The organism is Streptosporangium nondiastaticum (assembly GCF_003011965.1).
Lineage (GTDB): Bacteria > Actinomycetota > Actinomycetes > Streptomycetales > Streptomycetaceae > Streptomyces > Streptomyces nondiastaticus.
Genome location: NZ_PXWG01000050.1, coordinates 1 through 42,516, shown reverse-complemented (window position 1 = coordinate 42,516; position 42,516 = coordinate 1). Strand labels below are relative to the sequence as shown.

General features: G+C 72.7%; 39 protein-coding genes. 20 read left to right on the top strand and 19 right to left on the bottom strand.

What is annotated here, in order from left to right; genetic code table 11:
• The 8 genes from B7P34_RS19285 to B7P34_RS19250 all read left to right on the top strand — a co-directional run.
• Positions 1 to 1,750, top strand: a 1,750-nt coding sequence (locus B7P34_RS19285) for a DNA translocase FtsK (protein WP_146166854.1), incomplete at its 5' end; no start/stop codon positions are given.
• Positions 1,751 to 1,948: 198 nt separating this feature from the next.
• A complete protein-coding gene (locus tag B7P34_RS19280; RefSeq protein ID WP_223268000.1) occupies positions 1,949 to 2,779 on the top strand; it encodes a helix-turn-helix domain-containing protein in 831 nt (276 codons plus the stop codon).
• 128 nt (positions 2,780 to 2,907) lie between these two features.
• Positions 2,908 to 4,392 (top strand): 30S ribosomal protein S12 methylthiotransferase RimO, encoded by a 1,485-nt coding sequence (gene rimO / locus B7P34_RS19275; protein WP_106678077.1) that lies wholly within the window; start codon positions 2,908 to 2,910, stop codon positions 4,390 to 4,392.
• A complete protein-coding gene (gene pgsA, locus B7P34_RS19270; protein ID WP_106678075.1) occupies positions 4,389 to 5,018 on the top strand; it encodes a CDP-diacylglycerol--glycerol-3-phosphate 3-phosphatidyltransferase in 630 nt (209 codons plus the stop codon). The genes rimO and pgsA overlap by 4 nt, the downstream gene beginning before the upstream one ends.
• On the top strand, positions 5,015 to 5,563 hold the full coding sequence (locus B7P34_RS19265; RefSeq protein WP_106678073.1) for a CinA family protein: 549 nt from the start codon (positions 5,015 to 5,017) through the stop codon (positions 5,561 to 5,563). The genes pgsA and B7P34_RS19265 overlap by 4 nt, the downstream gene beginning before the upstream one ends.
• Positions 5,564 to 5,657: 94 nt before the next feature.
• Positions 5,658 to 6,041 carry a helix-turn-helix domain-containing protein gene (locus B7P34_RS19260; protein WP_030368713.1) on the top strand — a complete coding sequence of 128 codons (384 nt, stop codon included), beginning with the start codon at positions 5,658 to 5,660 and terminating at the stop codon, positions 6,039 to 6,041.
• Positions 6,042 to 6,205: 164 nt separating this feature from the next.
• Positions 6,206 to 6,676 carry a Dps family protein gene (locus B7P34_RS19255; protein WP_106678072.1) on the top strand — a complete coding sequence of 157 codons (471 nt, stop codon included), beginning with the start codon at positions 6,206 to 6,208 and terminating at the stop codon, positions 6,674 to 6,676.
• 81 nt (positions 6,677 to 6,757) lie between these two features.
• A complete protein-coding gene (locus B7P34_RS19250; protein WP_146166853.1) occupies positions 6,758 to 6,970 on the top strand; it encodes a hypothetical protein in 213 nt (70 codons plus the stop codon).
• A gap of 423 nt (positions 6,971 to 7,393) precedes the next feature.
• Here the strand turns inward: B7P34_RS19250 and B7P34_RS19245 are convergent, their stop codons facing one another.
• From B7P34_RS19245 to B7P34_RS19235, 3 genes are all read right to left on the bottom strand, one after another.
• Positions 7,394 to 8,215 carry a DNA-formamidopyrimidine glycosylase family protein gene (locus tag B7P34_RS19245; RefSeq protein ID WP_106678069.1) on the bottom strand — a complete coding sequence of 274 codons (822 nt, stop codon included), beginning with the start codon at positions 8,213 to 8,215 and terminating at the stop codon, positions 7,394 to 7,396.
• 44 nt (positions 8,216 to 8,259) lie between these two features.
• The gene (locus tag B7P34_RS19240) at positions 8,260 to 13,008 is read right to left on the bottom strand and encodes an ATP-dependent helicase (protein ID WP_189382892.1); all 4,749 of its coding nucleotides are present in this window, start codon (positions 13,006 to 13,008) and stop codon (positions 8,260 to 8,262) included.
• A gap of 156 nt (positions 13,009 to 13,164) precedes the next feature.
• On the bottom strand, positions 13,165 to 14,085 hold the full coding sequence (locus B7P34_RS19235) for a hypothetical protein (protein WP_106678068.1): 921 nt from the start codon (positions 14,083 to 14,085) through the stop codon (positions 13,165 to 13,167).
• A 79-nt stretch (positions 14,086 to 14,164) separates the two neighbouring features.
• Here B7P34_RS19235 and B7P34_RS19230 point away from each other — a divergent pair, with 79 nt between their 5' ends.
• The 4 genes from B7P34_RS19230 (at position 14,165) to recX (ending at position 17,518) form a co-directional block, all read left to right on the top strand.
• Positions 14,165 to 14,359: a DUF3046 domain-containing protein gene (locus B7P34_RS19230; RefSeq protein ID WP_106678066.1), complete on the top strand. Its 195-nt coding sequence runs from the start codon at positions 14,165 to 14,167 to the stop codon at positions 14,357 to 14,359.
• Positions 14,360 to 14,422: 63 nt separating this feature from the next.
• The gene (locus B7P34_RS19225) at positions 14,423 to 15,574 is read left to right on the top strand and encodes an AI-2E family transporter (protein ID WP_223267999.1); all 1,152 of its coding nucleotides are present in this window, start codon (positions 14,423 to 14,425) and stop codon (positions 15,572 to 15,574) included.
• A 186-nt stretch (positions 15,575 to 15,760) separates the two neighbouring features.
• Positions 15,761 to 16,888: a recombinase RecA gene (recA, locus tag B7P34_RS19220; protein WP_189382889.1), complete on the top strand. Its 1,128-nt coding sequence runs from the start codon at positions 15,761 to 15,763 to the stop codon at positions 16,886 to 16,888.
• Positions 16,889 to 16,951: 63 nt separating this feature from the next.
• The gene (gene recX, locus B7P34_RS19215; RefSeq protein ID WP_353620252.1) at positions 16,952 to 17,518 is read left to right on the top strand and encodes a recombination regulator RecX; all 567 of its coding nucleotides are present in this window, start codon (positions 16,952 to 16,954) and stop codon (positions 17,516 to 17,518) included.
• Positions 17,519 to 17,547: 29 nt separating this feature from the next.
• Here the strand turns inward: recX and B7P34_RS19210 are convergent, their stop codons facing one another.
• From B7P34_RS19210 to B7P34_RS19180, 8 genes are all read right to left on the bottom strand, one after another.
• Positions 17,548 to 17,931: a rhodanese-like domain-containing protein gene (locus B7P34_RS19210; protein WP_106678061.1), complete on the bottom strand. Its 384-nt coding sequence runs from the start codon at positions 17,929 to 17,931 to the stop codon at positions 17,548 to 17,550.
• Complete coding sequence (locus B7P34_RS19205; RefSeq protein WP_223267998.1) at positions 17,928 to 18,482, bottom strand: cysteine dioxygenase family protein; 555 nt, start codon at positions 18,480 to 18,482, stop codon at positions 17,928 to 17,930. Before B7P34_RS19205 ends, B7P34_RS19210 begins: the two co-directional genes overlap by 4 nt.
• An 84-nt stretch (positions 18,483 to 18,566) precedes the next feature.
• Complete coding sequence (locus tag B7P34_RS39745; RefSeq protein ID WP_353620253.1) at positions 18,567 to 18,653, bottom strand: putative leader peptide; 87 nt, start codon at positions 18,651 to 18,653, stop codon at positions 18,567 to 18,569.
• A gap of 32 nt (positions 18,654 to 18,685) precedes the next feature.
• A complete protein-coding gene (locus B7P34_RS19200; protein WP_106678059.1) occupies positions 18,686 to 20,467 on the bottom strand; it encodes an FAD-dependent monooxygenase in 1,782 nt (593 codons plus the stop codon).
• A 234-nt stretch (positions 20,468 to 20,701) separates the two neighbouring features.
• On the bottom strand, positions 20,702 to 21,610 hold the full coding sequence (locus B7P34_RS19195; RefSeq protein ID WP_106678057.1) for an amino acid ABC transporter permease: 909 nt from the start codon (positions 21,608 to 21,610) through the stop codon (positions 20,702 to 20,704).
• The gene (locus B7P34_RS19190) at positions 21,607 to 22,257 is read right to left on the bottom strand and encodes an amino acid ABC transporter permease (protein WP_106678055.1); all 651 of its coding nucleotides are present in this window, start codon (positions 22,255 to 22,257) and stop codon (positions 21,607 to 21,609) included. The genes B7P34_RS19195 and B7P34_RS19190 overlap by 4 nt, the downstream gene beginning before the upstream one ends.
• Before the next feature lie 103 nt (positions 22,258 to 22,360).
• A complete protein-coding gene (locus B7P34_RS19185; RefSeq protein ID WP_223267997.1) occupies positions 22,361 to 23,392 on the bottom strand; it encodes a glutamate ABC transporter substrate-binding protein in 1,032 nt (343 codons plus the stop codon).
• Between the two features lie 100 nt (positions 23,393 to 23,492).
• Entirely contained in the window at positions 23,493 to 24,269 is a 777-nt protein-coding gene (locus B7P34_RS19180) for an amino acid ABC transporter ATP-binding protein (RefSeq protein ID WP_106678051.1), read from the bottom strand.
• 270 nt (positions 24,270 to 24,539) lie between these two features.
• On the opposite strand from B7P34_RS19180, the gene B7P34_RS19175 reads away from it, so the two are divergent.
• Together B7P34_RS19175 and B7P34_RS19170 are read left to right on the top strand one after the other, a co-directional pair.
• A complete protein-coding gene (locus B7P34_RS19175; protein WP_106678049.1) occupies positions 24,540 to 25,247 on the top strand; it encodes a response regulator transcription factor in 708 nt (235 codons plus the stop codon).
• Between the two features lie 15 nt (positions 25,248 to 25,262).
• Positions 25,263 to 26,705, top strand: a complete 1,443-nt coding sequence (locus tag B7P34_RS19170) for a sensor histidine kinase (RefSeq protein ID WP_106678047.1) — start codon at positions 25,263 to 25,265, stop codon at positions 26,703 to 26,705.
• 53 nt (positions 26,706 to 26,758) lie between these two features.
• Here B7P34_RS19170 and B7P34_RS19165 read toward each other — a convergent pair whose 3' ends face one another.
• A complete protein-coding gene (locus B7P34_RS19165) occupies positions 26,759 to 27,757 on the bottom strand; it encodes a TAXI family TRAP transporter solute-binding subunit (RefSeq protein WP_106678045.1) in 999 nt (332 codons plus the stop codon).
• A gap of 272 nt (positions 27,758 to 28,029) precedes the next feature.
• Positions 28,030 to 29,457: an MFS transporter gene (locus B7P34_RS19160; protein ID WP_106678043.1), complete on the bottom strand. Its 1,428-nt coding sequence runs from the start codon at positions 29,455 to 29,457 to the stop codon at positions 28,030 to 28,032.
• Positions 29,458 to 29,647: 190 nt separating this feature from the next.
• Here B7P34_RS19160 and B7P34_RS19155 point away from each other — a divergent pair, with 190 nt between their 5' ends.
• Genes B7P34_RS19155 through B7P34_RS19145 form a run of 3 tightly spaced genes read left to right on the top strand, consistent with a single transcriptional unit; the run spans position 29,648 to position 31,448 of the window.
• Positions 29,648 to 30,757, top strand: coding sequence for a GlxA family transcriptional regulator (locus B7P34_RS19155; protein ID WP_106678041.1), 1,110 nt, complete (start codon positions 29,648 to 29,650; stop codon positions 30,755 to 30,757).
• 47 nt (positions 30,758 to 30,804) lie between these two features.
• Positions 30,805 to 31,035, top strand: a complete 231-nt coding sequence (locus B7P34_RS19150; RefSeq protein ID WP_106678039.1) for a 2-hydroxymuconate tautomerase — start codon at positions 30,805 to 30,807, stop codon at positions 31,033 to 31,035.
• Positions 31,036 to 31,046: 11 nt separating this feature from the next.
• Positions 31,047 to 31,448, top strand: a complete 402-nt coding sequence (locus B7P34_RS19145) for a carboxymuconolactone decarboxylase family protein (protein ID WP_223267996.1) — start codon at positions 31,047 to 31,049, stop codon at positions 31,446 to 31,448.
• A gap of 83 nt (positions 31,449 to 31,531) precedes the next feature.
• On the opposite strand, the gene B7P34_RS19140 is transcribed toward B7P34_RS19145, so the two are convergent.
• The 6 genes from B7P34_RS19140 to B7P34_RS19115 form a co-directional block, all read right to left on the bottom strand.
• Complete coding sequence (locus B7P34_RS19140; RefSeq protein WP_189382887.1) at positions 31,532 to 33,514, bottom strand: FAD/NAD(P)-binding protein; 1,983 nt, start codon at positions 33,512 to 33,514, stop codon at positions 31,532 to 31,534.
• 73 nt (positions 33,515 to 33,587) lie between these two features.
• Positions 33,588 to 35,054, bottom strand: coding sequence for a methylaspartate mutase (locus B7P34_RS19135; RefSeq protein WP_106678033.1), 1,467 nt, complete (start codon positions 35,052 to 35,054; stop codon positions 33,588 to 33,590).
• Complete coding sequence (locus B7P34_RS19130) at positions 35,051 to 35,506, bottom strand: cobalamin-dependent protein (protein WP_106678031.1); 456 nt, start codon at positions 35,504 to 35,506, stop codon at positions 35,051 to 35,053. Before B7P34_RS19130 ends, B7P34_RS19135 begins: the two co-directional genes overlap by 4 nt.
• Before the next feature lie 245 nt (positions 35,507 to 35,751).
• Positions 35,752 to 36,969 carry a fatty acid desaturase gene (locus tag B7P34_RS19125; protein ID WP_223267995.1) on the bottom strand — a complete coding sequence of 406 codons (1,218 nt, stop codon included), beginning with the start codon at positions 36,967 to 36,969 and terminating at the stop codon, positions 35,752 to 35,754.
• 183 nt (positions 36,970 to 37,152) lie between these two features.
• Positions 37,153 to 37,446 carry a response regulator transcription factor gene (locus B7P34_RS19120; protein WP_106678029.1) on the bottom strand — a complete coding sequence of 98 codons (294 nt, stop codon included), beginning with the start codon at positions 37,444 to 37,446 and terminating at the stop codon, positions 37,153 to 37,155.
• A gap of 390 nt (positions 37,447 to 37,836) precedes the next feature.
• Positions 37,837 to 38,145, bottom strand: coding sequence for an ArsR/SmtB family transcription factor (locus B7P34_RS19115; RefSeq protein WP_223267994.1), 309 nt, complete (start codon positions 38,143 to 38,145; stop codon positions 37,837 to 37,839).
• 169 nt (positions 38,146 to 38,314) lie between these two features.
• On the opposite strand from B7P34_RS19115, the gene B7P34_RS19110 reads away from it, so the two are divergent.
• From B7P34_RS19110 to miaB, 3 genes are all read left to right on the top strand, one after another.
• Positions 38,315 to 39,751: an MFS transporter gene (locus tag B7P34_RS19110; protein ID WP_106678025.1), complete on the top strand. Its 1,437-nt coding sequence runs from the start codon at positions 38,315 to 38,317 to the stop codon at positions 39,749 to 39,751.
• Between the two features lie 147 nt (positions 39,752 to 39,898).
• Positions 39,899 to 40,879 carry a quinone oxidoreductase family protein gene (locus tag B7P34_RS19105; RefSeq protein ID WP_106678023.1) on the top strand — a complete coding sequence of 327 codons (981 nt, stop codon included), beginning with the start codon at positions 39,899 to 39,901 and terminating at the stop codon, positions 40,877 to 40,879.
• A 199-nt stretch (positions 40,880 to 41,078) separates the two neighbouring features.
• The coding region (gene miaB / locus B7P34_RS19100; protein ID WP_435693971.1) for a tRNA (N6-isopentenyl adenosine(37)-C2)-methylthiotransferase MiaB at positions 41,079 to 42,516 on the top strand (1,438 nt) is incomplete at its 3' end.

Below are 42,516 nucleotides of genomic sequence, written 5' to 3'. Positions count from 1 at the left end.
CGGCGCCGTTCTGCACGGCGTGCCGCCCACCCCGCTCGTCGCCGGGCTCAGCAGCGGCATCGGGCAGGAGACCGGGCAGCCGGGCGCCGTCCCGGGCGCGCGGGGCCGCGGCAAGGAGCCCGGCCCGGCGGCGGACCGCACCAGGAGCGCCGCCGACCGCACGCAGGGCGTCCCCGACCTCACCAAGGGCGTGCCGGACCTCACCAAGCCCGCGCCGGCCCCCGAGGCGGGCTCCGGCCTGCCCGCGCGCGCCGAGCAGCTCCAGCTCTCCGGCGACATCACCTACTCGCTGCCCACGCTCGACCTGCTGGAGCGGGGCGGGCCGGGCAAGGCGCGCAGCGCCGCGAACGACGCCATAGTGGCCGCGCTGACCAACGTCTTCTCGGAGTTCAAGGTCGACGCCGCCGTCACCGGCTTCACCCGCGGCCCGACAGTCACGCGCTACGAGGTGGAGCTGGGCCCGGCCGTCAAGGTCGAGCGCATCACCGCCCTCGCCAAGAACATCGCCTACGCCGTCGCCAGCCCGGACGTGCGCATCATCTCCCCGATCCCGGGCAAGTCCGCCGTGGGCATCGAGATCCCGAACACCGACCGGGAGATGGTCAACCTCGGGGACGTGCTCCGCCTGGCCGACGCCGCGGGCGACGACCACCCGATGCTCGTCGCGCTCGGCAAGGACGTCGAGGGCGGCTACGTGATGGCCAACCTGACGAAGATGCCGCACATCCTCGTCGCGGGCGCCACCGGCTCCGGCAAGTCCTCGTGCATCAACTGCCTCATCACCTCCCTGATGGTGCGGGCGACGCCCGACGACGTCCGCATGGTGCTCGTCGACCCCAAGCGCGTGGAGCTGACCGCCTACGAGGGCATCCCGCACCTGATCACCCCGATCATCACCAACCCCAAGCGCGCGGCCGAGGCCCTGCAGTGGGTCGTCCGCGAGATGGACCTGCGCTACGACGACCTGGCGGCCTTCGGCTTCCGGCACATCGACGACTTCAACGCGGCCGTGCGGGCGGGCAAGGTCACTCCTCCGGAGGGCAGCGGACGCGAGCTCTCCCCGTACCCCTATCTGCTGGTCATCGTCGACGAGCTGGCGGACCTGATGATGGTCGCCCCGCGCGACGTCGAGGACTCGATCGTGCGCATCACCCAGCTCGCGCGCGCCGCCGGCATCCACCTCGTCCTGGCCACCCAGCGGCCGTCCGTCGACGTCGTCACCGGTCTGATCAAGGCGAACGTGCCCTCCCGGCTCGCCTTCGCCACCTCCTCGCTCGCCGACAGCCGCGTCATCCTCGACCAGCCGGGCGCCGAGAAGCTGATCGGCAAGGGTGACGGCCTCTTCCTGCCGATGGGCGCGGGCAAGCCCGTCCGTATGCAGGGCGCCTTCGTCACGGAGGCCGAGGTCGCGGCCGTCGTGCAGCACTGCAAGGACCAGATGGCGCCCGTCTTCCGGGACGACGTCACCGTGGGCACCGCGAAGAAGCGGGAGATCGACGAGGAGATCGGCGACGACCTGGACCTGCTGTGCCAGGCCGCGGAGCTGGTCGTCTCCACCCAGTTCGGGTCGACCTCGATGCTGCAGCGCAAACTGCGTGTGGGATTCGCGAAGGCGGGCAGACTCATGGACCTGATGGAGTCGCGGGGCATCGTGGGCCCGAGCGAGGGCTCCAAGGCCCGCGACGTCCTCGTCAAGCCCGATGAGCTGGACGCTGTGCTCGCGGTGATCCGTGGGGACGGCGGGGTCTGACGGGGCCTGAGTTTCCTGCCCAACCGTTTCTCTCGGCGGCGTGTCGAGTTGAGAAAGGGGGGCGGTGCGATGTCCCACCGTCGGCGCCGCAGAATCATCTGATGGCGTACAAAGTCCGGCTTCCGGCTTGCCCGCGGCTTTCGTATCCCCCCTAGACTGAACTCCCAGCAGGTGGCTACACGCTCGAAAGGCGCCCACGTGTCCATCGGCAACTCCTCCGCAGACGGCGGGGACATCCCCGCAGACGACCGGCCGTCGATCGGCCGGGTCCTCCAGCAGGCCCGTATCAGCGCCGGACTGACCGTCGACGAGGTCAGTTCCACCACCCGCGTACGCATCCCGATCCTGCACGCGATCGAGCAGGACGACTTCTCCCGCTGCGGCGGCGACGTCTACGCACGTGGGCACATCCGCACCCTCGCGGTCACCGTCGGCCTCGATCCGGCCGAGCTGATCGCGCGCTACGACGCCGAGCGCGGCGGGCGCCCCGCGCCGACCCCCGCGGCACCCCTCTTCGACGCCGAGCGCATCCGCCCCGAGCCCCGCCGGCCCAACTGGACGGCGGCGATGGTCGCCGCGATCGTGGCCGTCGTCGGCTTCGTCGGCTTCACGCTCTTCAACGGCGGCTCCCAGGGTTCGGGCGGCTCCGTCGCCGCGGAATCGCCCTCCGCCAAGCCGCCCGCCTCGCCGAGCAAGAAGCCGCCGTCCGGCAAGCCGGCCGACCCCAAGCGGGAGCCCGGCGGCGGAGCCATCGCCGGCGTCCCGGCCAACAAGGTCACGGTCAAGCTCGCCGCCGAGAACGGCCAGACCTGGATGTCCGCGAAGGACCACAACGGCCGGCTGCTGGAGGAGGGCGTCCTCAAGCAGGGCGAGGCCAAGACCTTCACCGACCCCACCCGGATCGATCTCGTCCTCGGCAATGCGGGCGCCGTTCGGCTGTTCGTGAACGGCAAGGAGGTCAAGAACGTCGGAGACAACGGCCAGGTGCAGCGCCTCAGCTACACCAAGGGCGACCCCGTAGCGGGCTGACCTGCGGCGGAGAGCGGTCACAGACAACCGGAGGGCACCTCTCCGGGTGATCGTTCTCTCGTGCCCCCGCGGCCCCGCCCGGGCACTCGGCAGCGGATGCGGCCCCGGGACAAAGTAGGCTGAGCCCTATGCCCGAACGCCGTACCGTCGCTCTTGTCACACTTGGCTGCGCCCGTAACGAGGTGGACTCGGAGGAGCTGGCAGGCCGCTTGGCGGCGGATGGCTGGGACCTCGTGGAGGACGCCGCCGACGCCGACGTGGCCGTCGTCAACACCTGCGGCTTCGTCGAAGCCGCGAAGAAGGACTCCGTCGACGCCCTGCTGGAGGCCAACGACCTCAAGGATCATGGTCGTACGCAGGCCGTCGTGGCCGTCGGCTGCATGGCCGAGCGGTACGGCAAGGAGCTCGCCGACGCGCTGCCCGAGGCCGACGGCGTGCTCGGCTTCGACGACTACGCCGACATCTCCGACCGGCTCCAGACCATCCTCTCCGGCGGCGTCCACGCCTCCCACACCCCGCGCGACCGCCGCAAGCTGCTGCCGATCAGCCCCGCGGAGCGGCAGAGCGCCGAGGTGGCCCTGCCCGGCCACGCCCAGGACGCCCAGGAAAGCGCCCCCGCCGACCTGCCCGAGGGCGTGGCGCCGGCCTCCGGGCCGCGCGCGCCGCTGCGCCGCCGGCTGGAGACCAGCCCCGTCGCGTCCGTGAAGCTCGCCTCCGGCTGCGACCGGCGCTGCTCCTTCTGCGCCATCCCGTCCTTCCGCGGCTCCTTCATCTCCCGCCGCCCCTCCGACGTGCTCGGCGAGACGCGCTGGCTCGCGGAGCAGGGCGTCAAGGAGATCATGCTGGTCTCGGAGAACAACACCTCCTACGGCAAGGACCTCGGGGACATCCGCCTGCTGGAGACGCTGCTGCCCGAGCTGGCGGCCGTCGACGGCCTGGAGCGCATCCGGGTCAGCTACCTGCAGCCCGCGGAGATGCGCCCGGGGCTGATCGACGTGCTGACCTCCACCGAGAAGGTCGCGCCCTACTTCGACCTGTCCTTCCAGCACTCCGCCCCCGGCGTGCTGCGCGCCATGCGCCGCTTCGGCGACACCGACCGCTTCCTGGAGCTGCTGGAGACGATCCGCTCCAAGGCCCCGCAGGCCGGCGCCCGCTCCAACTTCATCGTCGGTTTCCCCGGCGAGACCGAGGACGACGTCGCTGAGCTGGAACGTTTCCTGACCGGGGCCCGCCTCGACGCCATCGGCGTCTTCGGCTACTCCGACGAGGACGGCACCGAAGCGGCCACGTACGAGAACAAGCTCGACCCCGAGACCGTCGCCGAGCGCCTCGCGCACATCTCCCGGCTCGCCGAGGAGCTGACCGCGCAGCGCGCCGAGGAGCGGATCGGAGAGACCATTGAGGTGATGGTCGACCGCGTGGACGAGGAGGACGGCGTCGTCGGCCGGGCCGCCCACCAGGCGCCCGAGACCGACGGGCAGGTCCTGCTCGGCACCCGCCCGGAGCTCGTCCCCGGCCGTATGGTCGTGGCGAAGGTGGTGGCGAGCGAGGGCGTCGACCTCATCGCCGAACCGCTCGGCGACGGAGGGTGTACCGAGGAGGCGGGCAGATGACCGGAGTCCCGGCCTCCGCCACCGGAGGCCATGCCCCGGCGGCAGCCGCACGGCCGGCCGGGCTGTGGAACATCGCCAACATCCTCACCATGGTGCGGCTGCTGCTCGTGCCGGGGTTCGTCCTGCTCATGCTGCACAACGGCGGCTACGACCCGGCCTGGCGCTCCTTCGCCTGGGCCGCCTTCGCCGTCGCCATGATCACCGATCTGTTCGACGGCCACCTGGCCCGGACGTACAACCTGGTCACGGACTTCGGCAAGATCGCCGACCCGATCGCGGACAAGGCGATCATGGGTGCGGCGCTGATCTGCCTGTCCGCGCTGGACGACCTGCCCTGGTGGGTCACCGGCGTGATCCTCTTCCGCGAGATCGGCATCACGCTGATGCGGTTCTGGGTGATCAAGCACGGCGTCATCCCGGCCAGCCGCGGCGGCAAGATGAAGACCCTCGCCCAGGGGGTCGCCGTGGGCATGTACATCCTCGCGCTGACCGGCCTGCTGGCCACCGCCCGCTTCTGGGTGATGGCCGTGGCGGTGGTGCTGACGGTGGCGACCGGGCTCGACTACGTGCGGCAGGCCGTCGTCCTGCGGCGGGCCGGACGGGCCGCGGGGGCCGTGGGCCGATGAGTGCGGCGAGCGACACGTGCGCCCTGACGGCATCGGCGGTCCTGGCCGCCCTGGTGGCGCGCGGTGAGACCGTGGCCGCCGCCGAGTCGCTCACCGGAGGGCTGGTCGCGGCCGGGCTGACCGCTGCGCCGGGCGCCTCCCGCGCGGTGCGCGGCTCGGTCACCGCGTACGCCACCGAGGTCAAGGCCGGCGTGCTGGGCGTCGAGGAGGAGCTGCTCGGCGAGCGCGGCGCCGTCGACGGCGCCGTCGCCCGGCAGATGGCCCGCGGCGTGCGGAAGCTGCTGGGCGCCGACTGGGGGCTCGCGACGACCGGCGTCGCCGGTCCCGACGCCCAGGACGGCAAGCCCGTGGGGACGGTCTTCGTGGCCGCCGCGGGACCGGGCGGCCGGACGCGGGTGCGGGAGCTGGCGCTGAACGGCGACCGGTCCCGGATCCGGTCGGAAAGCGTCCGGGCGGTGCTGGAACTGCTGCTGAACGAACTGACGGAAAACGTGGGCGCAAAGGATACGGAACACAACGGGGGGAATGGATGTTTGCAGCCCTGAGTGAACACGACATAGCTCCCCGCACGGCCGGAGCCCGAGGCGGTACGGTGGGGCGTGAAGGATCCGGATCCGCGGTCCAAGGAGGGAGCCACCGATGATTCTGCTCCGTCGCCTGCTGGGTGACGTGCTGCGTCGGCAGCGCCAGCGCCAGGGCCGCACTCTGCGCGAGGTCTCCTCATCCGCCCGGGTCTCGCTCGGTTACCTCTCCGAGGTCGAGCGGGGGCAGAAAGAGGCGTCCTCCGAGCTTCTCTCCGCAATCTGCGACGCTCTGGACGTACGGATGTCCGAGGTCATGCGCGAGGTCAGCGATGAACTGTCGCTCGCCGAGCTGGCGCAGTCGGCAGCGGCGAGCGAGCCGGTACCCGCGCCGATGCGGCCGATGTTCAATGCGGTGTCCGTGACGTCCGTGACGGGCGTGCCGGGGGAGCGAGTGACGATCAAGGCTCCCGCCGAGGCCGTGGACGTGGTCGCGGCCTGACAGGCGTTATCCATGAAATCCCGGTCGGATGTCCGACCGGGATTTCGTGTTTCCGCAGCCACCCGATTTGTGGTGGTGTGCGATGGCGGGGTGGCGGGAAGGCGGATAAAAAGACGAACAACATGGAACAAACGGGCTGAACCACTGAGATGGGGAGATTCTGGATGTCTGTCGTCAAGAGCTCGCTGCCCGAGCACGACCGCAAGACCGTCGGAGACGCCCTCCAGGGCGCCCTGGTCGACCTCGTGGACCTCTCGCTGGTGGCCAAGCAGGTGCACTGGACCGTCGTGGGCCCGCGCTTCCGCTCCATCCACCTCCAGCTGGACGAGGTCGTGGCGAGCGCCCGCCTGCACGCCGACACCGTCGCCGAGCGCGCCTCCGCCCTCGGCATCGCGCCGGACGGCCGCGCCGAGACCGTCGCGAAGACCAGCGGCATCGACCCGGTCGGCGGCGGCTGGTGCAGGGACACCGAGGCCGTGCAGACCCTCGTCTCCGCGCTCGGCGCCGTGATCACCCGCATGAGGGAGCGCATCCGTGCCACCGAGGAGCCGGACCCGGTCACCCAGGACCTCCTGATCGGGCTGACCGGCGACCTCGAGAAGCACCACTGGATGTTCCAGGCGGAGAACGCCTGAGCGCGCCAGGAGCGCCCGGGGCCCTTTCGCACGGGGCTCTCTCCGGTGGCGGCCGCGCCCCGGCCGCGCTCTCCTGGGGGCATGGAAGAGCACCCGGTGATCCGCTTCACGAATGAGCTGATGGTGCTCACGGACCTCGACCAGACGACAGCCGGGGCCTTCGTACGCCGGGTGTACCAGGAGGGCACCCACGAGGGGGAGCAGCGGCTGATGGCCGACCTGCACCAGCGCGACCGCAGGATCACGGAGCTGGAGCAGGAACTGGCGGGACTGCGGGGCGAGGGCCCCGGCTGACGGCGGACCCGGTCCCGGGCGCCGGCCCGGCCGCGGACCGCCTGCCGGTCGTGGGTGCTGCAGGGCGCGTACGGGTCCGCAGCGCGCCGCCGGGGGTTTCCGGTGCGCTCTGCCACGTCCGGGGGGAGCCGGTCTAGCGTCGGCCGAAGGAGGCAGCCATGGTCCGGCGTGAACTCTGGGGCTGCCGCAGGCCGTACGCCCTGCTGGGGCGGGTGACAGCACTCGTCGCCGGCGGTGTGTGGTGGTGGGCGCTGCTGCGCCTGCTCACGCAGCCGGGGCGGCTCGCGGCCGTCGACGGGCTCGTCCTCGCGGGCGGCTGGGGGCTGAGCCTGCTGCCGGTGCACTGCGCCCCCCGGCGGCGGCGCCCGGCCGGGGAGAACTGGGGTGGACGCCTGCGCAAGCTGAGGGATTCACTCGTTCGGATTAATCGTCCCCACGGCCCGGCGTCCCCGCGGGACCCGGGCCGGGCTGACAGCGGGGGCACCAGTACGTGACGCGCTCACGGCCCGCGTCCCCCTGCCCGGCCGTGCGCAGCGGCGTCCCGCAGCGGCGGCAGGGCCGGCCCGCGCGGCCGTACACCCACACGCGGTGGTCGTGGCGGGGGTCGCCCGTGGTGATGCGGGCGGCACGCGACTTGTTGGCCTCCAGGAGCTTCCTGGCGAGGGCGGGCAGGCGCTCGGGCGCCGGGACGTCGCGGACCGGGAGCCAGGGGGAGAGCCGCAGCATGAAGCAGAGCTCGGACTTGTAGACGTTGCCGATGCCGGCGAGGTTGCGCTGGTCGAGCAGGGCCTCGCCGACGGGGCGGCCGGGGTCGGCGAGCAGCCGGCGCAGCGCCTCCTGCGCGTCCCAGCCGGGGCCCAGGAGATCCGGGCCGAGGTGGCCGACCGCGGTGTGCTCGTCGGCGGTGCGGAGCAGCTCCAGGACGGGGAGGCGGTAGCCCACGGCCGTGCGGTCGGCGGTGGCCAGCACGGCGCGGATCTGGTGCCCGGGGCCGCCGCTCCAGCGCTCACCGGTGGCGTACACGCGCCAGGCGCCGTCCATCCGCAGGTGCGAGTGGAGCGTGAGGCCGCCTTCCAGGCGCGTGAGCAGGTGCTTGCCGCGCGGGAGGACCTCGGTGACCCGGCGGCCCGTGAGGTCCACGGTGGCGAGCGCGGGGACGCGCAGGTCGGAGCGGACGAGCGGGCCGCCGGTCAGGGCGCGGCCGAGCTCGCGCGCGGTGCGCCAGACCGTGTCTCCTTCGGGCATGTGCTCCTCCGTCCGTCCTCCCGCTGTCTCCGTCGGCTTCCGGCTCAGGGCGCGCGCAGACGCAGGCCCTTGGGCGTGGCGTGGAAGCCCGCCGCCTCCAGCAGCGGCCCCAGGGGGGACGAGAGGGCGGAGGTGCCGTTGACGCGCTCGACCGTGACGGTGCCGAGCGCGCCCGCCCGGGCGGCTCCGGCCAGTGCCTCGGCGGCCTCGCGCAGCCCCGGGTCGTCCGCGCCGGCCGTCTCGGCGCCCTCCTGCTGAGGCCAGGCGAGCAGGGTCTTGCCGCCGCGCTCCATGTAGAGCGCGAGGGCGCCGTCGAGGAGGACGACCAGGGAGCCCGCCTTGCGCCCCGGCTTGTGGGCCGCCCCGGCGGGCGGCTCGGGCCAGGAGAGGGCCGCGCCGTAGGCGTTGGCGGGGTCGGCGGCGGCCAGGACGACGGCCCGGCTGCGGCGGGGGGCGGCCGACGGGGCCTCCCAGGGAGCCCCGGGCGCCTCGGCCGGGGCGCCCGCGGCGCGGTCGCGGGCCGTGCTCGCGGCCCGCAGCCTGTCGACGGCGCCGTCCATGGCGAACTGCGCGGCGCCCAAGCCCTCCACCACGTACCCGCGCCGGGCCTGGCCGCTCTCTTCGAAGACGGACAGCACGCGGTACGCCGCGGAGAAGCCGCCTTCGAGGCCCTCGGCGGCCACGGCCCCCCGGGTGACCACGCCGTGCCGGTCGAGGAGCGTGCGGGCCAGGGCGTGGGCGCGGTGCGTCGGGTCGGGCTCGTGGGCCGGCAGCAGGGACCAGCGGCCCGCGACCGTCGGCGGCCCGCTGCGCGAGGCGGTCGGCGTGGTGGGCAGGCCGCCGCGGGCCGTGAAGGAGCCGTAACGGCCGCGCGGGACCGCGCGCTTGGCGCGGTGCGCCGTCGAGCCCGCCGTCCGCCCCGAGCCGAGGAGGGCGCGGAGCGGGGCGAGGGTGTCGTTGGTGAGCCGCCCGGACCACGCGAGGTCCCAGACGGCGTCCGCGATCTGCGGCTCCGTGCCGTCGGGGACGGCGGCGCGGACCCGCTCGGCGATCTGACGGAAGAACAGGCCGTAGCCCCCGGAGAGCGCTTCGAGGACCGCCTGGTGCAGCGGCGAGAGCTCCAGCGGGTGCGGGGCGGGCAGCAGGAGCGGGGCCGCGTCGGCGAGGAGCAGCGACACCCAGCCGTCCTTGCCGGGGAGGGCGCCCGCGCCGGCCCACACGACTTCGCCCGCCGCGGTGAGCTCGTCGAGCATCGCCGGGGTGAAGTCCCGTACGCGGCCGGGCAGCACCAGCTTCTCCAGGGCCGACGCCGGGACCGGCGCTCCCTGCAGCTGCTCGACGGCGCGCAGCAGCCCGTCCACGCCGCGCAGGCTGTGCGTGCCGACGTGCTGCCACTGAGGGAGGAACGCCGCCAGCGCGGTGGGTGGGACGGGCTCCAGCTCGTGCCGCAGCGCGGCGAGGGAGCGGCGGCGGAGCCTGCGCAGCACCGCGGCGTCGCACCACTCCTGGCCGATCCCGGAGGGGTGGAACTCGCCCTGGACGACGCGGCCGGCGGCCATGAGGCGCTGCAGCGCGCCGTCGGTGACGGCGGTGCCCAGGCCGAAGTGCGCCGCCGCCCCGGCGGAGGTGAAGGGGCCGTGGGTGCGGGCGTAGCGGGCGAGGAGGTCGCCCAGCGGGTCCTTGACGGGCTCGGTGAAGGCCTCGGGGACGCCCACGGGGAGCGCTGTGCCGAGGGCGTCGCGCAGCCGTCCCGCGTCCTCCACGGCGGCCCAGTGGTCCTCTCCGGCGATCCGTACGCGGATGGCGCGGCGGGCCTCCGCGAGCTCCCGCACCCAGGCCGGTTCGGCGCCGCGCGCCGCCAGCCCGGCGTCGGTCAGCGGGCCGAGGAGGCGCAGCAGGTCGGCGACGCTCTCCGGGTCCTTGGCCCGCCGGTCGTCCGTGAGCCACTGCAGCTCGCGCTCCAGGTCGGCCAGGACCCCGGCGTCGAGGAGCTCGCGCAGCTCGGCCTGGCCCAGGAGCTCGGCCAGCAGCCGCGAGTCCAGGGACAGTGCGGCGGCGCGGCGCTCCGCGAGCGGCGAGTCGCCCTCGTAGAGGAACTGGGCGACGTAGCCGAAGAGCAGCGAGCGGGCGAACGGCGACGGCTCGGGGGTGGTGACCTCCACCAGCCGGACGCGACGGGCCTCGATGTCGCCCATGAGCTCGGTGAGGCCGGGGACGTCGAAGACGTCCTGGAGGCACTCGCGCACGGCCTCCAGGATGATCGGGAACGAGCCGAACTCGCTCGCCACCTGCAGCAGCTGCGCGGCGCGCTGGCGCTGCTGCCACAGCGGGGTGCGCTTGCCCGGATTGCGGCGGGGCAGCAGCAGGGCGCGGGCGGCGCACTCGCGGAAGCGCGAGGCGAACAGGGCGGAGCCGCCCACCTGGTCGGTGACGATGCCGTCGATCTCGCCCTTGTCGAAGGTGACGTCCGCGGCGCCGACGGGCGACTGCTCGCCGTCGTACTCCGTGCCCCGGCCGGCGGGGTCGGCGTCGAGCAGGTCGAGGCCCATGAGGTCGGCGTCGGGCAGCCGCAGCACGATGCCGTCGTCCGCGTGCATCACCTGGGCGTCCATGCCGTACCGCTCGGCGAGCCGGGCGCCCAGGGCGAGCGCCCAGGGGGCGTGCACCTGTGCGCCGAAGGGCGAGTGGACCACGACGCGCCAGTCGCCCAGCTCGTCGCGGAAGCGCTCCACGACGATGGTCCGGTCGTCCGGGACGTGCCCGCACGCCTCGCGCTGCTCGCGCAGGTAGGCCAGGACGTTGTCCGCCGCCCAGGTGTCGAGCCCGGCGGCCGTCAGCCGCTCGCGGGCGGCGTCCGGGGCGGAGGAGCCCACCTCGCGCAGGAACGCGCCCAGGGCCCGCCCCAGTTCGAGGGGGCGGCCCAGCTGGTCGCCCTTCCAGAAGGGCAGTCGTCCGGGGACGCCGGGGGCGGGGGTGACGAGGACCCTGTCGCGCGTGATGTCCTCGATCCGCCACGAGGTGGTGCCCAGGGTGAAGACGTCGCCCACGCGGGACTCGTAGACCATCTCCTCGTCCAGCTCGCCGACCCGGCGCCCGCCCTTGGCGCCGTCCTTGGAGTCGGCTCCGGCCAGGAAGACGCCGAACAGGCCGCGGTCGGGGATGGTGCCGCCGGAGGTGACGGCCAGCCGCTGCGCGCCCGGGCGCCCCGTGACCGTGCCGGCCACGCGGTCCCACACCAGGCGCGGGCGCAGCTCCGCGAAGGCGTCGGACGGATACCGCCCGGCGAGCATGTCGAGCACCGCCGTGTAGGCGGACTCGGGCAGCGAGGCGAACGGGGCGGCCCGCCGCACCAGGGCCAGGAGCTCCTCCACGTCCCAGGCGTCGACGGAGACCATGGCGACGATCTGCTGCGCCAGGACGTCCAGCGGATTGGCGGGCACCCGCAGCGACTCGATGGACCCCGAGCGCATCCGCTCGGTGACCACGGCCGCCTGCACCAGGTCTCCCCGGTACTTGGGGAAGACGACGCCCGTGGACACGGCGCCGACCTGGTGGCCGGCACGGCCCACGCGTTGCAGCCCGGAGGCGACCGACGGCGGCGACTCGACCTGGACGACCAGGTCCACCGCGCCCATGTCGATGCCCAGCTCCAGGCTGGACGTCGCGACGACGGCGGGCAGCCGGCCCGCCTTGAGGTCCTCCTCGACCAGGGCGCGCTGCTCCTTGGAGACCGAGCCGTGGTGCGCGCGGGCGAGGACCGGCGGCGCTCCCTTGGCCGCGCCGGACTCGGCCATCAGCTCGGCGGGGGAGTGGTGCTCGGGCAGGGACTCGCCGGTGGCGCGCTCGTAGGCGATCTCGTTCAGCCGGTTGCACAGCCGCTCGGCCAGGCGGCGGGAGTTGGCGAAGACGATGGTGGAGCGGTGCGCCTGGACGAGATCGGCGATGCGCTCCTCCACATGGGGCCAGATCGACGGCTTGTCCTTGCCCTCCCCGCCGTCCTGCACCGGCGAGGCGCCCAGCTCGCCCAGGTCCTGCACCGGGACGACCACCGACAGGTCGAACTCCTTGCCGGACGGCGGCTGGACGATCTCCACCCGCCGCTGCGGCGAGAGGTAGCGGGCCACCTCGTCCACCGGACGGACCGTCGCGGACAGGCCGATGCGCCGGGCGGGGCGGGGCAGCAGGGCGTCGAGCCGCTCCAGGGACAGGGCGAGGTGCGCGCCCCGCTTGGTGCCGGCGACGGCATGCACCTCGTCGAGGATGACCGTCTCCACGCCCGCCAGTGCGTCCCTGGCGGCGGACGTGAGCATCAGGAACAGCGATTCGGGCGTCGTGATGAGGATGTCCGGCGGCCGGTTGACGAGCGCGCGGCGCTCGGCCGGCGGGGTGTCGCCGGAGCGGATCCCGACGCGCACCTCCGGCTCGGGCAGCCCCAGCCGGACGGCCGCCTGCCGGATGCCGGTCAGCGGGCTGCGGAGGTTGCGCTCCACGTCGACCGCGAGGGCCTTGAGCGGGGACACGTAGAGCACCCGGCAGCGCTTCTTGGGCTCGGCCGGCGGCGGGCTGCTCGCCAGCCGGTCCAGCGAGGCGAGGAAGGCGGCGAGGGTCTTGCCGGACCCCGTCGGCGCGACCACCAGGACGTCCGACCCCTCCCCGATCGCGCGCCAGGCCCCGGCCTGCGCCGCCGTGGGCGCGCTGAAGGCCCCCGTGAACCAGGCACGGGTCGCCGGGGAGAACCCCGCGAGAGCCCCGCCCCCATCCGCCGCCGCACCGGCCGCCGTCTCGTCCGCCATGCCACCCATCGTGCACCGCGCCACTGACAATGCCCCGGACCCGCAGGTCAGTCCTGGTGGGGGCGGGCGCATGGGGCGGTGGCGGCCGCGCGCACGAGGCGCCGGTCGCGGACGGGGCGGTGGTGATCGGACGGGCGCCCGGGCAGGGCGCGGGCGTCACACGGCGCGGTCGTAGGCGCGCAGCGTCAGCAGTGCGGTGAGGGTCACCATCGGCCGGCACTCCAGACGGGTGCCGGGCGCCCACTCGCGCCAGCGGACCGGCCAGCCGCCGTCCTCCTGCTGCGAGGCGGCCAGGAAGTCCAGCGACCGCTCCATCTCGGCGTCGGTGAACCAGGAGCGGGCCGACGAGTCCGGGGTGGGCGCGAAGTCGTGCGGGTAGTGGTGCTCGCCCGGGGCGTAGCCCTCCGGGACGGGGTAGTCGGCCACCCGCGCGGGGTCCAGGACCGCCAGCCGCTGCTCCCGGACGACCCGGCCCAGCCGCTCGGCCGCCGCCTGCGCCCGCCGCCGGTCCGGCGCCCCGTCCAGGAAGGCGACCGCCGCGGACACCTCGTACGGGTGAGTCCTCGCGCCGCTCCCGAGGGCCTCCACCGCGGCCCAGCAGAAGTCGGTGGCCCGGAAGAGCCACGCGTGCCACACCTCGTTGCGGTGCAGCAGGCCCACCACGGGGCCGGTGGCCAGGAGGTCGCTCGGCGGGTCGTCCACCACGGGGGTCCACGGGGCCGCCGGGTAGCCGCGCAGCGAGGGGTGGAGCGCGGGCAGCGCGCCGTCGGGGGTGGAGACGGCCGTCAGGTAGCGGCAGACGCGCTCCATGCGCCGGTCGGCGCAGCGGCCGATCTCGTCGAGGACGCGCAGGGCGTGGGCGGTGTGCAGCGGCTGGCTCACGGGGCCGCGCAGGTCCGGCTCCAGGGCGAAGCCGTAGCCGCCGTCCTCGCCGAGATAGGCGGTCAGGGCCGCCTCCACGGCGTCGGGGCCGCCGTCCAGGAAATGAAAGGCGAATCTCCGCTGCTCCAGGACGCGGGCGGTGAGCCAGATGAACTGTTCGGCACGGACTGCGGGGGATGTTCCGGATCGGGCCATGCACCGACCGTAGGCCGGAAAACGGCCCCGGTCAGCGGCTCGTGGCGGGCTGCACCCTCAGGGGCGGGATACTGGGCGCATGCGGTTGACGGTTTTCTGGCAGCGGATGGCGAATCATTTCGGCGCGGCGTACGCCGACTCCTTCGCGCGCGATCACGTGATGTCCGAGCTGGGCGGGAGGACGGTGCACCAGGCGCTGGACGCCGGCTGGAACGCCAAGGACGTGTGGCGCGCGGTGTGCCGGGCGATGGAGATCCCCGACGACAGACGCTGACGTGCCGCGCCGCCGCCACGGGATTCCGCTTTTCTGCTTCGCCCCGTAGGCCACACTTGCGGCGTGGCAGACGACCCCGTTCCGGAAGAACCCGTCCCACCCGCCCCGCCGCCTCGCCCCGGCCCCGCCGCCGGCATGCCGCCCTGGCTGCTCCGCGCCATGGTGTCGGCGCTCGCCCTGGTCGCCTGCTTCATGCTGGCGGTCTGGGCCTTCCAGCAGCTGGTCGGGCTGCTGCTGAACATCCTGATCGCCTTCTTCCTCGCCCTGGCCATCGAGCCGGCCGTGGCCCGGCTGTCCGCCCGCGGCATGCGCCGCGGCCTCGCGACGGGACTGGTCTTCCTCGCCGTCACCGTCGTCGTCGCGGGCTTCTTCGCCCTGCTCGGCTCGATGCTCGCCGACCAGATCGTGACCATGGTCGAGAACTTCCCCTCGTACCTGGACGCGGTCATCAAGTGGGTCAACCGGGTGTTCCACACGAGCCTGTCCCGGGTGCAGGTCCAGGAGAGCCTGCTGCGCTCGGGCTGGCTGCAGCGGTACGTGAAGAGCAGCGCCAGCGGCGTCCTGGACGTCTCGGCCACCGTCCTGGGCGGGCTGTTCCAGCTGCTGACCGTGGTGCTGTTCTCGTTCTACTTCGCGGCGGACGGGCCCCGGCTGCGCCGGGCCCTGTGCTCCGTGCTGCCGCCCCGCCGGCAGGCCGAGGTGCTGCGCGCCTGGGAGCTCGCCGTCGCCAAGACCGGCGGCTACATCTACTCGCGCGCCCTCATGGCACTGATCTCCGGCATCGCCCACTACGTGCTGCTCGTGATCCTGGGGGTGCCCTACGCGCCCGCCCTCGCGATCTGGGTGGGCTTCGTCTCCCAGTTCATCCCGACGATCGGCACCTACCTCGCGGGCGCCCTGCCCGTGCTGCTGGCCTTCACGGTGGACCCCTGGTACGCGGTCTGGGTGCTCGGCTTCGTCGTGGTCTACCAGCAGTTCGAGAACTACGTGCTGCAGCCGCGCATCACCGCCAGGACCGTCGACATCCACCCCGCCGTCGCCTTCGGCTCGGTGGTCGCGGGCGCCGCCCTGCTCGGTGCGGTGGGGGCGCTGGTGGCCATTCCGGCGACGGCGACGCTGCAGGCGTTCCTCGGCGCGTACGTGCGGCGGTACGAGGTATTGGCGGCGCCGCCCGGTCCGCCGGGAGCCGCGACGGGCCCGGAGTGGCGCGCTTGACAGCAAAATCGAACATCCATTCTTATGGGTTCCCCGGCGCTGTGGAGCCGTGTGCGGAACCGCTTCCCGGGCCCCTCCGTGGGCCGGGTTATCCACAGGCCGGAGCGACGCCCGGGCGCATTGTCAGTGGCAGGCGTTAGCGTCGTGGACGTGAAGCGATCGACTCAAGCAAACCGGGTGGAACCCATGGCAGGCACCGACCGCGAGAAGGCGCTGGACGCCGCGCTCGCACAGATTGAACGGCAATTCGGCAAGGGCGCCGTGATGCGCCTCGGAGAGCGGCCGAACGAGCCGATCGAGGTCATCTCCACCGGGTCGACCGCTCTCGACGTCGCCCTCGGCGTCGGCGGGCTCCCGCGCGGCCGCGTGGTGGAGATCTACGGCCCGGAGTCCTCCGGTAAGACGACCCTGACCCTGCACGCCGTGGCCAACGCCCAGCGCGCCGGCGGCACGGTGGCCTTCGTGGACGCCGAGCACGCCCTCGACCCCGAGTACGCCAGGAAGCTCGGCGTCGACATCGACAACCTGATCCTGTCCCAGCCGGACAACGGCGAGCAGGCCCTGGAGATCGTCGACATGCTGGTGCGCTCCGGCGCGCTCGACCTGATCGTGATCGACTCCGTGGCGGCCCTGGTGCCGCGCGCGGAGATCGAGGGCGAGATGGGCGACTCGCACGTGGGTCTCCAGGCCCGTCTGATGAGCCAGGCGCTCCGGAAGATCACCAGCGCGCTCAACCAGTCCAAGACCACCGCGATCTTCATCAACCAGCTCCGCGAGAAGATCGGCGTGATGTTCGGCTCCCCGGAGACCACGACCGGTGGCCGGGCGCTGAAGTTCTACGCTTCGGTGCGCATCGACATCCGCCGCATCGAGACCCTGAAGGACGGCACCGAGGCCGTCGGCAACCGCACCCGCTGCAAGGTCGTCAAGAACAAGGTCGCGCCGCCCTTCAAGCAGGCCGAGTTCGACATCCTTTACGGCCAGGGCATCAGCCGCGAGGGCGGCCTGATCGACATGGGCGTGGAGCACGGCTTCATCCGCAAGGCCGGCGCCTGGTACACGTACGAGGGCGACCAGCTCGGCCAGGGCAAGGAGAACGCCCGCAACTTCCTCAAGGACAACCCCGCCCTCGCCGACGAGATCGAGAAGAAGATCAAGACGAAGCTGGGCGTGGGCGGCGCGTCCGAGGCCCCGGAGGGCGAGCCCGGCGCGGCCGCCGCCGGTGCCGAGGGGGACGCCCCGGCGAAGTCCGTGCCCGCCCCCGCGGCGAAGTCCACGGCGAAGGCGGCCAAGGCCACGGCTGCCAAGAGCTGATCCATGGCACGGCGATGGGAGTACCCCCGGCCGGACGCCGGGGAAGACCCTCCGGGGCCGGATGTGGACGACCGTACCGGCGGTGGCGCCCCCTCCTCGTCGAGGGCCGGGGACACCGGGGCGCCGCCGCGGCCCGAGGAGCAGGCGCGGGCGATCTGCCTGCGCCTGCTCACCGGGAGCCCGCGCACCCGTAAGCAGCTCGCGGACGCCCTGGCCAAGCGGGGCATCCCGGACGAGGTCGCCGAGGAGGTCCTCTCCCGCTTCGAGGACGTGGGCCTGATCGACGACGCGGCGTTCGCCGGGGCCTGGGTCGAGTCCCGGCACCACGGCCGGGGCCTGGCCCGCCGCGCCCTCGCGCGCGAGCTGCGCACCAAGGGCGTGGACTCCGCGGTGATCGACGAGGCCGTGGGGCAGCTCGACTCCGAGCAGGAGGAGCGCACCGCCCGCGAGCTGGTCGAGCGCAAGCTCCGCTCCACCCGTGGGCTGGACCGCGAGAAGCGGCTGCGCCGCCTCGCCGGGATGCTGGCCCGCAAGGGCTATCCAGAGGGCCTCGCCCTGCGCGTGGTGCGCCGCGCGCTGGAGGAGGAGGGCGAGGACCCGGAGCTCTTGGATCACCTGGCGGACATATAGGTCCGGGCGGGCGGTGCCGGGCCGCCGCCCTACGTCCCGGTGGTCTCCACCGGCAGCCCCGCCGCGCGCCAGGCCTGGAAGCCGCCCGCCAGGTCCGTGGCGCGGTGCAGGCCCAGCAGGCGCAGGGAGGCCGCCGCCAGGCTCGACGCGTACCCCTCGTTGCAGACCACGACCACTCTCAGGTCGTGCCCTGTCGCTTCGGCCGCGCGGTGCTCGCACTGCGGGTCGAGCCGCCACTCCAGCTCGTTGCGCTCGACCACGAGCGCTCCCGGGATGGTCCCGTCGCGCTCCCGCAGTGCCGCGTAGCGGATGTCGACCAGCAGCCCGCCCCCGGCCTGCGCGGCCGCGGCCTCGGCGGGGCCGAGCCGGTCCAGGCCCTCGCGCGCGGCTGCCAGCAGCTCCTCGACCCTCACGCCCACTCCTGCGGCCGCTCCACCTGCTCCAGCCGCAGCACCTGCCCGCTGCGGCCGTACCGCCGCATCAGGGGCAGCGGCGGGTAGTAGGCGTGCACGGAGACCGCGTGCTGCTCCGCCGAGGCGTTGAGCACCTGGTGCACGTGGTGGGCGCCGAAGGCCCGGCCCTGCCCCTCGGAGAGCCGCCGCTCGCGGTCGATGCCGTCCGCCAGCTCCAGGGTCTTCCAGCCGTCCGTGGGCATCGCGGCCGCCAGGGAGTGCTCCGTCAGCACCCCGCCCGCGACGGCCAGCGCGCCGTGCGAACCGCCGTGGTCGTGCCAGCCGGTGCCGCTGCCCGGCGGCCAGCCGATCAGCCACGCCTCGCTGTCACCCGGCCCGTTGAGCCGCATCCAGGTGCGGCCCTTGGGATCCAGCGGGAGGGAGGAGACCAGCTGCGCGTCGGCGGCGGCGCGCTGTGCGAAGGCGAGGAGCTCCGCTTCGGAGGGCGCGCCCGGGGCGCCGGGGGAGAGCGGGGAGGAACCGGGCACGGGTGCGGGCAGGGGAAGGAACACGGGGACCGTCCTGAGTGATCGCGAAGGAGCACGCGGCGGCCGGCGCACAGAGCGCACACGCAGGCCGCGCGAGGGGAATGCGGATCAGCAGGACGGACGACAGACGCAGCCCGCGTAGCGGACGAGGTCCAGATGGACCCTCCGCCAGAAGTGCGCGCCGCTGTCAGTCACGTTCAGTAGTCAATCATGGCGGTCGGTGCGGGTCAACGGTTGGCCGTGGCTTCGCTGGGGGCTTCCTCCGGCGCCTGCGCGCCCCCCGGCCCCTCGCTGCTCCCCGCCGCCGCTCCCGGCGACGCGGCCTCGGAGCCGCCGCCGGTCCGGACGGCACCGCTGCCGGCCCGGCCCTCGCCATCGGCCCCCTCGCCCGCGGCCCCGCCCCGCACGGCGTCCGCGCACGCGTACAGCTCCGCGGGCCGCACCCCCCCCAGCGCCGCCACCAGGTGGCCGTCCGGGCGCACCACCAGCACCGTGTGGGCGGGGGCGCCCGGGTACTCGTCGGTGACGAGCAGTTCGGCGCGCATGGGGAGGGCGCTGACGGCGGCCTCCAGCTGCGGCATGAGGCCCGCGTCCGCCCAGTGCCGCCGCTCCCACACGCCGCTGCCGGGCGCGGTCAGGACCACCAGGAGGTCGCCGCCCAGCCGCTCCCGCAGCGGCACGCGCGAGCCGTCCGGAGCGGTCACCCGCACGTTCTCCGCCAGGGCCCCCGCAGGCGTGGCCACCGCGACGGACCCGGCCGGCGGAGCCGCGGGCGACAGGGGCGTACGGAGGTACGAGGGGGGCGCGCCCAACTGCCCGCGCCCGACGTGGCCGTCGGTGAGCAGTTCGTCGTGCCCGCGCAGGGCGCCCGGCAGCAGCGCGCGGCGCACGTTGTTCCACCCCCCTGCGCTCCGTACCGCCGGCAGCGCCCGGTCGGCGGCCCGCAGCCGCGCACCGACCGCCTCGCGCCGCTCGGCCTGGTAGCTGTCCAGCAGCGTCTCGGAGGCGCCGTGGTGCCAGGCGAGGGCCAGCTTCCAGGACAGGTTCTCGGCGTCGCGCAGCCCCTCGTCGAGTCCCTGCGTGCCGAGCGCGCCCAGCAGGTGGGCGGCGTCCCCGGCGAGGAAGGCGCGGCCGGTGCGCATCCGGCGCGTGAGGCGGTGGTGGACGGTGTGCACGCCGGTGTCCAGGAGCTCGTACTCCGGCACGTCGCCGCACCAGCCGGCCAGCGAGTCGCGCACGCGGGCGAGGAGCGCCTCGGGGGTGACGAGCTCGCCGCCGGGCGGCAGGGGCCAGTCGAGCCGCCAGACGCCGTCCGGCAGGGGACGGGCCGTCACTTCGCCGCCCCGTGCGGGCGACCGGTGCAGCACGGCCTCGCCGGGCCACGGCAGCTCGGCCCGGAGCGCGGCGACCGCGTACCGCTCGACGGCCGTCCGCCCCGGGAAGCGCGCGCCGAGCAGCTTGCGCACGGTCGACCGGGCGCCGTCGCAGCCGACGAGGTAACTTCCCCGCCAGGTCGGGCCGTTGCCGCCGCGGAGGTCGCCGCGGAGCTGCGCGGTGACGCCGTAGGCGTCCTGCCGGAGCGTCTCCAGGCGCGCTGCGGGGACGACGCGCACCTTGTCCTCGGCGGCGAGCGCGGCCCGCAACTCCCGCGTCAGGGCGTGCTGCGGGATGTGCAGCGGCGAGCCCCCGGCCGCCTTCGCGCCGTCGGTCCCGTCGCCCTCCGGGGCCGCCCCGGGCGTCTCGAACGACAGGCGGGTGACCACCGCGCGGCGCCGCATGGTGCGCCAGCCCGTCCACCGGGCGCCCTCCTCCGTGGCGCACCCCAGCCGCTCCAGCAGGGCGGCGGTGTCCGGGCCGAGCACGGCCGTGCGGGCCGGCCGCTCCTCGTCGGGCGCGGGTCCCTCGCCCGGGGTCTCGTCGAGGACGACGACGCGCACCTCGTGGCGGGCCAGGCACAGGGCGAGCACGAGGCCGACCGGACCGGCCCCGACGACGATCACCGGGTCCACGGCACGACTCCCGGGCATCCGCTGCGACCGAGATCCCTGCCCGGGGCTCCACGGTACGTACGGGGCGTACGGGATGTATGGGGTCCGACGGGGGGAACGCGGTGCTCGATCACAGAACGTATGCAACCCACTGCGGGTGCGTGCGTCAAGTGATCAGGGCGCTCGCCGCGGCGCGCCGCACGGAGCGCGCCCCGCCGCCCGGGCCGGCCGACGGGGCGTCACCTGCGGGGTTGCTCAGCCGGTGTGGGATCCGTCCGCGCCGGAGGCGCCGTCCACGCCGGCCGCGGCGTCGGTCGTGACGGCGGCGCCGACCATCGCCATCGCGGGCGGGGCGCCCTTGCGCGAGCGCTGCGTGCGCCGTTCGACCCAGGTGGCCACCGAAGACAGCGCGAGGCAGAGCACGATGTAGATCGAACCGAAGACGATCACCATCGGGATGAACGCGTAGACGCCGTTCACCGGCTTGGTCTGCTCGGCGAAGGCCTTGCCGACGAACAGCAGTTCCTCGTAGAGGATGATGAATCCGAGCGAGGTGTCCTTGAGGGTCACCACGAGCTGGCTGATGATCGACGGCAGCATCGTCCGCACGGCCTGCGGGATCAGGACGCTCGACATCACCTGCGTCTTGCGCAGCCCGAGCGCGTAGGCCGCCTCGCTCTGCCCGCGGGGCACCGCGTTGATGCCGGAGCGGAAGATCTCCGCCTGCACGGAGCCGTTGTAGAGCGTGAGGCCCAGGACCAGCGCCCACATCGGGTCGGAGGTGAACACCCCTGCGAACAACAGGAAGATCATGATCACCAGCGGCATGGCGCGGAAGAACTCGACCACCACGGTGGCCACCCAGCGCACCGGCCGGTGGTCGGACAGCCGGGCGGACGCGAGCACCGCGCCGAGCGCGACCGAGAGGACCGCCGCGATCGCGAACGTCTTCAGGGTCGTGAGCAGCCCGTCGACGATCCGCCGGTGCGTGTCGGTGTACTCGTAGTCGTCCCACAGCCCGGGCTGGAACTGCCCGGTGTCGTCCAGCCTGTAGACGACGAAGGCCACCAGGCCGAGGATCGCGACGGTGGACAGCGCCCCGTAGAGGCGGTTGCGGGCCCGCGCGCGGGGGCCGGGGGCGTCGTAGAGGACGTTCGCGCTCATCGGGCCACCGCCAGCCGGTTCTCCAGCAGCCGGAACAGACCGCTGATCGCGAGAGTGATGATGATGTAGCAGACCGCGATCCAGAGGAAGATCACGTAGATGTTGTAGCCGGTGTCGGCGTTGAGGGACTTCTGCACCGAGCCGAGCTGGGTCACGTTGAAGCCCGAGGCGATCGCCGTGTTCTTGGCGAGGGCGATCATCAGGCTGCCGATCGGCGGCACGGCGATGCGGGTGGCCTGGGGCAGGACGACCTGCCCCAGGGTCTGGCTGAAGGTCATCCCGATCGAGCGGGCCGCCTCGGCCTGGCCCACCGGCACGGAGTTGATGCCGGACCGGACGGCCTCGCAGATGAACGCCGAGGTGTAGCACCCGAGCGTCAGCACGGCGAGCCAGAAGGAGTCCCAGCCCTTGAGGCCGAGGGCGGGCAGCCCCAGGGTGACGGCGAGGAACAGCAGCACGAGGGGGGTGTTGCGCAGCAGGGTCACCCAGGCGGTGCCGAATATTCGCAGGGCGGGCACCGGGGAGACCCGGAACGCCGCCATCAGTATGCCCAGCACCAGGGCGAGCAGACCGCTGAGCCCGGTGAGCTCGACGGTGCCCAGGAAACCTTCGCGGAACTCCGCGAAGTGGTCCGACAGAACGTTCAAGGCGGCTCTCCCGGCGGGTCGTTACGGATCGGCGGCGGACGGGGCATGAGGCGGTGCACGAGGCGGTGCATGGGGCGGGCGCCGAGCGCCCGCGAAGGCGAGGTCAGTAGCGGTCGACGGCGGGCGGGTTCGGCGCGGGGTTGCCGGCGAGGCCGATGGTGGCGTCGTACGCCTTCTTCCAGTCGCCGCTCTTCTCGTGCGCCTCGATGGCGTTGTTGACGGCCTCCCGCAGCGCCTTGTCGTCCTTCTTCAGGCCGACGCCGTACGGCTCCTGGGAGAACGGCTTGCCGACGACCTTCAGGGCGCCCTTGTTCTCCGCGGCGTAGCCCTTGAGGATCGTGTCGTCGGTCGTCACGGCGTCGACCGTGCCGGACACGAGCTCCTGCACGCACAGCTGGTAGCCCTGCTGGGCCTTGGCCTCGGCCACCCCGTACTTGGGCTCCTTGATGCGCTTGAGCGGCGTGGAGCCGGTGGCCGAGCAGACCTTCTTGCCCTTGAGGTCGTCCGGGCCCTTGATGCTGCTGTCGGCCTTCACCAGGAGGTCCTGGCCCGCGACGTAGTACGGGCCGGCGAAGTCGATCTGCTTCTTGCGCTCGTCGTTGATCGTGTACGTGCCGACGTAGAGGTCGACGCCGCCGCCGGCGATCTGCGTCTCGCGGGCCTCGGACGGCACCGTCTTGAACTTGATGTGGGCCTCGTCGAAGCCGAGGTCGGCCGCGATCATCCGGGCGATCTCCACGTCGAAGCCGGAGCGCTTCTTGGAGGTGGGGTTCTCGTAGCCCATGCCCGGCTGGTCGGCCTTGGTGCCGATGGTGATCGTCTTGCCCTTGATCCGGTCGAAGACGGGCGAGTCCTTGACGTCGGCCGCGGTGTTCACCTTGTAGGTCGGCACGGCCGGCGCGGACTTGCCGTCGCCGGGCTTGTCGGCCTTGTCGTCGTCGGGGCTGCCCGACTTCCCGCAGGCGGTGGCGGCCGTGGTGAGCGCCAGCGCCACGGCGGCAGCTGCGACGGTCTTGCGGAGCTTCATGGTGAACATCCTTTGCGTCGGCAGGAGTTGCGGAGCGGTCAGGGCGGTCAGGGCGGCCGTGACGGGGGTGAGCGGCGGCGAGGACGAGAGCGGCCCGGTTATGCACATCCAGGGATGATGCAGATCAGGGATGCAGATCAGGGATGCGGATCGGCGGTGCGGACCAGGCTCAGTGGTGCAGATCAGGGATGCGGACCGGCTGTGCGGATCAGTGGTGCAGGATCTTCGACAGGAAGTCCTTCGCCCGGTCGCTGCGCGGGTTGCTGAAGAACTGGTCCGGCCGGGCCTCCTCGACGATGCGGCCGTCCGCCATGAAGACGACGCGGTTCGCGGCCGAGCGGGCGAAGCCCATCTCGTGGGTGACGACGACCATCGTCATGCCGTCCCGCGCGAGCTGCTGCATGACCTCCAGCACCTCGTTGATCATCTCCGGGTCGAGCGCGGACGTCGGCTCGTCGAACAGCATCACCTTGGGGTCCATGGCCAGGGCGCGGGCGATGGCCACGCGCTGCTGCTGGCCGCCGGAGAGCTGGGCGGGGTACTTGTCCGCCTGGGCGCCGACCCCGACCCGGTCGAGCAGGCCGCGGGCCTTCTGCTCGGCCTCGCGGCGGTCCGTCCTGCGCACCTTGATCTGACCGAGCGTCACGTTTTCCAGAACGGTCTTGTGCGCGAAGAGGTTGAACGACTGGAAGACCATGCCCACGTCGGCGCGCAGCCTGGCCAGCTCCTTGCCCTCCTGCGGCAGCGGTCTGCCGTCGATGGTGATCGATCCGGCGTCCGTGGTCTCCAGCCGGTTGATCGTCCTGCACAGCGTCGACTTGCCGGACCCCGACGGGCCGATCACGACGACGACTTCGCCGCGTGCGATCGTCAGGTCGATGTCCTGGAGGACATGCAGGGCGCCGAAGTGCTTGTTGACGCCCTTCAGGACGACCAGTGGGACCGCGGCGGCCGTGGCCTCTTCGGCCACCGATTCTTCGCTCATCGGCGTTCCTCGCTCCATCCTCCTCGATTGGGAGGACCCTAATGAGCGGGTACGACAAGCGTCATTACATCTGAGCTGAAATTGAGCATAACGATCCGGCCGCAAAGGGACACTCCGCGTGAAGGGGGCGCGCGGCGCGCACGCCGGTCGCGCGGGCGTACCGGGTGGATAACGGAAGCCCCTTCGCTTCCGGAACCCCCTTGACGGACCGGGCGTCCATCAGCGTGGATGCGGGGGTGCCCACGCTGCGGTCACAGGGAGGGGGCCCGGATGAGGCTGCTGCTCGTGGAGGACGACGACCACGTCGCCGCGGCCCTGGCCGCGGTGCTGTCCCGGCACGGCTTCGACGTCACGCACGCCCGGAGCGGCGAGGAGGCGCTGCGGGCCCTGCTGCCGGACGCCGGCGCGCCGTTCGCCGTCGTCCTGCTCGACCTCGGCCTGCCCGACCAGGACGGCTTCGAGGTCTGCGGCAGGATCCGCAAGCGCACCGGGACGCCCGTCATCATGGTCACCGCCCGCGCCGACACCCGCTCCAAGATCCACGGCCTCAACCTCGGCGCCGACGACTACGTGGTCAAGCCGTACGACACCGGCGAGCTCCTCGCCCGCATCCACGCGGTCGCCCGCCGCAAGCCCCCCGCGGGAGGCGGCCCGGAGGAGGCGCAGGAGGCGTCCGGCCCGCGCTCGCTGCGGCTGGGCAGCCTCGTCATCGAACTCCCCAACCGCGAGGTGTCCGTGGCGGGGGAGGCCGTCCCCCTCACCCGCAAGGAGTTCGACCTGCTGGCCCTGCTCGCCCAGCGGCCCGGCGTCGTCTTCCGCCGCGAACAGATCATCAGCGAGGTGTGGCGGACCAGCTGGGAGGGGACGGGCCGCACCTTGGAGGTGCACATCGCCTCCCTGCGGTCCAAGCTGCGCCTGCCCGCCCTCATCGAGACGGTCCGCGGGGTCGGCTACAAAATCGTCGTCCCGGCCGGGTGAGGGCCGGTCCGACCCGTGCGCACCCGACTCCTCCCGCTCCTCATCGTCCTGCTCGCGGGCGTGCTGCTGGCCCTCGGCTTCCCGCTGGCCGGCAGCATCGCCGCGGCCGAGCAGCAGCGCGTGGTCGTCGACCGCATCGACGACACGGCCCGCTTCGCCGCCCTCGCCCAGTTCGTCACCACCCGCCCCGTCGACTCGGAGGCGGGGACCGACGAACGGCTCAACACCCTGCGCTCCGAGCTCCTGCGCTACGAGGAGCTGTACGACATCCGGGTCGGCATCTTCTACCGCGACGGACAGGTCATGGCGGTCGCTCCCAGGCGCTGGAAGGTGCCGGACGACGGTGAGGGCCAGCGGGCCTTCCAGGAGGCCCTGGCGGGGCGCCGCAGCCACGATCCGGGGCAGGTCTGGCCCCTGCAGCAGAGCCGGCTCGCGGTGGCCTCCCCGGTCATCCGCGACGGAGACGTCGTCGCCGTCGTCGTCACCGACTCGCCCACGGGGCAGCTGCGCTCCCGGATCCTCCACTCCTGGCTGCTCCTCGGGGCGGGCGAGACCGCCGCCATGCTCGTCGCCGTCGCCGCCGCGTTCCGCCTCACGGGATGGGTGATGCGCCCCGTGCGAACCCTCGACGCCGCCACGCACGGCATCGCCACGGGGCGGCTGAACTCCCGCGTCGCGGCCGACAGCGGGCCGCCCGAACTGCGCCGCCTGGCGCGCTCCTTCAACGAGATGGCGGACAACGTGGAGTCCGTCCTGGAGCAGCAGCGCGCCTTCGTCGCCGACGCCTCGCACCAGCTGCGCAACCCGCTCGCCGCGCTCCTGCTGCGCATCGACCTGCTCGCGCTGGACCTCCCCCCGGGGCACGCGGAGGTCTCCTCCGTCCGGACGGAGGGCAAGCGCCTCGCGCGCGTGCTCGACGACCTCCTCGACCTCGCGCTCGCCGAGCACGCGGAGGCCGACCTCCAGCTGGCCGACATAGCGGAGATCGTCATCGACCGGGTGGGAGCCTGGTCGCCGGTCGCCGACCGCGAGCGGGTCGAGCTCTCCTACAGCGGACCGACGGCCGCGACGGGCTGGGCCGACCCGGTCGCCCTCTCCAGCGCCCTGGACGCCGTGGTGGACAACGCCCTCAAGTTCACGCCCGAGGGCTCCCCGGTGCACGTCAGCGTCGAAGTGGAGGGCGACTGTGTGGGCATCACCGTCGCCGACGGCGGCCCCGGCCTCACGGACGAGGAGCTCACCCGCATCGGCGACCGCTTCTGGCGCAGCAGCCGCCACCAGAACGTCTCCGGCTCCGGCCTGGGGCTGTCCATCTCCCGGGCCCTCCTCGCGGCTGGCGGTGCCACGCTCACGTACGCGCCGAACGAGCCCCGCGGCCTGCGCGCCGTGATCAAGGTGCCGCGCCACGGCGGGGACGCCGGGGCCGGGCGCGCGCAGGCGGTGGAGGCGCACCCGTAGGCCGCCCCCCGTGCGCCGCTCCGGCCCTCAGGGCTTCACTGAAACTCCGGCTCTCAGGGCTTCACCGAAACGTAGTAGCGGCGCGCCCCCGCGTGCAGCTGCAGCGGATCGGTGAAGATCGCCGTACGGAGGTCGACCTTCTGCGCGGCGTGCACCTCCTTCCCTATGCGGTCCCTGCTGTTCATCACCGACCGCGTGACGCTCTCCGCCAGCTCCGGGTCCGCGTCGTCCATGGTGACGAGCAGGTTCGCGACCGCCAGCGTCTTCACCGCCTGGGACGCGCGCAGCTCCGGGTACGCGTCCACGGGCATCACCGCCGCCCTGTAGTAGCGCGTCTGCGGCCCCTGCGCGTGCAGCGGCTCGATCAGGTCGCCCAGCTGCACGAGGCGGATCGACAGCCGCAGGCCGAGCGACTGGACGGCGTTCGTGGGCAGGCCGCCGGACCAGAAGAACGCGTCCAGCTTCCCCCGCTCCAGCAGCCCCGGCATCTTGTCGATCCCGACCCGGACGGGAGTGATGTCCTTGTCGAAGTCCAGCCCCGCCGCCTTCAGCAGCCGCCGCGTGATCAGCTGCACCCCCGAGTCGTCCGTCCCCACGCCCACCCGCAGGCCCCGCAGGTCCCGGGCCGACTGCACGGGCGAGCCCTTCTCCACCACCAGCTGGATGTAGTCGTCGTACAGCCGCGCGCAGGCGCGCAGGCTCCCGGCGCCCGGCTTCCCCTCGTCGCGGTAGGTCGCGACCGAGTCGGCCGTGGCCAGGGTGAAGTCCGCCTCCCCGGACGTGAGCTGCCGCAGGTTGTCGATCGACCCCTGGCTGCGCCGCAGCCGTACGTCCAGGGCGGGCATGTCCCGCGCCAGGTCCTCCTTGAGGAGGTCCCCGTACTTCGCGTACACGCCGGTCGGCACTCCGGTCGCGAACGTCATCCGCCCGGCCGGCGACGTGCCGCCGTGCACGGACACCAGCCACCACACCAGCAGGGCGAGCACCGCGGCGCCCAGAGCGGCCGCACGGGCGGCACGGCGGCCGCCGGGGCGCAGGGAACGGGGAAGCATGGGCGGATCCTGCCAGGCCCCGGCGGGCTGCGGGAGAGGAGCGGCGAAACGATGCCCGATCGGCACGGGCCGGCGCGGCCCCTGCCCGGCGTCCTCGCCCGCTGCGGCCCGCTGATCGTTGCGCGGTGCACCGGTGCGCGCTCGGGGCACCGGTTACGCGCTCGTGGCGCCGGTAGGTGGTCATGGCACCGGTACGTGCTCGTGGCACAGAGAGCCGCCCGGCCTTCCTGTCGGGGGAGTCAGGCAGGCCGGGCGGGGTCCGGGGAAGGCGCTCAGGCCTTGGCGGGAGTGGCGGGAGTGTTCGCGCGGTAGCGCAGGCCGGCCAGCGCGGCCAGCAGTGCGGTGACGATCATGTAGATCCAGCCGTGCCGGAAGGCGCCCATCGTCGGGTGCTCCGAGCTTCCGAGGATCGCGGTGAGCAGGGCGACGCCCAGGGCGGAGCCGATCTGGCGGGACATCATCAGCGTGCCCGAGCCCACCGACAGCTGCTCGGCCGGCAGCCCGCTCGCCGCGCCGAACAGGGCCGGCTGGATCAGGGCGTTGCCCGCGCCGACGAGGACCGCACCGGGCAGGTAGGCGGCCGCGTAGTGCGGCGCGGGGCCCGCCGCGGCGAACCACCAGGCGCAGCCCACGGCGAACACCACGCCGCCGCTCACCGCGGAGGCCCGGGCGCCGACACGCCGGATGATCTTCCCCGAGAGGGCGGACAGGATCATGACAGTGACCGGGGTGGGCGCGATGCCCAGGCCGGCGCGCAGGACCGAGTAGTCCCACTGGCCGGTCAGGAAGAGAGCGGCCTCGAAGAGCATCGAGGCGAACGCCAGGTAGTAGAGGAAGACCCCGACGGTGCCGACCCGGAACAGCCGGCTCGCGAACAGCGTGGGGCTGATGATCGGGTCCGAGGTGCGGCGGACGTGGCGCAGGCAGGCGAGGACCAGGACCACCGCCGCGACGAAGCAGCCCAGGGTCCCGGGCGACGTGTAACCCCAGCCGGGCGCCTCGACGAAGGCCGTCGTCAGCGCGCCGGAGGCGAGCAGGATGAGCGCCGACCCGAGGAGGTCCAGACCCTGTGACGCCTTGCGGGGCACCCGGGGCAGCAGTCGCGCGCCGGCCAGGGCGGCCACGGCGCAGATGGGGATGTTGATCAGGAAGATCCACCGCCAGCTGATCTCCACCAGCAGGCCGCCCAGCACCGGGCCGCTGCCCGCGGCGACCGCCGCGACCGCCGTCCAGATGCCGATGGCCGTGGAGCGCTCGTGCTCGGGGAAGGCCGGCAGGGCCAGCCCCAGGGACGTGGGCACGAGGACGGCGGCGGCCACCGCCTGCACCACACGGGCGACGATCAGCACGGCGAGACCGGGGGCGACGGCACAGCCGACCGAGGAGAGACCGAAGAGGACCATGCCGATCAGGAAGCTGCCCTTGCGGCTCGTCTCGTCCGCGAGCCGCCCGGCGGGGATGAGGAGCGCCGCGAGGACGATCGTGTAGCCGTTCAGCACCCACGACATGGAGGCGAGCGAGGCCTGCGGGAACGACTCCTCCAGGGCGGGGAAGGCCACGGTGACGGCGAACAGGTCGAGGATCGCCAGGAACTGGGCGGCCGACGCGACGGTCAGCACCAGCCAGCGCCGGGGATCCGCCGGTGCGGGAACGGCGGCGGGCGCCGCATCCACCGTCCGGGCTTCGGGAGTTGAGGTCATGGACGTATCCGTCGTCTCTCCGGTGTACGAAAGGGAGGCGCTGAATGAAGAAGGGGGGGTGAATAAAGGGGGATGAAAGGGAGGCGCTCAATGAAGGGAGGCGCTGAACGAAGGGGGGCGCTTTCCACTATCGGCGTCCATGACCGCCCTATCGAGTGGCAGATCTGCCATGAGCCGTTAGATTACTGCCATGACGCAGCAGTCCGGGGGTCCCGGCCTCGGCCTCGGCCCCGGCCCCGGTCCCGGTTCCGTGGCCGTGGCGGTCACCGAGGGCATGCCGATCCTTGAACTGGCAGTGCCCTGCCATGTGTTCGGCACGTCGCATCCCGATCCCGGCGTCCCCTGGTACGACTTCCGGCTCTGCAACCTCACGGAGGGCGAAGCCGTCCCGGCCCGGCAGTGGTTCACCACGCACACCCCGCACGGCTACCGCGAACTGGTCGAAGCGGACACCGTCATCGTCCCCGCCAGCGCGGACGTCCGTGAAGACCCGCCGGCGCGGCTCCTGGAGGCCGTCAGGGAAGCTCACGACCGCGGCGCGCGCATCGTCTCCCTGTGCTCGGGTGCCTTCGTCCTGGCGGCGGCCGGGCTGCTCGACGGGCGCCGTGCAGCCACGCACTGGCAGCACGCTCCGCTCCTGGCCGAGCGCTACCCCGAGGTCGACGTCGACCCCACCGTCCTCTACATCGACGACGGGGACATCCTCACCAGCGCCGGCAGCACCGCCGGCATCGACCTGTGCCTGCACGTGCTGCGCAAGGACCTGGGGTCCCGGGTGGCAGGCTCGGTCGCCCGTCACCTCGTCGTCCCCGCCCACAGGCCCGGCGGTCAGGCCCAGTACATCGAGACGCCCGTGCCGCCGGCGGAGACCGACAGCGGGCTGGCCCCGTTGCTGCACTGGGCCGCCGAGCGCCTCCACCAGCCCCTCACCGCTCCCCAACTGGCCCGGCAGGCCGGCACGAGCGTACGGACGCTGGTGCGGCGCTTCCACCGGGCGACGGGCACCACGCCCCTCCAATGGCTCCAGGCCCAGCGCATCTCGCGCGCCAAGGAGCTGCTGGAGACCACCGACCAGCCGATGGACAAGATCGCCGAGCAGTGCGGCCTGGGCGGCGCCGGAAACCTCCGGCTCCACTTCGCTCGCAGTGTCGGCATTCCTCCCAGCGAATACCGCCGTGCGTACCGTGCCGCGGACGGCGGGGCGCATGATTCCAGCACGGCTGCCCCGATCGCTGCTTCCGGCTCCGCTGCCGGTTCTTGCACCAAAGTCGGATATCCGGCTCCCCCGCTCCAAGGGTAGAAACGGAGGTGATTGCCTTCGTCAGAACCCCCTGGGAAGGGATTTGCATGCCCGTCATCGCTGTCGACATGTTGCACGGCCGGTCCGAGGCGGCCAAGGCCGCCCTGGCGCGTGAGCTCACCGACGCCTTCCAGCGCACCTGCGGGAGCGCGCGCGAACGCATCTACGTCATCATCCGCGACGTCACGCAGGAGAACTGGGCGGTCGGCGGCGAGATGTGCACGAACCTTCCTACGTATGCCCCCGCACTTGAGCCCGTGCCTTCGGCAGCGGATTGACCGGGGCGTCCATGCGTGAGCTATCTATGCCCGAACGGTACGCGGAAGGCGACCGTATCCGCCGGGAAGTGCTCGGCGACGAGCACGTCAACTCCCTGCTGAGCGACTGGCCTCCGGCGAAACCCCTGCTCGACCTGATCACGACGTACCCGTGGGGCTCGGTCTGGGCGCGCGAGGGCCTGGACCGCCGGACGCGCAGCCTCCTCAACCTCGCCCTCCTCACCGCCCTGAACCGGCCCGAAGAGCTGCGCCTCAACATCCACGGTGCCCTGCGCAACGGATGTTCCGTCGAGGAAATGGCCGAAGTGGCCCTGCAATGCGCCGCATACGCCGGTGCCCCGGCCGGCATCGCGCTGATGAAGGCGATCCATGAGGTCCACGAGGCCCACGACAGCGGCCCGGAACAGCACTGACCAGCCGGCCGTAAACGGGGGCGGGCCCGGGGGAAGACCTCCCCCGGGCCCGCCCCTCAGGGCTTTCCTGTCCGCCGGCCTCGTCAGCGTACGGGCGCCGTCAGCTCCGCGTCGTCCCGCCCCGCGGAGCCCGCCGCCCCGGCGAGCCGGCTCATGCCCTGCTTGAGGCAGGAGCGGGCGATGGAGTCGCCCTGGAGCAGCGTGCGGGAGTTGACGTGCGGCCGGGCGCCGATCGCGGTGACCCACTGCACCGACTCCACCGGAGGCCCGTAGGAGAAGCGGGCCGGGTGGGGAACGCCCTGTCCGTCGATGACCTGGAAGGTCACGTCCGTGACGTCCAGACCGCCCGTCTCGTAGCCGGAGCCCGCCGCGTCCGGGATGAAGTGGGCCCGGCATCCGCCCGTGGACCGCAGCGACGCCAGCAGCGGGTCGGTGGCCCGGCGCACGTCGGTCGTCGGCAGGTGAGCCTCGACGAGCGCGGTCACGCGAAGCGGCGCGCCCGGCACCTGCGGCGAGCCGACGAGGAAGGCGCCGGACTCCTCGTCCGCCGTCACCGTCATGCGCGGGCCGAGCACCTGGACGACCCCCGCCTCGACCAGGGCGCGGAGCTGCCGGACGCGCGTCGCCGGCGGCCCGCTGGCGGCGTAGTTGTTCAGGCCGCTGAACCAGTGGTCGATGTGGTCCCGGTAGGAGGCGCCGCTCAGGCCCCGGTGCGAGATGACCTGCCGCACTTCGTCGCGCAGGTCGCGCATGACCGCGGCGGCGGCCTTGACGGCGCTGACGGCCGGGCCGAGATCCGAGTGCCGCAGATCCTCGTCCAGGACGCCGAGGATCCACGCGCGGTAGTCGGCGGAGCCGGTGAACTCCCTCCGGTCCGCGGGGCGGTCGAGCGCCTCCCAGTTCCAGCGCAGCTCCGGATCGGGCACCAGGTCGCTCAGGAGGGCCTCCATCTCCGGGGACCCCCAGGCGTGCCGCGGGTACTCGGCCAGCAGCCGGGCGTGCCCGGCCGGATCGTCCGCCTGCAGCAGCACCTTGTAGTAGTTCCAGGCGACTTCCTTCGCCACGAGGGGGAACAGGTCGCGCATGAAGTCGGTGCGTCCGGTGCCCGCCGGGCCCCTCAGCCGGGCGATCTCGCCGGCGGACAGGAACGTCGCCCGGTAGCGGGGCACGATCTCCTGACGGATCTCCGCCCGCGCGCGGTACGGCACGCCGCGCCCCGAACCGGCGTGGACCACCGGCTCGTCGCCGCTCGGCAGATAGGTCAGCCGGCCGTCGGAACCGGGGACGAAGCGCCCGCCCCTGCCCTCGGTGAGCAAGGCCATGTAGTCGTAGAAATTCAGCCCGAGGCCCCGCAGGGCGACGGGCTCGCCCGCGCCGATCGGCGTCAGGTCCGCCTCCGCCGGGCTGCTCGGCGGCACGTAGTGCAGACCATGGCGGGAGGCGAAACCGGCGAGGTCGCGCTGCCTCTCCGTGGGCTCGACGTCGTAGTGCCCCTGCGCGAGGATCACCGCGTCGACCGCCAGCGGCAGCTCCCGTCCCTCCAGCGACACCTGCTGCGTGCCGTCCGCGGACTCGGTGAGCGAGGTCGCCCGCGCCCGGTGCACCCGGATCCGCACCCCGGACGGCGCGTTGCGCACGATGTGGGCGAAGGCCCAGCCGAGGTATTCGCCCTGAAACGCCCGTGAGGCGTAGGACCACGGTTCCATCACCGCGGCCTCGGCCCTGGCCTCCTCGGACACATCGGTGACCTCACCCGCGGCGACCATGCGCGCCCACTGGTACTGCGTGGGCCCGGACGTCAGCGGGCCCTCACAGGTGACGGTGTCGTCCGTGAACACGGTCACGTCCCCGGCGACGGTGTTCATCAGCAGCCGGCGCGACTGGCCGAGCTGCCACACCCGCCCGCCTCCCGCCGGGTAGGGGTCCACGACGTGCACCTCCACCTGTTTGTCCCCCGCGATTTCAGGGGCATTGGCGCAGACGCGCTCCAGTGCGACGGTCCCCCTCGGCCCGGCACCGACAATGCAGATGCGTATGGTTTCTGCTTCCGTAGAGATAGCTGACATAGCTGGCATAGCAGTTCTCCTGGCTGGAGCGAAGCGAATCGTAAAAGCCGGTGCGGCGCGGCTCAGCCGGTGGTCACTCGGCGTCCTCGTTCTGTGTTTCCTTCTGTGTCGCCCTCTGCGTTTCCTTCTGCATTTCCCCGAAGAGGGTGGGGAAGTAGTTGATGTCGTCGGTGAGGCCGGTCAGCAGGGAACCGATCACGGGGCCCGTACCGCCGGAGCCTTTGAGGCCCGAGCCTTTGGGGCCGGCGCCTTCGAGGAGCTCGCTGTTGCGCCGCCGCGTGCGGTCGCCGAACGGGAGGGAGCCCGTGGACAGATAGCGGATGGCGCCCTCGGCGTCCCGCTTGGGGATGATCTCGGACTTGGCGTAGCGGCTGGCGCTGAAGGGGATGTCCAGGCGTCCCGCCGCGAAGGCGTCGACCACGGCGGTCATGGTGTCGGGCGCGGCGAGGACGGGTTCGACGATGTCGGCGACCTCGTCGACGATCCAGGAGAGCTCGTCGGCGACGCGTTCCTCGTCGGCCTTGACGAAGCCCAGGAGCGGCGAGTTGGCGCGGTCGGCCAGCCGCAGCCCCTCGACGTTCGCGCGGGTGTCGGGGATGCCGAACGCTTCCTGGTAGGTCTTGGTGATCAGTTTGGAGGCGCCGCCGAGCCGGGCGACGAGGGCCCCGTAGAAGATCAGGTCCTCCGCGTTGCCGCGCTTCTTCGGGAAGACGCCCATGAATTCGTGGAGGACGGCGTGCACGTCCACCTCGGGGGGCAGGTAGGTGCGGGCGAGGACGGGGATCGCGCGCAGCGCGGCGACGTCCTGGACGAGATGGCCGCTCTGCGGGTACGAGACGGAGATGCAGCGCACTCCGGCGCGGGCGGCGAGCACCGCTTCGAGCACGCTGATCGCGAGGCTGATGGAAGGCGGGACGAGCACGGCGGTCAGGGTGCCGAAGAGCTCGCGGTCGACGATCAGACCGAGGGCGGCGAGTTCGCCGCACACCGTGTCGACGGCGTTCCACGCGGCGAGTGACTCCGCGAGCGGGACGGCCTTGGAGTACGGCAGGTTGTACGAGATGCCGCCGCCCTCGAAGGAGGTGATGCCGGAGGCGACGGCGACGTCGAAGAGGATGCGGGCGTCGGGCGAGCCGTGGCGTATCTCCAGCGGGGCGGTGACGGACTCGTTGACCTCCCGGCCGCGGAGGTAGCCGTGGCTGACCAGGGGATAGCCGTTGAGGTCGGCGGGCGCCCGGTTGAGGGAGCGCAGGGCCTGCTCGAAGCGCTTGAGGCGGGTGTGGGAGTCGATGGTGAGGGTGAGGATGTCGGGGGCCGCCTGCTCCTCGAGCTCGCGCAGGAGGGCCTTCATCTCCTCGTGGCCGCCGACGCCGCAGCGCGGCTGGATGGCCACCCGGCCCGCGTCGCGGGCGTCCGTGAGGACGCGGGCGGCCGTGGGCTTGCCCAGGGAGGCGATGTAGTCGACGGACTCCGCGAGGGGCGGCAGGGCGTCCGTGCCGGGACTCCCGGAGCGGCCGGGCAGATAGCTGATCTTCGTCATGACGCCACGGGCAGGCGCTGCCGGTCCGCGTCCGCTGTACGGCTCGCCCGCAGTTCGTCGAGTGCGGGAAGGAGCTGGGCCGGGTCCTGGAGGATGCGGTCGACGCCCAGGGCGTGCAGGCGCTCCAGGTCCCTGGGGTCCTTCCTGCTGCCGACGGAGAGGTTGCCCCCGACGATGACGGGGCAGGTGATGCGGCCGGCTTCGCGCGCGGCGGGCAGGTCGCGCAGGTCCTCGTGGACGTGGCCGTTGAGGCTGCCGATGATGACGGCCTCCGCGTCGGGGTGCTCCTCGCAGGCCTGGGCGAACTCCTCGACGGGCGTGCAGGTGCCGAGGTTCTCCACCTCGAAGCCGAGGCCCCGCAGGGCGTGGGCGATGAGGTGGTTGGCGACGGCATGGCTGTCGCTGGCGGCGACTCCGAGGATGACGAGGCGGCGGGGTTCGCTGTGCGACATGGGAGTGCTGCTCCTTCGGGTGGGTGACGATGCCGGGCGGATGGCGGCGCTGCGGTGCGGCCTGGGCGGGTGACGGCGTGCGGTCCCGACGTGTGACGGCGTACGGTCCGGACGAGCGCCGGCCGGGTCCGGAGGGTGACGGCGCTACGGTCCGGAAGGGCGCCGGCCGGGCCCGGAAGAGGGGCCGCCGGATCCGGAAGGGCGCCGGCCAGGTCCGGAAGGGGCCGGCCGGGCCCCGGCGGAGCTCAGTCGTCGAAGGCGGCGAAGAGCTCGCGCTTGCTGACCGAGCGCAGCCGGGCGACGTCGTACTCCTCGGCGTCGGCCGCCGCGAGGGAGTCGAAGACGTAGTTGATGGCCGGGACCAGGCCCCACACCTCGTGGTACGGGGGCCAGCCCGGATGCCCCGCGTCGGCGTCCTGCTGCCGGGCGAAGAGGTAGTCGGACCAGGTGCGGCTCGACGGCGCGCGGTGGTGGTAGTCGTGGACGACGGTGTCGCCGGTGAGGACCAGGTAGCGCGAAGGGGCGTGGACGAACAGCATGCGCAGCGTCCAGCGGGCCCAGGCCAGCGTGCGCCGTCCGGCGGGGAGGGCCCGGCCGGGCGCCGGCTCGCCGATGAATATGGCGTTGGTCAGGGAGGCGAAGTACTCGCGGCCGCGCCGGACTTCGGTGCCGGCCGGGGGGAAGGTGTGCTTGACGCACAGCCGCAGCGTGTTGCTGACCTGGAAGAGCGGGATCAGCGGGACGAACCAGACGACGAGCAGGGCGTCCCACGTGCCCGTCGCGATCGTGGCGGCGGCCGCGCCACCGTAGAGCACCACCGAGGTGACCTTCTCGCTCGTGGCCGACTTGTTCCAGAAGGAGCGGGTCCGGGCGAAGGCGAACGCGAGGTGGAAGCGCGGTGAGCCGAGCTTCGCCAGGACGCGGCGCCACATCTGACGTTGCGTCATGCCGGGGTGCAGGCCCAGGCTGACGAGGAACGCCTGCACCGTGGGGTCCCGGAGGGTCATGTGGTGGGCGGCGTGGTGGTCGCTGACGTGCTCACGGCTGTAGCGCTCGAAGTTCTGGATGACCAGGAGGCTGGAGGTCGCCCGGCCGATGACGGCGTCGAGCGTGCGCCTGCGGTACATGTTCTTGTGGGAGCACTGGTGGTAGACCATCATGCGCAGGTTGCGCATGCCGTGGAGGGTGACGGCCCAGCCGGGCAGCAGCAGGAACAGGAACCAGGACCCCAGCGCCCATCCGGTCGCGCCGACGGCGGCTCCCACGATCATCGCGGCGACCGCGGAGGCCAGGTGGTAGGTGGGTGACCAGCCGAACGGGGCCTGCCCGGCCAGGGGTTTGCCCGTGAAGACGGTGAGCGGGGACTGGAGGAGCCCTGGCAGGCTCCTCATGGTCTCCCTCGGGTCGGGGGCCGCGCCGGCGGCCGGGCCCGCCTGCCGCGGATGGGCGTCGGTAACGGACACGCGCTCTCCTGGATCGATCCGGGTCTGTCATTCCTGGACTTTCCTGGAACAGCCCTCCGGTGCCTTCCGGAGGGCGCACAGGGGCGGCGGCCGCGGGAATCGACGTCGCGGAGCACGGCTGGTCCCGGCCCCCGGTCTCGGTGGGAGCCGGGACGGAACGTCCGGCCGCCGCCCCGGAGATTTCTATCGGACCTCGTGACCGGCAACCATTGGACTTTTGTTGAAGAACTGGTGAGTGAGGGAGACCAGGCCGGCCTGGAGCCGGGACTCGACACGGAGCTTGCCGAGAATCTGCGCCACGTGCGCCTTGACCGTTCCTTCGGTCACCTTGAGCCGTGTGGAAATGCTGCGGTTCGAATATCCGGCCCCCAGCAGAAGGAATACCTGCCATTCCCGCTCGGTCAGCAGGCCGACGCGCCGACGCTGTTCGTGCCATATTTCTCGCTCAGCAGTTTCAGTGCCGATGATGCCCTCCACTGCAACACACCCCCATTAAGCGCAATATTCGTTGAGTGCAATATCGCGGAACATGTATGGACGGTAAGAACAACAAGCTTGCACTTCGGCCGCTCGGTGCCGCCATCAAGGCTCCGTAAAATATGTGCCCCCTGCATGGACATTTCATTCGATTGGTGGGTGTAGTGGGGCGTATCGATTCTGAAAAAACTACGGATCCCCCCAGTCCCGAAGTTTGAAACTAATCCTTAGTCCCATGTTTTCGGGCCGGGTCGGCAATCGGCTCGCAACCGGGCCGGCACCCGGTTTTGCGGTCGCTCACAGCAGGGTCACGGATGCGCACGCAGGGCAACGGCGAACCGAGGAGGGGTGGAGTTTTGCGATGAGGTTTTCCGTAAACCGGGACTTTGTTTATGGCCGGTCCGTATTTGAATGGTGAGAGGATTCCCGGCGCTCACTCAGGACCAGATCCAGCAGGCCGGGGAAAGCCGCGTCGAATTCGGGCCTGCGCAGCCTGTTGAGGCGGCGCGAGCCCACGTCCCGCTGTTCGATCACACCGGCCTGGCGCAATACGGCGAAGTGGTGGCTGCGCGTCGCCTTGGTGACCGGCAGGTCGAACGTGCCGCAGGCCCGGGTCCAGTCGGACCCGCCCGCCAATTCCCTCACGATGGTGCGCCGCACGGGATCGGCGAGGGCCGTGAGCGCGTCGTTCAAGGTCACGTCGGCGGGGTGAACGTGCGAGAGGTTCCGGGCCCGCTGCGACTGGGTGCGCCCTTCATCCGCCGGACGGGGTGGGGGGGTTGACGAAGTGTTCGACTCGGGTCTTACATTCATGGTGATCGACCTCCGTCGAACATTTTAGACGTCCCAGGAAGCACGGTGGTGTGTCATGCCCGGCCGCTCGCCAGCCCGCCAGGACGCGGCCGCCGGGAGCGCGCTCCCGGGCACGGCGGGTGCGGCCTCCCGGCCCGCCGGTCCGCTCGCCCTCTTCGCCGTCTGTCTCGGCTTCTTCATGGTCCTCATGGACAGCAGCGCCCTCAACGTCGCGCTGCCCGCCGTGCGGGAGGACCTCGCCGGAAGCCTGGCCGGCCTCGAATGGCTCATCAACGGCTACACGATCACCCTGGCCGCCTTCCTGCTCAGCGGCGGGGCCGTCAGCGACCGCTGGGGCGCGCGGAGGGTGTTCGAGGTCTCCCTGCTGGGGTTCGTCGCGACCTCGGCGGCCTGCGCGGCGAGCCCCGGCCTGGGCTTCCTGGTCACCGCCCGGGTGCTGCAGGGCGTCACCGCCGGCGGCCTGCTCCCCGCCTCCCTGGCAGTGATCGCCCACATGTACCCGGACCCCGCCAGGCGGGCCAGGGCACTCACCGTCTGGGGCGGCGTCAGCTCCCTCGCCCTCGTGTTCGGCCCCGTGCTCGGCGGAGTGCTGACCACGGCCGTCGGATGGCGCTCCATCTTCCTGATCAACGTGCCCGTCGGACTGCTGGCCTGGTGGCTGACCAGGCTCCAGGTGCCGCCCTCCGCCACCCGTGAAGCGACCCTCGACCCCGCCGGGCAGACACTGGCCGTCATGGTCGTCGGGTGCGGCATCGGCGCGCTCATCGAGGGCGGGGCCCAGGGCTGGACCGCCACCGTGACGTGGGCGCTGCTGGCGGTCACCCTCGCCTCGGCCGTGGCGTTCGTCGCCGTCGAGCACCGTGCGGCGGCGCCCGTGCTGCCCCTCGGACTGCTCGCCCGGCCGCGGTTCGCCTGCGGCCTGATCATCGGCGCGCTGTTCCAGTTCGGTGCCTACGGCGCACAGTTCGCCCTCTCGCTGCGGCTGCAGAGCGCCTGGGGCCTCGACGCGCTCGGCGCGGGGCTCTCCTTCGTGCCCTTCGCCGCGCTGTGGGCCTTCGCCTCCTTCGTCCTGGCCCGGGCCGTCACCCGCACCGGCCCGCGCCCGCTGCTGATCGGCGGCGCACTGGCCGCCGCGGCCGGCGCCTGCGCGCTCCTGCCGCTCGGCGGACACCCCGGCTGGTGGATCTTCTTCTGCGGCAGCGGCCTGCTCGGGCTCGGCGCGGGGCTGATGGGGCCGAGCCTGCCCGCCGTGGTCCTGAGCGCGGTGCCCGCCGACCGGTCGGGCCTGGCCTCCGGCGCGCTCAACGCCCTGCGCCAGATCGGCGGAGCGGTGGCGATCGCCCTCTTCGGCGTCCTGCTCGAAGGCTCCCCCGGTCCGGCGGGGCTGCGGATCTGCCTCGGCCTCGTCGCCCTCGGATTCCTGGTCGTCGTCATGGCCGTACCGGCGGCCCTGCCCTCCCGCGCCCGCGCTCCGCGCACCACCCGGTCCTGACGGCCGCGCCCCGCGTCCCCGTACGTCACGCGTCCTTGACCCGGCCCGTCTCTGACCGCCACGCCCCCGCGTACGACCTGCTCCTCACCGCCGCTCCTCACCCCCACGCCCCTCGCACCACCACCCGGAAAGGGACCGGAAGGAACCATGCGCGCCATCGTCGTCACCCAGTACGGAGGCCCCGAGGTCCTCACCGTCGCCGAGCTGCCCGCCCCGGCGCCCGGGCCCGGAGAGGTGCTGGCCCGCCCCTCGGCCATCGGCGTCAACTTCAAGGACATCTACGAGCGTGAGGGCCGCGGGAAGCCGTCCCCGCCCTTCACCCCCGGCTCCGAGGGCGCGGGCACGGTGACGGCCGTGGGCGAGGGAGTGACCTCCCTCGTGCCGGGCGACCGCATCGCCTGGTGCACGGCCCCCGCCGGCTACGCCGAGCAGGTCGTGGTCCCCGTGCGGGCCGCCGTCCCCCTGCCCGCGGACGTCACGGACCGGGACGCGGCCGCCCTGCTGCTCCAGGGCCTGACCGCCCACTACCTCACGACCTCCACCCGCCCCGCCCGCGAAGGCGGGACGGCCCTGGTCCACGCGGCCGCCGGAGGCGTCGGCCGCCTCCTGACCCGGCTGCTCACCCGCAACGGCGTCAAGGTCATCGCCGCCGTCTCCACACCGGAGAAGGCCGCGGCCGTCCGGGCGCTGGGCGCCTGGGAGACCCTGGTGACCGCCGGCGGCACCGACATCGCCGGGCAGGTGCGCGACCTGACCGGCGGACGCGGCGTCGACGTCGTCTACGACGGCGTGGGCCTCGACACCTTCGAGGCGGGGCTGAAATCGCTCCGCCCGCGGGGCACGTTCGTCCTCTTCGGCGAGGCCTCCGGCCCCGTCTCCCCGTTCGACCCGCGCCTGCTCGCCTCCCACGGCTCGCTCTTCCTCACCCGTCCCACACTCAACGATCACGCCACCGACCCGGCCGAACTCCTGGAACGCTCGGCGGAGCTGTTCGGCTGGCTGCGCGACGGTGAGATCGACGCCTCCGTCGGCGGGACCTACCCGCTGGAGGCTGCGGCCCGGGCCCACCGCGACCTCCAGCAGCGCCGCTCCACGGGCAAGCTCCTCCTCAGCCCCGAGAGCTCTTGAGTCGCGAGAGCTCTTGAATGTCCCCGAGCACGCCCCGGAGCGCCGCGACACCGCCCTGAGGCGCCCTCGCGGGCGGTGGTCCGGAGCTTCGCCGGGCCCCCTTTACCCTTGAGGAATGACCAGCAGCAGTGACCGGACCGGGGCAGTGGACGAAGTGGGCGTTACTCGAAGCTACGAGATCCGCACCTACGGGTGCCAGATGAACGTCCACGACTCCGAGCGGCTGTCCGGCCTGCTGGAGGACGCGGGCTACGTCCGCGCGCCCGAAGGCACCGCCGAGGGCGACGCCGACGTCGTCGTCTTCAACACCTGCGCCGTGCGGGAGAACGCGGACAACAAGCTCTACGGCAACCTCGGCCGGCTGGCTCCCATGAAGACGAAGCGGCCGGGCATGCAGATCGCCGTCGGCGGCTGCCTCGCCCAGAAGGACCGCGACACCATCGTGAAGCGGGCCCCGTGGGTCGACGTCGTCTTCGGCACGCACAACATCGGCAAGCTGCCGGTGCTGCTGGAGCGCGCCCGCGTCCAGGAAGAGGCCCAGGTCGAGATCGCCGAGTCCCTGGAGGCGTTCCCCTCGACGCTGCCGACGCGCCGCGAGAGCGCCTACGCGGCGTGGGTGTCCATCTCCGTCGGCTGCAACAACACCTGCACGTTCTGCATCGTCCCGGCGCTGCGCGGCAAGGAGAAGGACCGCCGCACGGGCGACATCCTCGCCGAGATCGAGGCGCTCGTCGCCGAGGGCGTCAGCGAGATCACCCTGCTCGGCCAGAACGTCAACGCGTACGGCTCCGACATCGGCGACCGCGAGGCGTTCTCCAAGCTGCTGCGTGCCTGCGGGAAGATCGAGGGCCTGGAGCGCGTCCGCTTCACCTCCCCGCACCCGCGCGACTTCACCGACGACGTGATCGCCGCCATGGCCGAGACGCCGAACGTGATGCACCAGCTGCACATGCCGCTGCAGTCCGGCTCGGACACCGTCCTCAAGGCGATGCGCCGCTCGTACCGCCAGGAGCGCTTCCTGGGCATCATCGAGAAGGTGCGCGCCGCCATGCCGGACGCCGCCATCTCCACCGACATCATCGTGGGCTTCCCGGGCGAGACCGAGGAGGACTTCGAGCAGACGATGCACGTGGTGCGCGAGGCCCGCTTCGCGAACGCCTTCACCTTCCAGTACTCCAAGCGCCCCGGCACCCCGGCGGCCACCATGGAGGGGCAGATCCCCAAGGAGGTCGTGCAGGCGCGCTACGAGCGCCTGGTCGCCCTCCAGGAGGAGATCTCCTGGGAGGAGAACAAGAAGCAGGTCGGCCGCGTCGTGGACGTCATGGTCGCCGAGGGCGAGGGCCGCAAGGACGGCACCACGCAGCGCCTCTCCGGCCGCGCCCCCGACAACCGGCTGGTGCACTTCACCAAGCCGGACGAGGACGTCCGCCCGGGCGACGTGGTGACCGTCGAGATCACCTACGCCGCCCCGCACCACCTCCTCGCCGAGGGCGCCGCCAAGGCCGTGCGCCGCACGCGCGCGGGCGACGCGTGGGAGAAGCGCAACGCCGCTGCCGCCGCCAAGCCGGCCGGCGTGATGCTGGGCATCCCGACCATCGGCGCCCCGGCGCCGTCCCCGGCCCCGGCCGCCGCCGGCT

What these genes read in the sequence shown, in the direction of transcription:
- rimO (WP_106678077.1), top strand. Translation starts at nt 2,908, where the DNA reads ATGCCCGAACGCCGTACCGTCGCTCTTGTCACACTTGGCTGCGCCCGT.
- pgsA (WP_106678075.1), top strand. Translation starts at nt 4,389, where the DNA reads ATGACCGGAGTCCCGGCCTCCGCCACCGGAGGCCATGCCCCGGCGGCA.
- B7P34_RS19265 (WP_106678073.1), top strand. Translation starts at nt 5,015, where the DNA reads ATGAGTGCGGCGAGCGACACGTGCGCCCTGACGGCATCGGCGGTCCTG.
- B7P34_RS19260 (WP_030368713.1), top strand. Translation starts at nt 5,658, where the DNA reads ATGATTCTGCTCCGTCGCCTGCTGGGTGACGTGCTGCGTCGGCAGCGC.
- B7P34_RS19255 (WP_106678072.1), top strand. Translation starts at nt 6,206, where the DNA reads ATGTCTGTCGTCAAGAGCTCGCTGCCCGAGCACGACCGCAAGACCGTC.
- B7P34_RS19250 (WP_146166853.1), top strand. Translation starts at nt 6,758, where the DNA reads ATGGAAGAGCACCCGGTGATCCGCTTCACGAATGAGCTGATGGTGCTC.
- B7P34_RS19245 (WP_106678069.1), bottom strand. Translation starts at nt 8,215, where the DNA reads ATGCCCGAAGGAGACACGGTCTGGCGCACCGCGCGCGAGCTCGGCCGC.
- B7P34_RS19240 (WP_189382892.1), bottom strand. Translation starts at nt 13,008, where the DNA reads ATGGCGGACGAGACGGCGGCCGGTGCGGCGGCGGATGGGGGCGGGGCT.
- B7P34_RS19235 (WP_106678068.1), bottom strand. Translation starts at nt 14,085, where the DNA reads ATGGCCCGATCCGGAACATCCCCCGCAGTCCGTGCCGAACAGTTCATC.
- B7P34_RS19230 (WP_106678066.1), top strand. Translation starts at nt 14,165, where the DNA reads ATGCGGTTGACGGTTTTCTGGCAGCGGATGGCGAATCATTTCGGCGCG.
- recA (WP_189382889.1), top strand. Translation starts at nt 15,761, where the DNA reads ATGGCAGGCACCGACCGCGAGAAGGCGCTGGACGCCGCGCTCGCACAG.
- B7P34_RS19195 (WP_106678057.1), bottom strand. Translation starts at nt 21,610, where the DNA reads ATGAGCGCGAACGTCCTCTACGACGCCCCCGGCCCCCGCGCGCGGGCC.
- B7P34_RS19185 (WP_223267997.1), bottom strand. Translation starts at nt 23,392, where the DNA reads ATGTGCATAACCGGGCCGCTCTCGTCCTCGCCGCCGCTCACCCCCGTC.
- B7P34_RS19180 (WP_106678051.1), bottom strand. Translation starts at nt 24,269, where the DNA reads ATGAGCGAAGAATCGGTGGCCGAAGAGGCCACGGCCGCCGCGGTCCCA.
- B7P34_RS19175 (WP_106678049.1), top strand. Translation starts at nt 24,540, where the DNA reads ATGAGGCTGCTGCTCGTGGAGGACGACGACCACGTCGCCGCGGCCCTG.
- B7P34_RS19165 (WP_106678045.1), bottom strand. Translation starts at nt 27,757, where the DNA reads ATGCTTCCCCGTTCCCTGCGCCCCGGCGGCCGCCGTGCCGCCCGTGCG.
- B7P34_RS19160 (WP_106678043.1), bottom strand. Translation starts at nt 29,457, where the DNA reads ATGACCTCAACTCCCGAAGCCCGGACGGTGGATGCGGCGCCCGCCGCC.
- B7P34_RS19155 (WP_106678041.1), top strand. Translation starts at nt 29,648, where the DNA reads ATGACGCAGCAGTCCGGGGGTCCCGGCCTCGGCCTCGGCCCCGGCCCC.
- B7P34_RS19150 (WP_106678039.1), top strand. Translation starts at nt 30,805, where the DNA reads ATGCCCGTCATCGCTGTCGACATGTTGCACGGCCGGTCCGAGGCGGCC.
- B7P34_RS19145 (WP_223267996.1), top strand. Translation starts at nt 31,047, where the DNA reads ATGCGTGAGCTATCTATGCCCGAACGGTACGCGGAAGGCGACCGTATC.
- B7P34_RS19140 (WP_189382887.1), bottom strand. Translation starts at nt 33,514, where the DNA reads ATGTCAGCTATCTCTACGGAAGCAGAAACCATACGCATCTGCATTGTC.
- B7P34_RS19135 (WP_106678033.1), bottom strand. Translation starts at nt 35,054, where the DNA reads ATGACGAAGATCAGCTATCTGCCCGGCCGCTCCGGGAGTCCCGGCACG.
- B7P34_RS19130 (WP_106678031.1), bottom strand. Translation starts at nt 35,506, where the DNA reads ATGTCGCACAGCGAACCCCGCCGCCTCGTCATCCTCGGAGTCGCCGCC.
- B7P34_RS19110 (WP_106678025.1), top strand. Translation starts at nt 38,315, where the DNA reads ATGCCCGGCCGCTCGCCAGCCCGCCAGGACGCGGCCGCCGGGAGCGCG.
- B7P34_RS19105 (WP_106678023.1), top strand. Translation starts at nt 39,899, where the DNA reads ATGCGCGCCATCGTCGTCACCCAGTACGGAGGCCCCGAGGTCCTCACC.